We start from the raw sequence: 57,671 nt of genomic DNA on the forward strand, positions 1-57,671 counted from the left end.
ATATCAGCATTATTAATGCAAGATTTGGATTGTGAATTTTCTTTTTCAAAATTCAAGATTTGGTCTGAGCCTGGCATCCATTTTAAAAACTTCGGATAGTCATTTGGCGCAACAATACTAGCCTTATGACCAGTATTAACCAAATAATGCCAAAGTGCCAATGTTGATCCAATGGCATCTCCATCAGGATTCTTATGTGGTATAATCGCTATTTTCTTTGGTGAAGAAAGTAGCTTTTTAAGCTCGTTTAGGTGCTCTAAATTCATGGCGGCAAAGATACAATTTAATAATATAGGCTTTAAAGCGAAAGCCTTAATTTTACCCAGACTTAACTATCTCATATGAAAACTACATACTTTTTCGTCGCTACATTATTATTGGTGGGGTGCTCTTCGAGTAAAAAATCCGTTGAGAATGAAACTGCCAAATCCGATTTTACCTTGGCTTTTGGTTCTTGTAATAGAATTGATTTACCTAATCTTTTATGGGATGATATTTTGAATACCGAGCCTGATGTTTGGGTATGGGGCGGCGATAATATTTATGCCGATACCGACGACATGGCTGCTTTAAGAGCAATGTACAATAAGCAGAAAGAACAAACGGGATATAAAAAACTAGCAGAAACAACAGATATTTTAGGTACTTGGGATGATCATGATTATGGATTAAATGATGGCGGAGTAGAATTTGAAGCTAAAGACACTAGTCAGCAAGAGTTTTTGAATTTTATGAATGTACCGGAAAATAGTCCGTTACGAAAGCGAAAAGGAGTTTATAATGCTAAGAAATATGATGTTGGAAATCATTCGATAAACATTATCATACTAGATACCCGATATTTTAGAACACAATTAACACCCGACACAGAAACAAAAAAAAGAATAAAACCTAACGAATATGGAGAGGGTACATTATTGGGGCAGGTGCAATGGCAATGGTTACAGAATGAATTGAATACTTCAAAATCAGATTTTAATATTATTGTCAGCAGTATTCAATATTTGTCTGATGAGCACGGATTTGAAGCTTGGGGAAATTTTCCTCATGAGGTTGATAAATTTGCAACGATTATAGCGAAATCTAAAGCCAAAGGTGTTGTTATATTATCTGGTGATCGACATATTTCTGAATTTTCAAAAAGAGAAATAGCTGGTATGGACTATCCTTTAATTGATTTTACCAGTAGTGGGTTAACACATGCTTATAAAGGTTTTACCGGTGAGCCTAATAAATATAGAATAGGCGAAGTTGTATTTACAGAAAGTTTCGGAATATTAGAGTTTGATTTTACCGCCAAAAAGGTTGATTTTAAAATAGTTGGAGATAACGGAATAGTGTTAGAGAAATTAGAACAAGTCTACGAATAGTTGTGAGATATGTGGAAAAACGTATTTTTGCGCAAAAATTAAGATATGAGTACGAATAGAACGTTTACAATGATTAAACCAGATGCCGTTAAAAACGGACATATTGGGGCTATTTTAGAAAAAATTACTGCTGCTGGTTTTAAAATCGTAGCGATGAAATATACACAATTGAGCTTAAGAGATGCACAGGAGTTTTATGGAGTACATAGAGAGCGTCCTTTCTTTGGAGAATTAGTTGAATTCATGACTAGCGGTACAATTGTCGCTGCTATCTTAGAAAAAGAAAATGCTGTTGAAGATTTTAGAGCATTGATCGGTGCTACCAATCCTGCAGATGCAGCTGAAGGTACTATTCGTAAAATGTTTGCTACTAGTATTGGCGAAAATGCAGTACATGGTTCTGATAGTGATGAGAATGCAGCTATTGAAGGTTCATTCCATTTTTCTGGTAGAGAAATTTACTAAGTTAAATTGTTTAAATATAAAAAATGCCAGCTCTTTTGAGCTAGCATTTTTTATATATAGTATTTTCCAACAGCCAACAGCCAACAGCCAACAGCCAACAGCCAACAGCCAACAGCCAACAGCCAACAGCCAACAGCCAACAGCCAATAACTATCTAAGCACTAATTTTTTTACGACTTCTTTCCCGATTTCTTCATTGAGCATGCGTATTATTTTTGTTTTGCCTAAGCTTAATTCTTCGCGTAATACAGAAGAGCTTAATGACACATAAAGTGTATTGAACTTTAATTCAATTTCTGTAGTATAATTATTTACGCCGTTACCCATAAGTTTCGCCCATGCAGCTCTTGCATCAACTTTGTCTATTCCTTTTTCCAGTTTATTCTTTTGAATAAATGCAGAAAGTGCATCTTTCATTGAAGTATTATCGTTGCCTCTGCTTGCCATTATGGGGTTATATTTATAGGTTCAAATCTGTTATATTCGTAGGTGAGTCCTTCTTTGTTTTTTACCGAGAAACTTTCTTCTGTTAGTTTTGTCAATACCTCTTCCCAAGTATTCGAATTATTGGTGTAACTCATAAAAATAGAATCGTTCGATATTCTAATTTGAAAAGGCTCGGCATCATTAGAGGTTTCAAAAGTGCCATTGAATTTTGGGTCTACTTTTTTTCTAAAACCTGATAAAGAATCTAGCTGTATATAATCTACCGTACTATTAATTGAATACTCTTTTTTTGCTCCGTCTTTAAAGGTAACCTCTTTAATTTCCCAGTAACCATTTAATAGATGTAATTGATTCTTATCAACTTTAGAATTACAAGAAGCAAGAATTAAGAAGCAAATAATCAGTAATTTTTTCATCATTACAATTTAAAGATTTTATACGATTGATGAATTTTTTTAACAACACTTTCGGTTCGGTCCGCATGGGTGTCACTAATAAAAATTTGTCCGAAATTTTCATCATTTACCAAAGTTATAATATGAGATACACGATGCTCATCCAGCTTATCAAAAATATCATCTAAAATTAATATCGGCGTAGTACCACTTTGCGATTTCATAAAATGAAACTGTGCGAATTTTAAAGCTATCAAAAAAGATTTCTGCTGTCCTTGACTACCAAATTTTTTAATTGGGTGGTCGCTAATTTCAAAGCTAAGGTCATCTTTATGTATACCAACACTGGTATATTGTAATGCACGGTCTTTGTCTAAGTTCTTGTTTAATAGTGTAAGCAAATCATAATCTTTCAACTTACTATCGTAAGAAAGGGAGACATCTTCTGTATTTCCCGTGATAGATTTATACTGTTCTTGAAAAATAGGAATGAAAGCTTCTAAGAAAGAAGTCCTTTTTTTAAAGATTTTTGTGCCATACGTATTCATCTGCTCGTTATATACGGCTAAAGTATCTTTGTTAAATGTTCTGTTCGCAGCGAAATACTTTAATAATGCATTTCTTTGAGAAACCACTTTATTGTAATTGATGAGGTTTTGTAAATAGCTTTTGTCTGATTGAGAAATTACACCGTCAATAAATTTTCTTCGGGTGTCGCTGCCTTCAATAATAAGGTCTCTATCTGCAGGAGAAATTATTACTAAGGGTAGAAGACCTATGTGGTCGGCAAAGCGGTCATAAGCTTTTCCGTTACGTTTAATAATCTTCTTATTGTTCTTTTTTAAGCTGCAGACAATTTTTTCTTCCCTACCTTCTTTTTCAAATGTGCCATCGATTACAAAGAAATCTGATCCGTGACGAATGTTTTGAGATGATACCGGGTTAAAATAACTCTTGCCGAATGATAAGTGATAGATAGCGTCGAGAATATTTGTTTTTCCAATTCCGTTATCACCTACAATACAATTAATTTTAGCATCGAAAGTCAGTTCTTTTGACTCAAAATTTTTGTAATTGATCAATGATAATTGTCTCAGCAGCATTAATAAAATCGGATTTTAGATTTGGAAGAATGTGTACTCGCTTAAAATATCCAAAAATAACGAATAAATACACTTTGCGATTTCAATAAAACCATTATTTTTGCGCGACCAATAAATTTACAGATGGCAACATATAAGAAAAGAGGATATAAACCTGAAACAAAAGCTGAACAGCAAGAATTTGACGAACAGGAAAGCACAACGGCTGAGGTTTTTAGTTCTTTAGATGAAGGAGCTTCTAGATCAGAAGAGTGGGTTTCTAAGAATCAGAATTTCATTTTAGGTGCCATTGGTGTTATTGCTATCAGTGTTTTGGGCTATTTAGCTTATGACCAATTTGTAGAAAAGCCGAAAGAGGCTAGTGCAGCAAATGAGATGTACTATCCACAACAATATTTTGACCAAGCTTTGGTTGCGACAAATGCAAAAGATTCATTGTTTACATTGGCATTGGAAGGTGCTGAAGGAAAATACGGTTTTTTAGATATCATTGAAGAATATAATGGTACTAAAGCTGCTAACCTTGCAAATTACGGTGCAGGTATGTCATATTTGAATATGAACAACTACCAAGAGGCTATTACGTATTTAGAAGATTTTAGCTCTGACGATGCTGTTTTAGGTGCTTTGGCAAAAGGTGGTTTGGGTGATGCTTTTATGCAATTAGACCAAGCTTCAGATGCTTTAGGTTATTATGAGGCAGCTGTAAAACATAGTGGTAACGACTATACTGCTCCTAAGTTTTTATATAAAGCTGGTATTACTGCTTTAGAAATGGGAGATAAGGATAAGGCTTTAGGCTTTTTTCAAAAAATAAAAGACGAGTTTCCAAAATCAGAAAATGCCAATTCTATAGATGCTTTTATAGGTATGGCTAAAAGTGGTGAGTAATGGCTACAGTAAATAAAAATTTATCGTCTTACGATAAGGCAACAATCCCAAACGCGAACGGACTTCGGTTTGGGATTGTTGTTTCAGAATGGAATTCAGAAATAACGGAAGGATTGTTTTCTGGTGCTTTTAATGCATTAATTGATTGCGGAGCTCAAGAATCTGATATTATCCGTTGGAATGTTCCGGGTAGTTTTGAACTTACATTTGGTTCAAAGAAAATGATCAATATGCATAAGGTTGATGCCGTAATTGCTATTGGTAGCGTTATACAAGGGGAGACCAAGCATTTCGATTTTGTATGTGATGCTACTGCCCAAGGTATAAAAGACTTGAATATTACAACCAATGTGCCTGTTATATTTTGTGTACTTACAGATAATAACATGCAGCAAGCCATTGAACGTAGTGGTGGTAAGCACGGTAATAAAGGTACTGAAGCAGCTATTGCTGCTATTAAAATGGCAGTTTTAGGTAATTAGTAACCTTTTCAATAATTCTATTTTCTTATAAGTTTTAGAGTGTTAGGTTAGTATCGTAAGATGTTAACAAATTTTGGCATTGGTAACATGCCCTATTTTTCTATTTTAAGTAACTTTGGTGTTATGGGGATGTTGAACAAAATAACTCGGTTAAGAAAAAATAGGTCATTTGAATACAATCCTAGGTATTATGATGGCAAAGGAAAAGGGAATCCGTTTAAAATGGAACCTAAATTCGACCAATTTCGTAGTACGTTAAATACATCTCGAGGATTAAAAAGAAAAATTAATAGTGCTATAGAAGATTCTAAAAGAAAAGGAGATCGCAACTTAAAGATTAGAATGGTAATTATAATTGCGGTATTGGTTCTTATTTTTCTTTATATAATTGATTTTGACCTCACAATTTTCTTTACTTCATAATGGCAGATATTATTAGATTATTACCTGACCATGTAGCAAATCAAATTGCTGCTGGTGAAGTGGTGCAACGCCCATCTTCTGTGGTAAAAGAATTAATGGAGAATGCCATTGATGCCGGCGCCACCGAAATTCAACTTATTATAAAAGATGGCGGTAAGACCTTGATTCAGGTCGTTGATAATGGTAAGGGTATGAGCGGCACCGATGCTCGATTGAGTTTTGAACGCCATGCAACATCTAAAATTCAAAAAGCAGAAGATCTTTTCAATTTAAATACAAAAGGTTTTAGGGGAGAGGCACTAGCTTCTATTGCGGCGATTGCACATGTAGAAATGCTTACCAAAACTGAAGATGACGAGATTGGTACGAAAATTAAAATTGAAGGAAGCAAAATAGTAACTCAAGAAGTTGTTGTTGCCCCAAAGGGAACTTCAATGTTAGTAAAGAATCTATTTTTTAATATTCCTGCTAGACGTAATTTTTTAAAATCTGATCAAGTTGAATATCGGCATATAGCAGATGAGTTTCATAGAATTTCATTGGCACATCCGCAGGTGGCATTTAATTTTTATAATAACGGTAGCGATGTATTTCAGTTACCATGTACCGATTTTAGAAAACGTATCGTACATATTTTTGGTAGAAAGACCGATGAGAAGCTTGTACCTGTTGAAGAAGAAACGCACGTAGTAAGAATTTCAGGGTATATTCAAAAACCTGAATTTGCTAAAAAGAGTAGGGGAGAACAGTTTTTCTTTGCTAATAATAGATTTATAAAGAGTCCGTATTTACATCATGCTATTTTGGGTGCTTTTGAAGGATTAATTCGACCGGGTACACACCCTGGTTATTTTTTGAATTTAGAGGTTGATCCGGGTACAATTGATATAAACATACACCCAACGAAAACAGAAGTGAAGTTTGATGACGAGCATACGTTATATGCCATGCTTAAATCTACTGTAAAACATAGTCTGGGTCAATTTAATGTTGTACCTGCTTTAGACTTTGAGCAAGACCAAAATTTAGATACTCCGTATTCATATAAAAACAAACAGGTAGGTATACCTCAGGTGGTGGTAGATTCTTCTTTTAATCCTTTTGAGACAGTAAAACCTTCAAAAAGTAATTCTGGAGGTGGTAGTTATTCCAAACCAAAAGTTGATGGTTGGCAGAATCTATATGTAGGTTTAGAAAATACTGTTGATGGTGGAGCTAGTCATTTAGAGTTTGAGTCAGAGGTTGTCAATAGTAGTATTTTTGATGGTGAAAAAGAGTTGTTAGATCATTTTACTACTACTTTTCAAATGCGTAAAAAGTATATTATTACGACCATAAAATCTGGTATGGTGGTCGTAAATCAAAGTAGAGCTCACCAACGTGTGCTTTACGAGAATTTTTTAAAGAATATAACCATAAAAGAAGCTGTAAGTCAGCAATTACTTTTTCCGTTGACCTTATCTTTTTCTACTAGTGAAATTAACATCTTAAAAGAGATTAAAGAGAATTTATGTACTGTAGGTTTTGTATTCGGAGAAATTACTGAAGACGGAGTAGAGATTTCTGGTGTTCCTGTCTTAGTTGTTGAGAGTGAGGTTCAAATGATAATGGAGCAACTGATTTCAGATTTTCAACAAGAGGTACCTGGTGATAGTTTTTCTCAAAGTGATATGTTGGCAAAAACGTTGGCAAAAACCCTCTCGGTTAAAACAGGTGAAACTTTAGACGAGATTTCTCAAGTGAAGTTGGTTAATGACCTTTTTGCATGTAAGGAAACGACATTGAGTCCGTTTAACAAAAAAGTTTACATTACGCTTACAGAGAATGATATTGAACGAAAATTTATATAAATGGGAAGAATTACAGATACTATTAAGCATTTACTGATTATCAACGTTCTATTTTTTGTTGCTACACAAATGTATGGCGAGCAAATGTACGAGTGGTTTTCATTGTATTTCCCAAAAAACGAACACTTTGAGCTTTGGCAAATTATAACACATATGTTCATGCATGGTGGCTTTATGCATATACTTTTTAATATGTATGCATTATGGGCTTTCGGTACACCATTAGAGCGAATGTGGGGAAGAAATAAATTTTTATTTTTCTATATCTCAGCGGGTTTAGGAGCAGCTTTAATTCATATTGGTGTAAACTATTATTACTATAATGCCGGAATGAGTGCTTTGGTAGATGCTGGTATTTCTGAAAGTAGTATTCTAGAGATCATTAACAGTGGGCAGTATAATACAGAGTGGTATAAGATTGCAGGTCAATCTACGATTGATAATTTTTTAGGTGCTTTTAATACTCCTGTGGTTGGTGCGTCGGGAGCAATATATGGTATTTTGGTGGCATTTGGAATGTCTTACCCCAATAGCGAATTGTTTCTTATTTTTCTTCCCGTGCCTATCAAAGCAAAATTCTTTATACCTGTTTTAATTGGTCTAGATTTGTTTTCAGGAGTTACAGGGTACAGTTTGTTTGGACAAGGTATAGCGCATTTTGCACACGTAGGTGGTGCCTTGTTCGGATTCTTGATGATGTGGTACTGGAAAAAAAATCAGTTTAATAAAAACAGGTGGAACTAAACTATGGCTCAACCAGATTTAAAATATCAATTTAGTAGGTTAAACATTGCGGAGAAAATCATTGCGGTGAATGTAGTGGTTTTCATTGTAAATGCCCTGATACCATTCTTGCTTGGCTTACAAAAAAACGCCATTGTTCAATGGTTCGAATTGCCTAATGATATTGTTGATATTGCTTTTCAGCCTTGGTCTATTGTTACCTATTCATTTTTTCATGGAGGTATAGGTCATCTGTTTTGGAACATGTTGATGATATATTTTGTTGGTCGAATATTTCTGAATCTCTTTGATGTAAAACGATTTTTGAATGTATATGTACTAGGAGTCATTTTAGGTGGCTTATTCTTTGTACTAGGGTATAACATATTTCCTGCTTTTTTTGATGTCAATGCATCTTTAATTGGAGCTTCGGCTGGTGCTAGTGCCGTTTTGATATTTATTTGTACTTATTTGCCCAATCAAGAGGTTAGGGTCATATTTTTCAATGTGAAGCTTTGGATGGTTGGCGCAGTGTTAGTACTTAGCGATTTAATTCAATTACCAATTAGTAACTCTGGTGGACATTTAGCGCATTTGGGTGGGGCATTTTTAGGATACTTATATGCTAGTCAATTAACGAAAGGAAACGATATAGGGTCTGGATTTTCGAAGTTTATGGATAGTATAGCAAATTTGTTCAAAGGTTCTGGGAAGAAGGCTCCAATGAAAACGGTTTATAAAAATAAAAGTACTACCCGTAATAAAACTAATTCTACCTTAGATTACGATAAGAAGACACATCAAAAAAAGATTGATGCTATTCTAGATAAAATAAGCAAGTCTGGTTATGAAAGTCTTTCAAAAGCAGAAAAGGACTTTTTGTTTAAAGCCGGTAAAGAGAATTAAGCATGAAGAAAATGTCTTTTTTTAAAAAGTTCATGTTATTCTTAAATTGGATTATAGCTTTCAGTTTGTTTTTAGCTTGTATAGTTCCTTATACATCATCTGCTAGTTTAGCCTTTATTAGTTTAACAGTACCTGCATTGGTTTTAATTAATATGTTATTCTTCTTGTATTGGTTACTTGGGAAAAAGATATATCTGCTGTTGTCACTTTCAATATTAGTCTTTGGTTACTTTACACTTGGTTCTTTTATAGCATTTAATGGTCGACAAAAACCAATTAAGGATGTTAATGTTATCTCCTTATTGAGTTATAATACATTAGGGTTTAATAGTAAGTATCAAAGTGAATGGGAAAAAATTACAAGCACAGAAGTTATAGAATTTGTGGAAGGGGAAAATGTGGATATCATTTATTTTCAAGAATTTGAGTCTCATTATGTTAAGGATGATATGTTGAAAAGCTATCCATATGTAGCAAATAAAATTGAATTTGGTGATGAAGAAGCTAGTAATGATTTGGCAATTTATTCTAAGTATAAAATAATCAATAACGGTGAGTTAGATTTTCCTAATACTTATAATGGAGGGGTGTACGCTGATATTGTAATAAAGAAAGATACTTTACGTTTTTATAATCTTCATTTACAGTCTTTGAGGATTCGACCAAATTATTTCAAAAAGGAGCGTTCAGATAAACTATTCGTTCGGCTTAGAGATTCTTTTGATAAGCAACTATGGCAATCAGGTATCGTTAGAAATCATATTAATGCAAGTCCTTATCCTGTTATTGTGGGAGGTGATTTCAATAATACACAATTCTCTAAAGTGTATTTTAATATTAAAGGTGATTTAAAGGATAGTTTCTTGGAATCGGGACGAGGTTACGGTGAAACCATAAAATTTTGGAAGTTCCCATTTAGGATAGATATGATCTTAATAGATCCTTCTTTTAAAATATTAAATCATAAAAATTATAATATTGACTTATCTGACCATGAGCCCATCATGGCAACATTTAAAATACCTAGTGAATAAAATAGCAATCTACAGTATCTGCTAAAATATGTATGAGTAATGACAGACCAACAATTCGTGTTTTCTTGTAAGCAAACAATAAGGCGTATACGCCAATTGCCCAATAGGTGTGTAAAGGGTGAAAATTGATACTGCATCGATTAGGGTCAAACATTGGCGTAGCCAAAAGATGGTCGATATCAATTACAATTGCAGATAATAATATAATAGAAGCCCAAAGCTTATTTTCTTTATAGAAATAAATAGCAATTATAATGGGTACAATGAAATGTATTCCATAATGTGCTATGAATCTAATCATTATCAGTGGCTATGAACTCGTGATTGAGATATGCTATACTATTAGGGCCTAGGTTAAATAGAAGGTCTAATATGCTTAAATTAGGAGTAAAGCCATGTCTATCGCCAAACACTTGTGTATAGGGTTCTATATTTAATTGAGGGGTGTACTTAGCACTTATTAAAAATCTAAAATCATCTTTGTCTTCAGGGGTAATCTCATATGCAAGAGTTTTTTCTTTCGGCATTTCTAGTTGAAGACACTCAAATATCGTCTCTATGGTCTTTATATTGAAGTCAAGTAGGCTTTCATAAGTTTGATGGTAAAGAGGTTTAATATCATCTTCATAAAATTCAAAGAAAGGCGATGTTCTATAGGCAGTTTCTAAGGTGCGCCAATGTTGACGTTGCCACGGATAAGAATTGTCTATCAAAACATCTTTATATTTTTGTCTACCATTTGCTCTACCTGCATGAATTATTGGTATGCTCAATATATGTTTGCCTCGATCATTAGAAATATAAGTTCTATTTCTAAACGTCTGTTTTTGGTAATTATCATTTACCTCCCAACAAATTGGGTGGTGCATAATATAACTGAATGTAAGTATGTTCGGAAAATATGAGGGATGAATTAATTTCACTTTTTTTCCTTTTTACGTTTCCAGAACCAATTTCCTACGAAATAGGCTACTAGTAGAATTAAGAAATACTTGAAATAAGATTGTGGTTCTCCGTCGCCATTCACCGTAGTAAATATACGATCCCATCTTGGTCTCCAGTTGCTGATGCCTTCTGTGAAATTGTCAAAACTCATCCATATGAAAATAGGTGTTCCGACAATATGGTTTTCTGGTACATAACCCCAGGCTCTACTATCTTCAGAGTGATCTCTGTTATCACCCATCATCCAAAAGTAATCTTGTTTGAAAGTATATGTAGTAGCTGGTGATCCATTAATGCTAATTTGATTACCAGATACAGAAATTTCATTCTTTTCGTATTCCTTGATAATCTTTTTGTAGAGTGGAAGTACTTTTAAATTCAAGTCTACCGTTGCTCCTTTTTGAGGAATGTATATAGGTCCTAATTGACTATAATTCCAAGGGTAATCAGGACTCTGAGGAAATAGGTTGATGCCTCTTCTCCCTTTTTCCGTAACTATTTGAACTACAGAATCTATATCAGGATTTTTTCTTAGTGAAGAAACCATATCAGCTGTTAGTGGCACAGTACGTTTTCTGTCGGTTATCTCTTTTAATGCTAATCTATATTTAGATATCACATTTGAAGGTATACCAGTTGCTTTTGTGCCTAACTCTAATTGACCGTTCTCAGATTGATTAAAGCCTATTAAATAGGGTCTTAATCCATTTACTTGGTCTTGGTTAAGCGGACTTGATTGATATTTTCTAATGAAATCGGTAATGCCCAAATTATCAAGTGTTCTAGACGATACACCTTTGGAGCTATAGATATCGTAGTCGTACTGTGGTTTAGCGCTTTTTGGTAGTTCTAATTGCTTTCCATTTATAAAAACGTAACCATTACGAACTTCTAAAGAATCGCCTGGTACGCCTACACAACGTTTTACATAGTTCGATTTTTTGTCTATTGGTTTGTCAACACCTTTTTCTTTTTTGAAAAATACACGAACGGTATCGGCAGGCCAACTGAAAACTACAATATCGTTTCTTTCTACTTTGGTAAACCCTGGTAATCTAAAGTAGGGTAGTTGTGGTTTTTTCAAGTAAGAAGGAATTCCTAAGCCTGGTAATGTATCATGTACCATTGGTGCGGCAACTGTTGTCATTGGTGTTCTGGCACCATAGTGAAACTTACTTACGAAAAGAAAATCACCAACTCTTAAGGTGCGCTCCAATGATCCCGTAGGTATTACATATGGTTGTATAAAATAGGTATGTACTAGTGTGGCTGCAACAACAGCAAATAAAATGGAACTGACCCATTCTCCTGCAGCAGTTTTCGGGTGTAAAGAACGGTCTTCAACGTATTTAACATCTAGTGTGTAGTTTACATAGTAAATGTAAAAACCAAGTGTTAATACGACTATCCAAGTTTCTAATTTACTATTTCTGCCAAAGCTTCTTATGGTTTCTACCCATAATACCGGGAACATTAATAAGTTGATAATAGGTATGAACAATAATATTACCCACCATTTAGGTCTATTGATAATTTGCATTAAAACTATAGCGTTGTAAACAGGTATTGCAGCCTCCCAAGCTTTTCTTCCTGCTTTTACGTAAAGTTTCCAAGTACCTAAAAAATGTATTACTTGTACAATGAGAATAAAAATAATCCATTGAGTGCCGTTCATATTCTTTAATTTTTATTGAAATAGTATGAATTTTTTGATGTTTGGTTCACATCAATAATCCATCAGTCTTTTAGATTGATTTTTGTTACGCTTTTAACCTAGGTTTAACACATCTCGCATAGAGAAAATACCTGTTTTACCAATTATCCATTCTGCTGCAGTAACAGCTCCTAGGGCAAATCCTTCTCTATTGTGTGCAGTATGTTTTATTTCTATACTATCAACAATACTGTCGTAGGCAACGGTATGGGTGCCTGGTACCTTGCCAATTCTTTTTGATGTAATTTTTAAAGTTTCTTTTGATGCGCTGTCTAATTTCCATTGCGAGTAATTAGAATTAGCAATGACACCTTCTGCTAAAGTTATCGCCGTACCACTAGGGGCATCTAATTTTTGGGTATGGTGTATTTCTTCCAGCTCAACTTTATATTCAGGAAGATTTTGCATCATTTTTGCCAAATAATTATTCAGCTCGAAAAAAATGTTCACTCCTAAACTAAAATTAGAGGCATATATAAAAGCACCATTCTTTTCTCGACATAGAGTAGTGGCATTTTCATATTTATCTAACCAGCCAGTTGTACCCGATATTATAGGAACATTGTTATGTAAACATTTGGTGATATTACCGAAAGCTGCTTCTGGCATACTGAAATCAATAGCAACATCCATAGTGCTAAAATCAATATTTTCAGAATTCTCGTCAATTTTTGCAACAATTTTATGACCACGCTTTATAGCCATTTGTTCTATCATTTGCCCCATTTTTCCGTATCCGAAAAGTGCGATTCTCATTCTTAAAATTTTATAATTAATGCCATTCCGTAATTAGGGCTGTTGGTCACTTGATTTAAATCAAGATAAGGTTCAAAGTCTATACTTAGGTCATCGTCAATGTTGAATTGTTTTAAATGCGCGTCAACGTTAGCGTCTACTATATTTAAGGCATATAATGCGATAGCAGCAACTAGCCAAAGATCACGGTCATTTTGAAAACGTTCTTGTTGACTTTCTAGCCTTTCTACATCAAAAAGTGGTAATGTTCCCTCGCCGTTAAATTCGTCATCTGTAAAGCCAGCTTGTCTTCTTATGAATGCAGTTCTGAAACGTTGATACTGATCATTGTTCCAAGTATACATATAAACACTTCCGCCGATAGCTCCCCAGACAATAGGCGCTTTCCAGTATCGCTTATTATAAATTTGCCCCATACCAGGTAGAATAGCAGAGTAAAATGCCGCTTTACTTGGCGCTAATGGATTAAATTCTTTTTTAGCTTTTTTAAATGAAACGGAGTCTTTAATGACAACTCCCTTTTTATCCAAGTCAGCTTGCACACTATCTATTTCACTTTTAGGAATAGAATCTTGCTCTTCTTGAGAAAAGGAGAAATTAATGAATAATAATAATGTACTAAATAATGAAAGATAGCTACGCACCTGTTATCAATTTTTTGATACGGTCAAATTCCTCTTGAGACTTAAATGGTATGGTTATTTTTCCTCTTGCATTATCAGCAGATTTTATGTCCACTTTTACCGATAAAGCATCAGTAAGTTCTTTTATGCCTTTGCGTACAAAAACAGAAGCCTCCTTTTGTGCGGGCTTTGCTGTCTCTTGCTTAGGTACATCATCAGCATGATATGCTTTTACTGCACTTTCAGTATCCCTAACGGAAAGGTTGTCAAAGATTATTTTTTCGTAAAGTGATATTTGATCTTGCTTTTTATAAATGTTTACCAAAGCTCTACCATGACCCATACTTAAGAAACCGTCACGCATGCCTGTTTGAATAATCGGGTCTAATTTCAATAAACGTAAATAGTTAGCAATAGTAGATCTTTTTTTGCCAACACGCTCGCTAAGTCTTTCTTGAGTAAGATTAATCTCATCTATAAGACGTTGGTAAGAGAGTGCAATTTCAATTGGGTCTAAATCTTGACGTTGTATATTTTCAACCAAAGCCATCTCTAAAGACTCTTGGTCATTAGCGATACGTATATAAGCTGGTATAGTTTCTAGACCTAAAAGTTTAGAAGCACGATATCTTCTTTCTCCAGATACTAATTGGTACTCGTTAAAGCCTAATTTTCTTACTGTAATTGGCTGAATGACACCTAACTCTTTTATAGATGCGGCTAGTTCTTTTATAGACTCGTCATTGAAATTAGAACGCGGTTGAAATGGGTTTACTTCAATATGTTCTAAATCGAGTTCAATAATATTACCTACAACTTTATCTGCATTCTTGTCTGATGCTGTGTTTATATCATTTTCCGGATCTTTTAAAAGAGCCGAAAGTCCTCTACCTAAAGCTTGTTTTTTTGTCGCTTTTGCCATACTTAAACCGTCTGCTTATTTTTTTTGACTATCTCGTTAGCCATGTTCAAATAGTTAGTTGCTCCTTTACTGGCAGCATCGTATTTGATTATACTTTCTCCATAACTAGGAGCTTCACTTAATCTAACATTGCGTTGAATTACAGTTTCAAAAACCATATCTCCGAAATGCTTTCTTACTTCATCAACTACTTGGTTCGATAATCGTAATCTAGAATCGTACATTGTCAACAACATGCCTTCAATATCTAAATCTGCATTATGTAATTTTTGAACACTTTTTATGGTATTCAATAATTTTCCTAATCCTTCTAGCGCAAAATATTCACATTGAATCGGTATAATAACCGAATCTGCAGCGGTAAGTGCATTTAAGGTTAATAAGCCTAATGAAGGCGCACAATCGATTAAGATATAATCATAATCTTTTTTAAGGTCGATAATAGCCTTTTTCATCATGTACTCACGCTCATCTTTATCAACCAATTCTATTTCAATGGCGACAAGGTCGATGTGTGCAGGAATAAGGTCTACATTTGGGGAGGTCGTTGGTATAATAGTTTCCCTCGCAGTTTTGGTGTGTTCCATCAGCTGGTATGAACCTAGCTCAACACCATCTACATCAATTCCTAACCCAGAAGTTGCATTTGCTTGGGGGTCAGCATCGATTAATAAAACCTTTTTTTCCAATACACCTAGCGAGGCAGCTAAGTTAACTGTGGTGGTAGTTTTACCTACGCCTCCTTTTTGATTGGCTATAGCAATAATCTTGCCCATGTTCAAAGTAAGTTAGGTGGTAAAAATACAATTATTTATGGGGCTAATGAAAGCTTTTTGTTAACACTAAGTGAATAAGCGCTGAGTTTTCATTAATAAAGCGTTAAACTTTTAATTATGAAATGGTTAAGTCGTCGTTTTTTGTGTAGTATGTAGAAAGACTAAAACTTATTAAAATGATATGAAAAACTATTCTTTATCCTTGAGTTTTAAACTGTCCTCGTATTCAATAAGGTATATTTCTTCGTTCTTTTTCTTTAAATAATACTCTTCTCGAGCAAATCGCTCAAGTTCATCTTCATCAGATAACTTTTCGATAATTTTTTTATCCCTCGCAATTTCATCTTTCAAGAAGTCTTGGGTTTTTTCTAGTTTTTTTATCTCTTTTCTTAATTCTAAATGAATTAGAAGTGAGTTGGTATCGAAAAAAAGCATCCAAACAACAAAAACGGACAGTACCAATACATACATATTGGTCATGATTTTAAACCATTTTTTTTGTTTTAAATCTTTAAATGCCATTACTCTTGCATTATTTTTTCATTAATAATACTCTTAACAATTTCAACGGCAACCGTATTATATTTATTATTCGGAATAATAATATCTGCATACTCTTTTGTTGGCTCAATAAACTGTTCGTGCATTGGCTTTATTACGGCTTGGTATTTTTCTATGGTTTCATCTAAATCCCACCCTCTTTCGTTAACATCTCGCTTCAATCTTCTGATCAGTCTTTCATCGGTATCTGCATGAACGAATATTTTAATATCGAACATTTTACGAATAGCAGAATTCGTCATTATTAAAATACCCTCTACGATAATAACCTTAGTTGGGTGAGTTAATACTGTTTTTGCCGTTCTATTGCATTCTAAAAATGAATATACTGGTTGCTCGATCGATTCACCATTTTTTAATGCAATTAAATGCTGCTCAAGTAGTGCAAAATCTATTGAACTTGGGTGGTCAAAGTTGGTTTTACGTCTATCTTCAAGAGATAAATGAGATAGGTCGTTGTAGTACGAATCTTGTGAAATTACCCCAACTTCTTCATTTGGTAATTCATTTATAATTTGATTTACTACTGTGGTTTTTCCACAACCTGTTCCACCGGCAATACCTATAATAAGCATACATTGTAATTTAATGCAAAAGTACATATTTGAATTTCAAAAATGCATAAACTTAAAAATCAACTTTTATTAACATTGCTTGTATTGTTAAGCCTTATTTTTGCACGATGCAGAATGAACAGGTAAAACCGAATTTTGAGTTTGTTGCCCTAATGGCTTCTTTGATGTCAATTGTTGCGTTAACTATAGACGCAATTTTACCTGCCATGGCAGATATTGGTATTTCTATTAATAGTTTAGATCCCACCCAAAATCAATTACTGGTCACCATGATTTTTTTAGGTTTGGGAGTAGGGCAGTTATTTTTTGGTCCGCTTTCAGATAGTCTTGGTAGAAAACCAATTGTTTACTTCGGATTTACCGTTTTTTTGGTCGCCAGTATCATTTGCTTATTAGCCCCTAATCTTGAAATAATGCTTGTTGGTCGTGTATTACAAGGTATTGGTTTATCGGCACCAAGGACCATAAGCATTTCCATAATTCGTGATACGTACATAGGCGATTATATGGCAAAAATAATGTCGTTTGTTACTGCTTTCTTTATTCTGGTTCCTGTGGTGGCACCTGCAATCGGTAAAGCTGTAATGGGCCTAACAGGTTGGCAGGGCATTTTTTATATGCAACTGTTTTTTGCCTTATTAGTGGGAATTTGGTTTTATAAAAGACAAAAAGAAACCTTAAAACCAGAATACAAAGTTCCTTTTTCTCTCAGTGTATTTGTTAGCGGAACTAAAGAGATTTTTAGATATAAGGAAACAGTATCGTGCACCTTAATTTCAGGGTTGATTACAGGTTCGTTTTTAGTGTATTTAAGTTCTGCTCAGCATGTTTTTGAAGAGCTTTATGGGCTGACAGAAACTTTCCCTTACGTGTTCGCAGGGTTAGCACTATCCGTTGGTTTTTCAACCTTAATGAACGGTACCTTGGTATTGCGCTTCGGAATGCGAAATTTATCTTTTGCAGCTTTGGTAGCGTTCACTTCTATTGCCTTGTTGTATACTTTGTTGTTTTTCGGTTCAAAAGATCCTAGTATTACTGTCTTGTTAATATTTCTTTCGTTGTTATTTCTGTGCTTAGGATTTATCTGGGGAAACATGCGATCTATTGCAATGGAGCCTATTGGACATATTGCCGGAATAGGCGCAGCAATCACCGGATTCATTTCTACGATTTTGTCTATCCCCATTTCTATTTTTGTAGGTAGTTTTATTAAGGATTCAGTCTGGGCACTTTTTGCTGGCTTAGGTGTTTGCGGTTTAATTTCTGTTGTGCTATTTATGACTTTTAAAACGCGTCCTCTTTTTGCAAATAATCACGCCTTCTCAAATCAATCATAACTAATAAAGTCTTGTTGGTACTTGCGGTTGAGAATTTATAGCCTTTTGTCAATTATACGTTTTTAAATGCTATTTACACGTTAAGTCTTTGGTTTATAGTATCATGAATTTATATTGTGAATGTTATGTTTTGATAAATATTAATGTTTACAGCTATGAAAAATTCATTTCTTTATGTACTAGTTCTACTTTTTGTTTTCATGGCATGTAAGAATAGGGGTAATACAGAAGACATTTCAAACAGACCCTTTATAGCTTGTGCTCCGATCACAACAGATATAACATGGTATCAATCTGATAATATCGCTCCACTTATCGAAGGGTTAGATGTGATGGAATTTCCTGTAACTACCAATAATAGGCTAGCACAAAAATTTGTAAACCAGGGAATGGTATTGGCGTACGGATTCAACCATGCAGAGGCGGCACGATCTTTTTACTATGCAACAAAATTGGATCCGAATTGCGCGATGGCATATTGGGGTTTTGCCTATGTTTTAGGTCCAAATTATAATGCGGGAATGGAACCGGATAACTATCAAAGAGCATACGATGCAGTTCAAAAAGCAAAGGAATTGGCTAAAAATAATGCTTCTCAAAAAGAAAAGGATTTAATTGATGCCTTGTCAAAAAGATATGTTCAATTTCCGGTTGAGGATAGAGGTAATCTAGATTTAGCATACTCAAATGCATTGCGTGAAGTTTATAATCATTATTCTTACGATGCAGATGTTGCAGCTTTGTATGCCGAGTCACTAATGGATATGTTTCCTTTTGATTTGTGGGATGAAAAAGGAAATCCTAAAGAAAGAACAAATGAAATTATTCAGGTAGTTAATAGAGCTTTGGAAATAGATCCAAAACATCCTGGTGCGCATCACTTTAAAATTCATATGCTTGAAGCCTCCTTGCATCCAGAAGACGCCTTGGAAAGTGCTAAAATTTTTGATGAAGGTCTAGTGCCCGGTGCCGGGCATCTTGTTCATATGCCTTCTCATGTTTATATTAGAACAGGAGATTATCATAAAGGTACATTGGCAAATATACGTGCAGTAGCTGTTGATAGTACTTACGTAGCTGCCTGTAATGCTCAAGGAGCTTATCCACTTGCTTATTTTCCACATAACTATCATTTTATGGCAGCAACTGCTGCATTAGAGGGTAATAGTGAATTGGCATTAAAGGCATCTAATAATGTTGCAAAGCACTCAAGTACTATTTTGATGAAAGAACCCGGTTGGGGAACACTTCAGCATTATTATTCGATACCGTTCTACATGAATGTGAAGTTTGGCAAATGGCACGAAATATTGAATATTGAAAATGAAGTACCTTCTTTAAAATACCCATCTGCAGTTTTAAACTACGCACGTGGTTTGGCATTTTTAAGATTGGATAAAATAGAACATGCTAAAAAAGAACTTCACTCATTAGAAATTTTCGCAGAAGATGAGAGCCTAAAAGAAATATCTATTTGGGAAATTAACTCGGTCGACGTATTGGTTCAAATAGCCAAAAATGTTTTAGAAGCTGAGATTATGGCTAAAGAATCTAAATATTTGGAAAGTATAGCATTATTAAAAGAAGCTGTTAAAATTGAAGATGACTTAAATTATAACGAACCACCAGATTGGTTTTTTTCGGTAAGGCATCATCTTGGAGCTGTTCAAATCGAAGCAGAATTATACAATGATGCTGTTCAAACCTATAAAGACGACTTGGTTAAACTACCTAAAAATGGTTGGGCTTTACACGGTTTAAAACTTGCTTATGAGAAACTTGATGATCAAAATATGGTTGAGCAAATAGATATGCAAATAAAAGAGAGCTGGTCAACGGCCGATATTCAATTAACTTCTTCTCGAATAAAGTAAAAATTCATCAAACTCGATGTAAATTTGAGTTTGATGAATATTGTAATAATATAGTACCGTCTTTTCAGACTATAATGAATTCTCCATAATTTCCTGAACTACCTCTGGGTTCAGTAGGGTACTGGTATCACCTAAATTGCTGGTGTCATTACTGGCAATTTTACGTAGAATTCTTCGCATGATTTTTCCACTGCGGGTTTTTGGTAATCCCGATACAAACTGTATTTTATCTAGTTTAGCAATAGGACCCACATGTTCGGTAATCTGCTGATTGATTTCTTTTCTTAGATTGTCACGATCTCTACTTTCACCTGTTTCCTTTAAGATGACATAGCCATAGAGGGCATTTCCTTTTACATCATGTGGAAAACCTACTATAGCTGATTCTGCTACTGCCGGGTGCTCATTGATAGCATCTTCAATTGGTGCGGTGCCTAAATTATGACCAGATACAATAATGACATCATCGACACGACCTGTTATTCTGTAATACCCTACGGCATCTCTCAAAGCTCCATCACCTGTAAAATACATGTTTTCATAGGCTGAAAAATAGGTGTCTCTATAACGATCATGATTTCCCCAAATAGTTCTTGCAATAGATGGCCAGGGAAATTTAACACATAAACGGCCTTCTACTTGATTTCCTTTTATCTCTTTGGCATTCTCATCCATCAAAGCAGGTTGAATACCAATAAATGGTAGCGTTGCGTAAGTCGGAGTAGTCGGAGTTACATACGGAATAGGAGTAATCATAATACCACCAGTCTCGGTTTGCCACCAAGTATCTACAATTGGGCTGTTCTTTTTACCCACATTATTATTGTACCAATGCCAAGCTTCCTCATTTATTGGTTCGCCCACAGATCCTAATACTTTAAGACTCGATAGGTCATATTTTTCAACGTATTCTAAGTTCTCTTTCGCTAATGCTCTAATAGCTGTTGGCGCGGTATAAAACTGATTTACTTTATGTTTTTGGACCACATCCCAAAATCGACCAAAATCTGGATACGAAGGAACGCCTTCAAACATCAAAGTAGTTGCACCATTGGCTAACGGTCCATAAACTATATACGAGTGTCCTGTAATCCATCCAATATCGGCAGTACACCAATACACATCATTCTCTTTATATTGAAATACATTTTTAAAAGTATATGCTGTATACACCATGTAACCAGCTGTGGTATGGACCATTCCTTTTGGGGTTCCTGTTGATCCCGAAGTATAAAGAATAAACAATGGGTCTTCGGCATCCATAATTTCGGCTACACAATCTGCATAAGCTTCATCAAGTAATGGCTGTAGCCATTTATCTCTTCCTGGCACCATAGTAATGTCAGAACCCGTACGTTTTACAACCAAAACATTCGCTACACCTGGGCATGCTTCTAATGCTTTATCTACAATACCTTTTAAATCGATAGATTTATTGCCGCGAAAAGATCCGTCTGATGTCAATACAATTTTACAGTCAGAATCATTGATACGTGTTGATAGTGCGTGAGATGAAAACCCTGCAAATACTACCGAATGTATCGCACCAATACGTGCACATGCTAAAAGTGCTACCGATAACTCAGGAATCATGGGTAAATAAATACACACACGATCACCTTTTTTAACACCATGGTCCAATAAAACATTTGCCATACGACAAACACGTTCATGTAGTTGCCTGTAAGTAATATGAAGTGCTTCTTCATCAGTATTGTTGGGTTCGAATATGATTGCCGTTTTTTCACCTCTTGTTGGTAAATGACGATCTAAACAGTTTTCGGTAATGTTCAATTTCGCACCTTCGAACCATTTTATCTCGGGCTTCTTAAAATCCCAATTAAGAACATTGTCCCAGCGCTTGCGCCAAACAAAATGTTCTTCGGCAATTTCTTCCCAAAATGCTTCAGGATTACGGACTGATTTTCGGTAGACTTGATAATACTCCTCCAGATGTTTAATGTGGTAATTACTCATGGTATGCGTTAATTTAATATGCAAAGGGTGTTGAAATCCTTTGGTTGTTGAATGTTGATTTGTTTTTGTTAATGTCCTGTGGCTTCACCTGCACCACTAGGTATTCTAATATTTTCTACAATTTCTTGAACATCTTTAGGTGGTTCCGGAGTGAATTGAAGAACGATAATTGCTATAATAAAGTTAGCAATCATAGCGATACTACCAAAGCCTTCGGGCGAAATACCGAACCACCAATCTGCCGGGGTTCCACCACCAAACCAGCCAAATTTAAACTTGGTCATATAGAAGAGCATAAGAACGATGCCGACTACCATTCCGCTAATCGCTCCTTCTTTATTCATTTTTTTATAAAATATACCAAGAACTATTGCGGGGAAGAATGATGCCGCTGCCAAACCGAATGCCAGTGCTACCACGGCAGCAACAAAACCGGGCGGATTAATACCAAAATAACCTGCGATTACTACTGCTACTGTCGCTGCGCCTCTTGCGACCCATAATTCTGCTTTGTCTGAAATATTCGGTTTAAATACTTTTTTGACCAAATCATGAGAAACAGATGCTGAAATCACTAATAAAAGCCCTGCGGCTGTTGAAAGTGCAGCTGCTAATCCGCCAGCTGCTACCAAAGCAATTACCCATGCAGGTAAATCTGCAATTTCAGGATTTGCCAAAACCATAATGTCATTATCTATGGTTAACTCATTTTTGGTTTTATCAGCTACATATTGAATTTTGCCATCTTCATTTTTATCATCAAAAGATAGGAGTCCCGTTTCTTCCCAGTTTTTAAACCAAACTGGCATGCTAGAATATTCTTCATCACTAACGGTGTTAATAAGATTAGTCTTTGCAAATACAGAAACAGCTGGTGCTGTGGTGTAAAGAATAGCAATTAATAGCAATGCTAAACCAGCAGATTTGCGTGCATCTTTTACTTTTTTAACGGTAAAAAATCGAACGATTACATGCGGTAATCCTGCGGTACCTACCATTAAGGCTAAAGTAATTGCAAAAATATCTGTTATGGATTTAGAGCCATCGGTATATTCGTTGAACCCAAGTTCTGTTGATAATCCGTCTAGCTTATCTAATAAGAAAGTGCCAGAGCCATCATTTAAAGTTGACCCCATGCCTAATTGCGGAATAGGGTTTCCGGTCATTTGTATGGATATGAAAATAGCGGGAACCATAAAGGCAAAAATCAAAACGCAATACTGTGCAACCTGTGTATAAGTGATGCCTTTCATTCCACCTAAAACAGCATAGAAAAGAACGATGATCATGCCTATTATAACACCTGTATTGATATCTACTTGAAGAAATCTTGAGAAGACTACACCAACACCGCGCATTTGACCAGCTACGTAAGTAAATGACACAATTAGTGCGCAAATAACAGCCACAATACGTGCTGTTTTAGAGTAGTAGCGATCACCAATAAAATCAGGAACGGTGAACTTGCCGAATTTTCTTAAGTAAGGTGCCAATAGTAATGCTAGTAATACATAACCGCCCGTCCAGCCCATTAAGTATACGGAGCCGTCATATCCGGCAAAGGATATTATCCCTGCCATTGAAATGAATGATGCTGCGGACATCCAATCGGCTGCCGTTGCCATTCCGTTGGCAAGTGGTGAAACTCCGCCACCGGCAACATAAAAGTCTTTTGTGGATCCTGCTCGCGAATAAATCGCGATTCCTATGTACAGTGCAAAGGTGAGGCCTACTAAAAAATACGTCCAGGTTTGAACACTCATAATGTAGTTTTTTGGTGGTTAAAGGTTGTGGTATTATTCGTCGTATCCATATTTTTTGTCCAACTTGTTCATAAGTCTTACATAAACAAAAATCAGGATGACAAATACATATATTGATCCTTGCTGAGCAAACCAAAAACCTAATTTGAAACCTCCTATTTTTATAGTATCCAAAGATTCTTTAAATAGTATTCCCGCACCGAAAGAAACCATAAACCAGATAGCCATTAAAATGAATAAGTACCTAATATTTTCTTTCCAGTATGCGGTTGCTTTCTTTTGTTTTTCTGACATGTCTATTTCGGTTTTGATGAATTGAGTATCCTTCATAACTATCACAGGAAACTTCAATAAAAATTAGTTCGCTACAGCGGTAAATCGTTGTGTTTCTTAATCTCGAATATCGAGTAAATTAGGTAAAAAAGTTTAATTGGGTATGAACAATACTCCACTAGAAGAATCTTTTTTCGCGCCAGTAACAGATGAGAGCACATTTGTTAATTGTTCTACTCTTAGTACACCCATCAAAGCAAATACCAATGCTTCTTTAAATTCTATAATTATTTTTTCTGGCACAACTACCTTGGTTGAATCTCCTAACTTTTGTTGTAAGGTCTTAATTAAAAAGGAGTTCAATGCACCGCCACCTGTAACCAATAATTGTTGCCTGTCGTGCATGAAATTAAGATTGATTTGTTGCGCTACCTTATCGCATATATGATGAACACTTGTATGAAGTAAATTTTCTAAGGTGTCGTCCGTTTCTTCAACAATGGGCACAACTTCTTCTAAAAACCACTCATAACCAATTGATTTTGGGTGTGGCAGCAAATAATATTTAAGATTATTTAACCGCTCTAGCATTTCTGGATTGATACCACCAGAACGTGCAAGTTTTCCATCTTCATCATATTCTAAATCTACCTTTCTGGTAATGTAATTTAAAATCATATTTGCCAAACCGATATCATAAGCAATTCTCTTGTCCTTTATTTCAAAAGATACATTACTGATACCACCAAGATTCAGACAATAATCATATTCGTTGAAAAAAATGCGATCACCTATAGGCACTAGTGGAGCTCCTTGTCCGCCAAGTGCCAGGTCATTTGTTCTGAAATCTGCAATTACTTTAATACCTGTAGCATTTGCTATATGTTGCCCTGAACCTACTTGAAAAGTAAGACCCATTTCTGGTCTGTGGTGGGTGGTATGACCGTGACTGGCAATGTAGTCTACTTCTAATTTGTTCTCGTTTATAAATATCGAGGTTTGCTCACCTAGCCAACTACCGTAAGTGTTATGTAATTCAATAAGTTTTTCTGCGGATAGACTGATTGCATTTTTAAGGGTATTCAACATATCTGATGAATACTTAACACTTTTTGTTTCTTTAATAACAAACTCCCACACCCCATTTTTCTCCCAAATGTGGCAATATGCTAAATCTAGACCATCTAATGATGTGCCCGACATGAGGCCAATAATTTTATATGTTTTCATTTGGATGTTTTATAATACAATGAATTAGTTTAATAGAACTGGTAATTTTCCTTTTGCTTCAATACTACCTAAAAAATGTTCGGTGGCAACATCTTGAAATTCTTTGAAATTCTGATAAGCAATTACAGTTGCCGTTGTTTTTTCGGTTTTAAAAAACTTAAGCGCATACGGATTCCCAAAGTGATATAGCACAACATTTTTAGTTGTAATTAGGTCGTTTATAAAGTTGATTTCTTCGTCAAAAAATCCGAAGCTGTTAGTCGGCTTTATTTGTGGGGGAGTTAATAGAAGTAAGATTTCGGTTTCCATCTCAACTTCTTTTTTCATTTCAAAGATATTATTTAAAATATCTTGCTTCGTTTGGTCGGTACCAAATCGTTTTATGGTTAACGTACAGAAATTTGTTGTTTTAAATGCTGCAATATCTGTAGCTGAACCATGATGTAAAGTCAGTGAATTCTCTGCTATTTTTCTATTTAAAGAACTAGCGTCGGTTATCTCTAGTTCTAAACCCTCTTTCGATATCGCTTTTTCTTTCAGCTGCCAAATTCGTTCAATACTTTTGTTGATTTGAGTCTCAGTGGCATTTTTTAAGATGAGCTGAATTCCTTCTTTTATATGTTCGGCAAAACATAAAACATCATTACCGGCGTCAAAAGCTAACCATTCTAGTTCTCCCTTAATAGGATAATGTTTTGATACCGCATGCATATTCAAGGCATCGGAAATAACAACGCCGTCAAATCCCATTTCAGTACGTAGTATTCCGGTAATAATATCTTTATTGATGCTTGAAGGTAGACTTGCGTTTTTAGTTAATGCAGGAACAGATAAGTGACCCACCATAACTGAATCGACACCTTCATCAATTAATTTTTGAAAAGGATACAATTCATTTTCAATTAGTTCTTCTTTCGATTTATCTATAACCGGTAATCCTAAATGCGAATCTGTAGCGGTATCTCCGTGACCAGGGAAATGTTTAATGCTCGTGAGTACACCTTCACTTTGGGTTCCTTTTACAAATGCAGTTGTCATAGCGACTACGTTGTACTTGTCATCACCAAAGGAGCGATACCCGATTACAGGATTATTCGGATTTATGTTTATATCAACAACAGGAGAAAGATTCCAATGAATACCGGCAGCTTTACAATCTTTGGCTATTTGCTTACCCACTTCAAAAACTAATGTTTCATTATCCGCATTTGCACCAAGAGTTATGGCATATGGATATTGGGGAGTATTTTCTATTCGCATGGCTAATCCCCATTCGGCATCAATAGATATCAATAGGGGGTAGGTTGCCGCTTTTTGATATCTATTGATGAGGTTTTTTAAGGTGTCAAAACTATTTTCATTGACCACTATTTTTTTCTTGCCTTCGAAATTGGTAGCAGCACTTGCTCTTGAATGAAAAAAACAGAGTCCGCCAACGTGGTGCTCCGAAATCAGTTTTTCTAATTGCTGTATCTCTTCTTCTGTATCATTTATAAAAGCTGCGGGCATAAAAAGCTGTCCGACTTTCTCAATTAAAGAGATTTGTGTTAATGCTTCTTTTGTAGGTATAATTTTATTCATTGGGAACTGATGTTTTTTTGCCGAAATCTGCGGGATAAGAAATGAATTTTAGTAAGAATAGCGCAGGTAAGGCAGCAATAACTACCCAAACGAAAAATCCGTCATAACCCAGCCATTGTTGAATATAGCCGCTAACCATACCTGGTAGCATCATGCCCAGCGCCATAAAACCTGTGGCAATGGCATAATGTGATGTTTTAGATTTGCCGTCGGCAATATAAATGAGGTACATTAAAAAGGCGGCAAAACCGAATCCGTAACCGAATTTTTCAAAAATCACTGTTGCTGTTACTGCATAAATATTAGTAGTATTTGTCATCGCTAATACTGCATATAAGATGTTAGGTAGGTTTAGTGAAAGTACCATGGGTAACATCCATTTTTTTAATCCATCTCTAGAAATTAAAACACCTCCTAAAATACCTCCAATAGAAAGAAAAATAACTCCTGCTGTACCGAAAATTGTTCCAAGCTGTTCTGTTGAATATCCTAATCCGCCTTTATCGGGAGTATCCAATAAAAAGGGAGAAGCCATTTTTACTAATTGAGATTCACCCAAACGATAGGTTAGTATGAACGCTAAAGCAATACCTATACCTGGTTTTTTGAAAAAAGTGGCGAATACTTCTAAGAATCCTGCAGGCTTTTCTTTTTCTTCGTTGCTTTCAGATTCATATTTCGGTGTAACAAAGAAGTTGGTAACCGTCATGATCAACATTAAAAACGCTGCAGCAGACATGGTTACACTCCAAGCTTTGGTATTGTCACCATATTTGTTTTCTAAAAATCCTGCTAAAACAACGATCAATCCTTCACCGGTTACCATTGCTAGCCTGTAAAAAGTACTTCGCATACCTACGAAAAAAGATTGTTTTTTTTCAGTCAAACCTAGCATATAATACCCGTCTGAGGCGATGTCGTTAGTTGCCGAGGCAAAGGCAGCCATCCAAAAACAGGCTAAAGATGATATGAAAAACATATTGGTAGGTAAGGTCAAACCAACACCTAATAGTGAAATCGCAATTAATAGTTGCATGGTTAAAAACCATTTACGCTTAGTACTTTTTAAATCTACAAGCGGACTCCATAATGGTTTTAAAACCCAAGGTAAATACAATAAACTGGTGTATAGCCCGATGTCTTCATTGCTGACGCCTAATTTTTTGTACATAATTACCGAAACGGTAACCACCAAAACATACGGCAACCCTTGTGTGAAATATAAAACCGGAACCCATGCCCAGGCGCCTTTATCTTTTTGAATCATTTTTAGGATAGTTCTTTAGGTTGATGACTGTTGGTTTCGTTTCTGCACCATAAAAATCAATAAAGCTGATACTGTAAAATGATTTACGGTAATCTGATTTTGATATGCGAATAGAATTTCCTGTCACTAAATTTTTATATAATAATTTTTTAATAGGATACGCCTCTTTCACTTTTCTCCCTGCCTTATAAAGAAGTGCATACCGCAAGCCTTTTAAATCGTCGTATTCTAAAATAACCTCATCATCATCTAATGAAACATCTAAAAGTTTAGGTGACGTTGAAATATGATTTTTTGCCAGTGAAGAAACAGGATTTAAAGCAGGTAACTTGTAATATTTCTTATGAATATAATCAACAACATCGTCATTGTCGCTCATTAAAGATTTGGCACTGAACATGATATTACCTTGAATTTGCGGAGTCTCTCGGGCGAGTTCTAATTGATTGGGTATCTCTTTAATATCGTACCACGCTTTATCGCTGTTATTTCTAATTTTATATGGACCGTTACCTATATATAGGTTAGTGCCATAATTGTTTTTTGACCACCAGTCTACAATTTTGGTGTGAGATGCTACAGGTAAATCCATACTCCAATATACTTGTGGTGCTAGGTAATCGATCCAACCTTTTTTCATCCAAAGTAAAGGGTCTGCATATAAATCTTCGTAGGTGGTTTGCCCTGCTTTGGTATCTGAACCTTTTGGATCGGTCGAATTGTTTTTCCAAACCCCAAACGGACTAATACCAAACTGTACCCATGGCTTAACCGATTTTATAGTTTTGTGAGATTGACTTACAAGAGAATCTATATTGCTACGTCGCCAGTCATCAATAGTTTGATCCTTTTGTGCGTAAGTTTCAAATGCAAAAGAGTCATTAAAAACTTCATTGGTGATTTTATAAGGATAGAAATAATCATCGAAATGAATGGCATCAACATCATAGGTAGAAACTAACTCTGCGATAATGTTAGAAAAATGCTTGCGTACTTCTGGCAATCCAGGATTGTAGTAGTTCTTTTTACCGTAATGTACCATCCACTCAGGGTTTGTGCAATAGTCATGCGTTTCTGATAGTACTTCAAAATTCTCATCGAAAGTTGCTCTATACGGGTTTAGCCATGCGTGGAATTCCATACCACGTTGGTGGGCTTCATTGATCATCCACTCAAGAACATCTGTATTCCATTTTGGAGGTGTTCCTTCTTCACCCGTAAGAAATCTGGAATATGGTGCGTAATCAGATTTGTAAAAAGCATCACCTGCAGCACGAACTTGTACAATTACAGCATTGTAATTTTCCTTTTCATAAAAATCTAGAATTTTAAGGTAGTCCGCTTTTTGTTTCTCTTCAGAATCATTGCCATTTTTAGGCCAATCGATATTGACCACTGTAGCTATCCATACACCTCTAAATTCTCTCTTCGGATGTTTTTCGTACGATTGAAAAACTCCGCAAGAATTAAGAAGTAAAAGTAGTAGTGTGAGTAGTGTTAGTTGTTTTGTCATAAATGTAAAAAAGGCCCATTTTAAAACTAAAAATAGGCCTTTTAATTCAATTTAGTTGTTAGTTGAATTTATGTCTTACAAAGGCCTCCATAGCGGCGTATGATGATAAGCCCATTGCTTTGTATTTATTGGCGGTGTCACGGTTTCTTTCTTCTGCACGCATCCAAAATTCTCTAGAGTCGTCACCTTGAAACATTACACCGTCTTTTTGAGTTTGGTGGCAGAAAATAGCATATCGCTTTTTCAACACTTGCCCAGGACTCATCGGTACTGCCATTTCAATTTCGTTGATATCCCACTCATGCCAAGCACCTCGGTATAACCATACCCAGCAGTCTTTCATAAATGATTCTGATTTCAATTCTTCGCAAGCTGCAAATACGGCATCTAAACAAACCTTATGCGTACCGTGTGGATCAGCTAGATCGCCAGCGGCATAAATTTGATGAGGTTTTATTTGTTTGATAATATCTACAACTATCGTAATATCATCTTCAGATAAGTTTTTCTTCTTTATAGTGCCTGTTTCATAAAAAGGAAGATCTAAAAAATGTACGTTTTTATCATCAAGTCCCATATACCTTGTTGCGGCATAAGATTCTCCTCTTCTTATTTTTCCCTTTAGATTTCTAACTTCTGGAGCATCTATTCGAGTTTCGTTTTTATCTGCTATAGATTTAATTATATTTTTAGCCTGATCTGACGGACTGATTTGCATGGCTATCTCAGCATATTTTCTAGCATCTGTATCTGAAACCGCAATATTACCTGAAGTTTGGTAAACGATATGCACATCATGCCCTTGCTCAACTAATCTATCAAAAGTTCCGCCCATAGAAATTACATCATCATCTGGGTGCGGACTAAATATGATAACTCTTTTTTTAGCCGGAGTAGCACGTTCAGGTCTGTGTGTGTCGTCGGCATTAGGTTTTCCGCCTGGCCAACCCGTAATCGTATGTTGTAATTTATTGAACATTTCAATATTCAGGTCATAAGAATCATCTAAGGCTAAAAGATCGGCCATACCGTTATCATTATAATCTTTATCGGTTAAACTTAAAATGGTCTTACCTGTATTTTCACAAAGCCATACCATAGCTTTCGCCTTTAAATCCTCTGTCCATTCACAAGCATCGACCAACCATGGTGTTTTATTTCTTGTTAATTGGCTACCCGCACCAGTATCTAAAACAAAAGTACAATTGTCATGTTCTTGCAAGTAAGTAGCTGGTACATGAGATGAAATATCGCCTTCAATTGTTTTTTTAATGATACCCGCTTTGTTTTCACCCCAGCCTAATAAAACGATTCTTTTGGCTTTTCTTACCGTAGCGATCCCCATGGTAATTGCTTTTCTTGGTACATTGGCTATTCCTAAGAATGAAGGTGCGGCATCTACTCTTGTTATGTGATCTAATGTAATTACTCTTGTTCCAGAATTGAAATGTGAACCTGGTTCGTTAAAACCAACATGCCCTGTTCTACCAATACCCAATAATTGAAAGTCCAAACCGCCAAACTCTTTTATTTTGCGATCGTAGCTTAGGCAGTATGCTGTAGTTTCTTCATTACTTACGGTGCCATCTGGTATATGAATATTTTTTTCAGGAATATCTACATGATTAAAAAGATGCTCATGCATGAAGTAAAAATAACTCTGTATGTTATTCGGCTCCATAGGTAAATATTCATCTAAGTTGAAGGTGACAACATTTCTAAAGCTCAAACCTTCTTCTTTGTGCATGCGAACCAATTCTTCATAAACCCTTATTGGTGAAGAACCAGTTGCTAAACCTAAAACGCAATTTCTTTTTTGTCCTTGTCTCTTTTTTATTAAAGCGGCAATTTCATGAGCCACTACTATCGAAGCTTCATTGGAGTCTTCGAAAATGACATTATGAATTTTTTCGAATCGCGTTTCTTCAAATTGACCTATAGGCTTATAGCTAATGTCGAGTTTGGAATTTTTTGCGGTATTTTTCATGAAGTGGTGGTAGAATTTTGGATTTTTAATTCATGCAAATATATGCGTTATTTTTATTTATTGCAGTTTTTTGCAAGAAATAATGCTGTATTGTGCTGTTAATTAATATTAAATTTATAGTTCACTAACATTAACGTCATAAAACGGCATGAGTTAAAAATCATTATCTTTGACGTATTGATAAGTGATAAAGTTGCAAAAACATGCTAAAAGAAGAACGTCAACAAACAATTTTAAGCGAAGTTGACCTACACAATAGAATACTTATAACCGATATTGCCGAGGCTTTAGATGTGTCTATTGATACCATTAGACGTGATGTAAAAGAACTTGATGCCGAGAATAAACTGCGTAAAGTTCATGGTGGCGCAATCTCTATGGGGTACATGACCAATAGTGCCAGAAACACTAATATATATAAGATAGAAGATAAGGCGGCAATTGCGGTGAAGGCAGTTAGTATGCTGCGAGATGGTGCCGTTATTTTTTTAGATGGTGGTACTACGTGTATGGAGCTTGCAAGAATTATACCTGAGAATTTAAATCTTACTTGTTTTACGATTAGTTTACCGGTTGCTATGGAATTGTCTCATAAAGCAAATATTAATGTAATTTCTATTGGGGGACAAATTTCGAAGGAAGCACAAATTGCTATTGGCGCAAATGCCATTCATCATCTATCTGAGATACGATTCGATTATAGTTTTATCGGTACAGGATATGTTGATGCAACCTACGGATTAACAGAATTCGATTGGGATATTGTTCAAATCAAAAAGGCGGTTATAAAAGCTTCAAAGAAAACAGTGCTTTTATCCATTTCTGAAAAACTGAATTCTCAGCACCGCTATAAAACTTGTGATATCAATTCTATTAACACGATGATCACAGAATTAAAACCTGATGATAAATTGCTAAAGGCTTTTAGAAATCACGATATAAAAATTATTTAAGTATATGGATTACAAAAAAATTACCGAAACTCCGTCTAATCACGATAATTTAGAGTTGATGGATACCGCTACTATTCTTCAAAAAATGAATGAGGAGGATAAGAAGATTGCCGATGCTGTGGAAAAAACGATTCCGCAGGTAACGAAACTTGTAGATGCCTTGACTGAAAGATTTAATAAAGGCGGAAGATTATTTTACATAGGTGCAGGTACCAGTGGTAGATTGGGAATTTTAGATGCTTCTGAAATTCCGCCAACTTTTGGTATGCCACATGAGCGTGTAGTTGGTTTAATTGCCGGGGGAGATACAGCCATTAGAAAAGCTGTTGAAAATGCAGAAGATGCTACCAAACAGGCGTGGTTAGATTTAAAAGCACATGATATTAACACAAATGACGTTGTGGTGGGTATTGCGGCTTCGGGTAGTACACCATATGTAATTGGTGGGTTGGAAGATGCTAAGAAAAATGGAATATTAACGGCTGCAATTACAAACAATCCTGGTGCTCCCATTGCTAGAATAGCCGATATTCCTATTGAGATTAATGTTGGACCCGAATTTTTGACCGGTAGTACTAGAATGAAAAGTGGTACTTCTCAAAAATTAGTATTGAATATGATTTCTACTGCCCTTATGATTAAAATAGGTAGGGTAAAGGGTAATAAGATGGTGAACATGCAATTAAGTAATGACAAACTTGTAAATCGTGGTACCCGCTATATTATGGAAGGGTTGAATATTGAATACGACGCGGCTGAAGCATTATTAAAAAAGCATGGTTCTGTTAAGCTAGCGATTGATGCCGGTAGGGTATAAGTAGTTTTTTATTTTTAGGTTAGTATAAAAAGGTCTGTAATCATTTTTGAATACAGACCTTTTATAATTTAGTGAGCTTGCTATTATTTTATCGGTATTAATTTATAAATGCCTTTTCCTTCAACGGCTACATAAACAAAACCATCGGGACCTTGCTTTACAGCACGTACTCTACCTAGTCCGTCCATTAATTTTTCTCTTGCGATTACTTTGTTTCCATCCATTACTAATCGTTCTAAATATTGAAAAGCTAAAGATCCAACCAATAGACTCCCTTTCCAATTTTTGTATTTATCCGTAGTCACAAATTCCATACCGCTAGGGGCAATAGAAGGTACCCAATAGTGAATGGGTTGCTCCATTCCGCTCATTTCTGTTTTGTCGGTAATTGGGGTTCCGCCATAATTGATTCCGTAGGTAACTAAAGGCCATCCATAGTTAGCTCCTTTTTTAATAATATTTATTTCATCACCACCTCTCGGTCCGTGTTCGTTATCCCAAATGTCTCCGGTTATTGGGTGCTTTATTAATCCTTGCGGATTTCGGTGTCCGTAACTGTAAATAGCAGTCTTGGCACCTTCTTCCCCTATAAACGGATTGTCTTTCGGTATACGCCCATCGTCATGTAAACGGTAAATTTTACCACCATCTCTCTTAATGTCTTGCGGATTGATTTCTCTGTCGCCACGTTCACCAATAGAGAAGTATAAATATCCGTCATTATCAAAAGTAATTCGAGATCCAAAATGTTGCCCTTTTGTCGTATTGGGTACAGCCTTATAAAGCACTTGTTTTTCGGTCAAAGAATTGTTGTTCAATTTTGCTCTCATTAATGCAGTATGTCCTCCTTTTTCATCACCGTCTGTAGATGCATAAGTGAGGTAGATCCATCCGTTTTCTTTGTACTTCGGATGAAGGGCAACATCTAATAATCCGCCTTGGCCTCGGTTATAAACTTTAGGAATATTGCCGATTATCGTTTTTTTTCCATTGTTAAAATGAATCAATTTGCCTTCTTTTTCAGTGATTAAAATACTATTGTCAGGAAGGAAGGCGAACCCCCATGGAATCTGTACCTCATCGACGAATAGCTCAGCTGTAAAAACAGACTCTTTTGGCGTAGTTACTTTGTTATCAGTATTTTGTGCGCAAGAAAAATTTAGCGATACAACGAATAAAAGGTTGAAGATGATACTATTTTTCATATACAAGCGTTAGAAATATATTAGTGGACACATGATTATTTAAAAGATAAAATATAAGTATAAAAATTACACCAAAGAACTAATTAGATCCCAAATCAACTTTGTTCTTAAAAACGAATCTTAACCTATGCTTCCAAAACAACAGCGGTATGCGCTGTATGTACTACTTCTGATTGTTATTTCAGTAATTGGTACTACGGCTCTGGCCAACTCTAAAGTAACTACTTTATACGAAGAGGTGGCTCATGTAATCGAAAAGGCTGTTTCGGTTTCTACCAAAAACAAATCGACCTTAGAAAAGAAAGCTCAAGTTGCAAGAAAATCTACCTTAGCTCCCTCGGCAATGTTTACAACACTTATTGTAGGTGCTGATGCTACCGAGACTTGTAATGATAACGGTTTTACCATTGCACGTTTTAATTTATGCGGCGATTATGATGATCGTATTATAAGTTTATCTGGCGGACCATACAGTTCGGTGACATGGCAAGTGCTTGGTGGTTCTTGTACATCGAACGTAAATACAGAATGCCCTAATACTACAGCATCATGTTATTCTACAATTAGTTCTGGTCAAACATTTAATTTAGATGCTAGTACTGTACCTGCAACTTCAGGTGCTGAATACAGAGCACTGGTAGATGGTCAACCATATTATTTTAAAGTAAAGAAAAGTACCATAACCCAAACCCATGTAAAACAAGATTACATCTGTGGTGTAGATGGTAGAATACAGATTACCAATTTATCGAGTGCTTACGAATTTAGTATTGATGGTGGTACTTCTTGGCAAGGTGCAATATTTTCTAATCTAACACCAGGTACTTATAATATTCTAGCAAGATTAAGAAATACAGCCAATACTTGTGAATACCCTTATGAGCCTATTGTTATAGAGGAAAAAGAAATTGAAATAGCTACAACTTTTACAGATGCATTATGTAGTGGCGATACAGGTAGTATAACCGTTACAGCTTCTAATGTGCCTGGTCCTTATAAATATACGTTATTGAACTCTAGTGGTGTAGCCCAAGAGTTTACGGCTTTTATATCTACCAATCCTTACACCTTTTCAGCTGTAGGTTTTGGGACATATACCGTACAGGTAGAGACTCAACAATGTACAGGCGATCCTTTAAACGGTATTAACCCACCAAGGCAAAGTTTAGATACAAGTGGGAACCCAATGACTATTGGTGCAGGTGCTTCAGCTATAGATGCTTCTACAGAAGTGAACAGTAGTTTTGGTTGTTCAGATATTTCTAGTGTAGATATTACTCTAAATACGACTGGTGGTTCTGCACCATATACATTTATGGTTAATGGCGGACCTGTACAACCTGCATTTGGTGATGCCGCTACAGATTCCGGTACAACTACGTATACCGTGAGCACAGCAGGGACTTATGATTTTGTTATTACCGATAGTAATGGGTGTATTATAAATGCTTCTTCTGATGTTGAAGATCTATTACCGCCAGATATCGCCGTTGCAGGTATTGATGGCACTTGTAGTAATGGAGGTGCAAAATTAGAGTTTACTATAAATAACGGTAGAGGTTATAATATATCTTATAGAGAAAGCGCATCTGAACCTTGGGTAAATACACCACAGATTTCAGTAACTGCTGGTACTTATAATGATATTGAAGTAAGATACCAACAAGGCGGATTTGAATGTACCCTTGCTTTACCTTCAGTGACAGTAGATACGGTAGGATCTTTAACTGGGTCGGCTACAAAAGTAGACGATGTAACATGTACAGGTACTGGAACTACTGGCGGACAAATTGATTTTGTTGGTCCGTTTTCTGGTGGATCAGGTAGTGGATATGTCTTTAGTATTGATGGGGTCAATTTCTCTGCAATAACTTCTTATACCGATTTAGCTGCGGGTACATATTCCCCAATTATTGAAGATGCAGGAGGTTGTCGTTTAAACCTTACTTCGATAGAAATTTTAGATGTTGACCCTCCAACTGATTTAGATTTTGCACAAAGTAATGTTAGTTGTGCTGCCGGTACATCTGATGTTCAGTTGACACCAACAAGCAACGCGGCTATCAATAGATATGAAATAATTAGTCCGGCTTATTTTGATAATGGTAATAATGATACTTTTACAGGGTTACTAACTTCTCAGGCATATATTTTTCAAATTACCGATGTTAACGGTTGTTCTTATACTGAAGGTTTTAGACCTGTTGTTATAAGCTCTATTCGAGTACAAGTGAAGTCTGGTGGTGATTTAAGAGTTTGTAATGGAGCTACCGATGGCAGTGGAACTTTTATTATCGACGGCTTTGCCAATAATTACACATATGATATTAATGGTGGACTTTTTACAGGAGGACCACAAAGTGATCGAGAAGTAGTTTTACCTTCATCTGGTGCAGGTACATACACTATTACTGTAACTGATGCTGATACTGGTTGTACCGATACTACATCTTTTGATATCAATGAAGCTCCGGTGTTAGATTTGTCTTCAAGTACGGTTACGGATATGAGCTGTGCCAATGGAAATTTAGGAGCTGTTAGAGCAAATGCAATTGGCGGTTGGGGTACATATAGATATACCTTAACACCACCTGTAGGACCACCAATTGGACCAAAATCTGGAAGAACCTTTAGTAATCTTTCTGCAGCGGGAACATACACATTAACTGTTGAAGATGCTGAAGGTTGTACAGATACTTTCTCTTTCGATTTAAATTCTATTGATGCTCCAAGCATTTCTTTGGACGGTCCGTCATCAGATTTCTGTTTCGTGGCAGGTATAGGTGCTACGGTAGCGGTTACTTCTACTGCAGGTACGGCAGCTATTGGTTCACATCAATATAGAATTAACGGAGGTACACTTCAAGCAAGTAATTCTTTTGCGGGACTTTCCCCTGGTAATTATACGATTGAAGTGGTAGATGGTAATGACTGTTCAGATAGTCTACCTATTACAATAGCGCCTCAACTAAGGGTAAATACAAGTATTACTACTGAAATACCTTGTGGTGGAGATCCTGGAAGAATTAGAGTAAGTGTTAATGGTGGTTATACTTCTGGTGTTGGTGCAAAACAATATGAAGTTAGTTCTGATGGAGGAGTTACTTTTGGTACTGCATTTCCACTTACTACAGATACTTTTGATTTTGATACAAATGTACCTGGAGATTATGTTTTCAGAATTACCGATAATAATACTACAAGTAGTGGTTGTGTTGCAGAATCTGTTGCTATCACTTTAAATCCGCCTCAAAATATTGCTGCTGCATCTTATGTTGCTAGACCGGTTAGTTGTAGTTCAACCAACAATGGTTCGGTAACAATTATACCAGATGCTACCAGCGGTGTACCACCTTACGAAGTTAATTTCAATGGAACGGGATGGGCATCAGAAACAGTATACTCCAATTTAACTGTAGGTACTTATTCTTACTTGGTTAGAGATGCTAGAGGTTGTGAAACCCCAGCTGATACTTTTGATATTGTGTTAGATACAACACCGCCACCTGCAACTACGGTTTCTGAAGAACAGGCAGTTTGTGGAGGTAGTGGGCCAGTAAGTGGCGGTATCAATATTGATTCTGTAACTGACGGTACAACTAATTATACATTTATAATTGAAGATAATACGGGAGTAGAAATTACAAGAATGGAAGATGTAGCAACTTTACCGGTTCAAATATTAGATGCAGGTTTAGTAACTGGCGATTATACGGTAATTACCATTGATGCTAATGGTTGTACAGATATAGATACGGTTACCATTACTTCCAACGAAGTTGTGATAACACCTATACCGCCACCAGTTCCTTTAGATTGTGATGATACAGCTTTTACCTACTCGGTTAGTGTTAGTGGAGGCACAGGTCCTTACCAAATTAGATTAATGGATCAACCAGGTTTTTATAACTTGAACAACACACCAGCAGTAAATGATCATACGTTTGATAATGCTACAGACGGAATTCAATATGGTGTAGCATATACCGTAGTAGTTTTAGATGTGGGTACAGGTTGTACATATGAACAAGAAATTCCTCCAGTAGAAGGTCCGTCAACATTAGATGTGACAGCATCTTCTACGCCAGGGGCCTGTGATATCAATAGAAATGGTGAAATAACCTATGATATTACTGGTTATACTATTGGTGATCAGTTAAGAATAGTATTGATCAATAACGAAGATGGATCGGAAACGGAGTTAGAAGCTTCTATGACAACTACAGGTTTACCTTATAATGGTAACTATCCAGAATTGCCTGGTGATTATCAAATTTTAGTTCAAAATTTAACCGATACCTGCACAGATGCCGCTCCGGTTACAATACTTCAGAATTTACCTGACATAGATATCTTACAAGAAGTTCCTGCAAACTGTAATGCTTTTGGTCAAGTAACGGTACAAGGTAGAGGTGGTTCAGGTGGTCCATATGAATTTGCCTTTATGGATACTGGCTTAGCTCCTACAGGGTGGACTACAGATACAACATTCGCTGCACCAGATGGTACTTATGATGTGTATGTAAGAGATGCAAGTGGTTGTACATCATTTGATATTGCAACGATTATATCATTAGATCCAGATTTGCCGGTTCCTACTTTTGCTGTAGTAAATCAATGCGATCCTACTTCAACTTCTTTTGATATCACCGTAAGAGTACCTAATACTTTAAACACACCTAGATTTACTTTAGGAGGTGATGAGCAATTACCTACAATTGTCGGCGCTTTTTGGGAGCATACTTATATCGTAAGTAGTCCTGGTGATTATGTTGTAGATGTAGTCGATGCCAATGGTTGTACTAGTGAAGGTACTGCTACGGTATATGATTTCTTATCCGCTACAGGTAGATTTTCAACAGATAGCACGTGTAATGATGCAGATGGAGAAATAACTATATCAACTACTGGTGGTAGTGGAGATTTTACTTATGAGTTAACAGGTATCGATTATACCTCTAGCGCAGTGGGTCCAATATCACAAACAAATGATCCAATATTTACAGGATTAACTCCTGGTACTTATGAAGTATTAATTACGGATCGTATTGTAAACGATGGTGCTGGTTTTTGTGAAACAACTGTTACAAACATCATTTTAAATCAAGCAGCACAGCCAGTAATTGTTTCTGAAGAAGCAATCGATATTAGTTGTAGAGATGAGAATGACGGGTCTATTGAGATAGTAGTTGGTCCGGCAAATGCATTGGTACCATTCACATCTCAAGACACTCCAATTACCTATATTTTAAATAATGTAACCTCAGGAACTACAGAAGTAACTAGAAATAATACTGGTGCTTTTTCAAATTTACCGGCAGGTGATTATCAAGTTCAAGTCGTAACGGCTCGTAATTGTGAGGTGTTATCTGGAATACACACCATCAATAATCCTGATGCTTTCAGTATTACTGCCAGTGCTCCAGATTTTGCTTGTGAGCCAGGTGCAAATAGATATAGTTCAACTATTATCACAGTAAATGTTGTTGATCCAGGAACAATTGGTTCTGGTTACCAGTATAGTATTACTGGATTTGAAAATTATCAAACAGGAAATACATTTGAAATAATCGACAACGGTTCACCTCAAAACATTACGGTATATGCTATAGACGGCAATGGCTGTCAAACAACTTTTGATGTACCAACAATAAATGAACCAACAGATGTTATACCTACCATTGTTGAGGTTGACATTTTAAATTGTACAGATGATGAACGTGTACGTATAGAGGTTAGCGGTACTAGCGATTTTACGGTAAATACTGTTTCTGTTACTCCAGTGGCTCCTGTAACTAATACTTCTGGTAATAACTATGTGGATGTTTACTTGTCTGATGTTGGTGATTATTTATTTGAAGTAGTTGATAATACAGTGGGTTGTACCTACCCAATGCCAGTGCATACGGTGAATACACCAGAAGCACCTACGGTATTAATTAGCGAGGCTAAACCTGTTAGTTGTGCAGTGCCAGGTAATGATGGGGCGTTATTCATAACTGTAGGTAATTACACGGGTGAATATGAAGTGTTTGTTTATGAAGCAACTGATGTAACTAGGTCTACACTTTTAGCTTCTCAAACTTTTAATACAAATGACTATCCAGATGTAAATGGAGATGAGGCTAGAGTAGATAATTTGATAGGTGGTAACTTAATTGTTGATGTGGTATCTATTGATGCGCCTTTCTGTTCAGGTACAAGTAATGTAACAAACATTAGAACTCCGAATGGGGAACTTCAAGTAACGGCAGAATCTGTAGGTAATGTAAGTTGTACTAATGATACAGGTGAAATAATAGCTACCGGTATCGGTGGTTGGGATACTACTCCTTATGAGTATAGATTATTAATGAGTGCAGATGGTGGTGCTACGTATACTACTGAAATTGCTGCATTCTCAAATAACAATGAGTTTTTCAATTTGTCTTTCGGGTTCTATGAAGTTGAGGTTAGAGATGTTGAAGGTTGTACGAATACAGTAGAAATTGAATTGGAAGAAGTTCCACAAATTGTTGCGGGTATTAGAGAACCACAAACGCTAGATTGCCCAAATGGCAATAACGCTGTTCTTGAGGCTTATGATGTTACTTCTGGAGATGCAATTACAGCTACTGCTGGTGCAAGTGGAGGTTTTGCTGGTGCGGGCTATAACTACACATTGTTATATTTAAGTGGTGATGACAATACAGCTGTTGTTTCTGAAAGCGGGTTGCAGAACACACCTACTTTCATAGGTGATAGTGGCGGATATATTAGCGCAGGGTGGTATGCAATACAAGTATCATCTAGTTTCGGTTGTTTATTTGTAACCGATGCGTACTATGTTGATCCACCACCACCAATTCAACCGGTTTTGGTACAGACAAGAGTACCTGGTTGTGGAGGAGATGGAGAAATGAGAATGACGGTAGAGAATCCTGATCCTTTATTTACGTATGAATATTTAAGAGTTGAAAACGGAGTAACTATTGGTGCTTATGTCCCTATGACTGGTAATTCTATAACTGTAACCGGTGTTCAAGGTATTACGTATCAGTTCGATGTTAGAAAAGTAAATGCAGCAGGCGCTTGTCCGGCAATACGTTCTAATGGTATTACTATGACCGATGCTACGGGTATTACTTTACTTCCAAACTTACCAGATGATATTTCTTGTGCTTCTGAATTAGATGGTAGAATAGAATCATTTGTTAATGGTGGTGTGGGGGCAGATTTATTTTACTTGTATGAAGGTGATCCTATAGATGCCTTTAATCCTGCAGCAACTGCTACGGTTGTAAGAGGTCCTCAAGATAACGGTACTTTTGAAGGTCTTCCTGAAGGTACACAATATTACATTGCTGTTACTAGTGGAGCGACTTGTATGGATATTGCTGGTCCTTTTGAAATTATTAGACCAGATCCTATAATTTTTGATGCCGTGCCTACAGATGTAACTTGTAACGGAGAAGAAGACGGAACCATTACTGTTTCTGTTAGTGCAGGTGGTGAAGGCTTAATTCAGTTTGCAATTGCGCCAAACTTTAATGAATTCTTTAGTGATTCTGATAATCCGGGTACGTATACTTTTGATGAGCTTGCAGCAGGTACTTATGAGATTTTAATAAAAGATGACAATGGTTGTTTTGAAAAAGATTTCATCACTGTTGAAGAGCCTGATGAATTACAGATAATAAACATTGATACCACACCTGAGTTATGTATTGGTGCCAATAACGGTTCTGTTGTTTTTGATGTAATAGGTGGTACACCGTTCGACGATGTTACTGTAAACCCAACACCATATTTTGAGTACAAAATTGAGATGGTTGATCCAATAGATGAATCAGGTACTGCAGTATATGCTCCTTATACTGGTGAAATAATAGAAGATCTACAAGGTGGAGCGTCGTATGTTATTTACATTCAAGATGTTAATCTTTGTGCCGTATCAGAATTGTTTACTATTGATATTGGAGTCGATCTTACTGCAGCCCCAATAGTTCAATATGGTTGTGAAGGTATATTCCCAACAAGTACAACTACAATACAATTGGAGAATAATAACTTGTTATCTGAGTTAATGTTTGCACTAGACCCTATTGACCCTACAGATGCAATCACAGCTAATGCTACCGACGAGTATGTTTGGGGAGATTTACCTGCTGGTGATCACATCGTGTACATTTATCATGAAAATGGTTGTACCAATATGGTAGAGTTTAGTATCGATGGATATGAACCTTTGAGCTTAGTTGTTGATAAAACTGGACCAAATGAGGTTCTAGCTACAGCGGCTGGTGGTTATGGTGAATATGAGTACTTTTTCAACGGACAATCTTTTGGTAGCGAAACTACATTTATAACCAATGAAAGCGGAATTGTAAATGTTCGTGTAAGAGATGCAGGAGGTTGTGAGTTAGAGCTTAGTGTACCTTTTGAGTTTACGGGCATGTTGGAATTCCCTAATTTCTTTACTCCGGATGGAGATAACCTAAATGATATCTGGTCACCTAAGAATAGAGACCTTTTTGATGGCGTTGAGGTTCGAATTTATGACCGTTATGGTAGAGTAGTGGCTGTATTAGATGAGGTAAGCGGCTGGGATGGTAAATATGAAGGTAAAGAAGTACCAACAGGTGATTATTGGTATGTAGTAAATGCCAATACTGATGAACTTAAATATGTAGGTCACTTTACTTTATACAGATAAATAAAAGAGAGAACATAGATTTAAAAAAGAGGATGCATTGAGCATCCTCTTTTTGTTTTGTAAAATTTTAAATAAGTTTTTGAATTCTAATTAGTCTAAAGTTTTGAACACAAATGAACCTAAAACCACTTTAACTTTAAAAGAGTTTGTTTTTAGGGTACATTTGATAGAAAATTTGTATTTACAGATGAGGTCAATTTTATATATTCTTTTACTGGTTATTTTTCAAAGTTGCGCATCGCAGGCAAAACCTATTCTTGTAGATTCAGAAATGCAAACCAATGTAAAAGAGAACCTAGCCTATTACTTATATTACCCTGAGGATTATGAAGAGGAGCCTGAGAAAGATTTTCCAATTCTCTTGTTTTTACATGGCGGTGGTGAATCGGGCGATAGTCTGGTTACGGTGAAAAGAAATGGTCCGCCTAAATTGATAGTTCAAGGTAAGAAATTTCCGTTTTTAATATTGGCTCCTCAGAATCCGAATGCTAAAAAATGGTGGAATACTAGGGCGGTAAAGCAATTACTAGACTCTATTGTAGATAATAATAGAATAGATAAACGTAGAATTTATTTAACAGGATTAAGCCGTGGAGGCGGAGCTGCTTGGGAAATGGCAGTTCAATATCCTCATACCTTCGCTGCTATGGCGGTGGTTTGCGGCATGACACCTTTACCTTATGCTTCATGGATTAACCGCGAAATGCCTATATGGGTTTTCCATGGTGAGAAAGATAAATCCATTCCCTTTTCTGAATCAAAAAATATGGTTGCTAAGTTAAAGGAAATGGGGTACGAAGTTATATTTACCAGATACCCCAATGTTGGTCATAGTGCTTGGATCAAAGCCTACGAAACAGAAGCACTTTACGATTGGTTTATGAATCAGGAGTTGAAATAGCTTAAATCGTTAGTTAATTCTTCTGAAACACCCGAACGGAGTCTCTATTCTGAGTAACGATATAATAAGGATAGTTTTCTTTGCTACTTTTAACGGTAGCTATACTTTTAGAATCACCTGGTACTAAAAATCCGCTTTCTAGAGTAAGTATCGTTTTAAAATCACCTTTGCCATCATTCTCTAATAATAAGCCGTTGAAAGCGTCATATCGTCCTATAAAAACTTCATTTCCATAATCGTTCCCTACCAATAGTACATCTTCTTTGCCGTCATTATTGTAATCTAATGTTTCAATACCGTTAATTGGAGCAACTTGCGCTTCTATTGGTAGTGGTATGAATACGAATTTTCCACCACCAAGGTTTTCGACGTATATACTTTTATCGTAATTGATAGTTAATTTTTCAACTCCGCCTAGCTCCTCTTTTGTAAATAGTGTCGTTTGTGTTGTATTTGCATAATCTTTGTACAAATTGAATTTTGATCTGAATAATGGACTTTGTCCAAATAGGTCTCCACCGAAATTAACAGGGGCAGAGATAAAAGTTGTGTCAGAATAATTTTTCTTCAAGTATGTGAAGGCTACTGGGTCTACAGTTCCATTATCGTCAAAATCCTTATAAAGCACATCTACGGGTCTATTTTCATTTGGCTGAAAAATATTGTTATTTCCTAGATTGCCTACTATGAAATCTATGTCTCCATCATTATCGAAATCATTAGCTTTAATACTTTGCCACCATCCAAATAATTGATCAAGCCCTGTTTGATTGATAATTTTAAACCCACTCTCTTCATTTTTAAAGAATGTAATGGGCATATATTCTCCTACTACTATCAAGTCTAACCTGTCATCATTATCAAAATCTTGCCAGACAGCATCCGTTAACATTCCAATATTCCTTAATTCTGGAGCTAACGTTTCTGTTACGTCTTTTAAAATTCCTTTTTCATTAACCAAAAGGAAGCTTTTCTCTGCAATTGGAAATTTTGCAAAAGGAGTTCTGCCTCCAATAAATAAATCTGTAAAGCCATCATTATTAAAATCAGCTGCCGTTACAATAGATCCACTAGCTTGTATTACTGGCATTTTGTCCTTGGCCAATATAAAGTTGCCTTTTCCGTCATTAATCATTAAACGATCAGTATAAAACTCTAATCCCTTCATGAACTCATTACTTCCAGAAACTAAATAAAGGTCTAAATCACCATCGTTGTCAAGGTCAAATAAAACCATGCTTTCTTCTTCAAACGTTTTATTATATACATCAGTAAATAGGGGCGTGTTAGAGAAACTTCCGGCTTTATTTTGTATAAAAAGTTGAGGGGAGGTGCCAGATGAGCTTCCAATTATGAAATCTTCATATCCGTCACCATTTATATCACCCTTTACTACACATGGACCGTTTTGAGTCAGTTTTTTAGGTAAAATTCGCTGAACATTAAAATCAACCATATCCAGTTCATCATGAGTATAAATAATTCCAATATCATTCGATATCTCTTTAAATATTGGTAAATACTCTTTTTTCGCTAAAGGAAATACCAAAGTGTTAGTAGTTATATCGATTGCATTATTATAATCCAAATTAATGGTAGTATCAATTCTTAACTGATTTATTTTTTGATACTTACCATCTGGCCATACTATTTCTAAAGAGGCAACCTGGCTTTTATCGTTCAAGCCAAAATGTATAACATCGTCTATACTAGACATGTATCCTCTAGTTAAATACTGCTCATGGTATTGAAATTCTTCTTCATTTATTCTTAGTACTATTTTGGAACCAATTCCATTTTTATTATTGTTTAAACCACTAAGTTTTACTTTTAAAAAGTGTGAATTCGTCTTTTCTGCATTATTGGTATTGTTTTGGAAAAGAAATGCTTCGTCATTTATGTTGTTGACTACATAATCTAAATCACCATCATTGTCAAAATCACAATACGCTGCACCATTAGAAAATGAAGGTATATCTAAGCCCCAATCGTTGCTAGAATCATTGAAAGTTCCTTTTTTAGTGTTATGAAATGAATAATTTGGAATTTTAACTACTGGAATAGAGTCAAGTATTTGACTTGGGCTTAAAAATCTACGTACGTTAAAATTAAATTCTCCAAAATCTAAGTCGGTGATGTCTCTTGGAAATCCGTTTGTAATGAATAAATCTTTGTAACCATCATTATCTGCATCAAAAAATAGGGGAGACCAGCTCCAATCTGTTCTAGATACTCCAGCTAATAAACCTATCTCACTATATGGCACATTTGGTCCTTGACCAACTTGTAGCATATTACGCATATATTGGTGGCTGTAGCCATATCTTTTATTCATGACATAGTCATTATATTTTGTATCTCGTATGGTAGTTTTTAATCTGTAATTAGTTTCTCCTAACATATCTAAAGTGATGATATCTAAATATCCATCATTGTTAAAATCGGAAATATCATTACCCATAGAAAATTTACTTTGGTGCTTAACAAGATCATCTATATTGTTATTGAAAGTACCGTCTTGATTATTAATATATAGAATGTCATTGGTGAGGTAATCATTGCTCACATAAATATCTGACCAACCATCATTGTTAATATCAGAAATGGCAATACCTAATCCATAACCTTCTATGGTTATACCTGCTTCAATGGTAACATCTGTAAATGTATTGTCTCCATTATTATGATATAAACGATCATTACTCAATGCAGAACCATCTGTAATTTTTTTTCTATAATTGGAAGGGAGTACATGAACGTCAACGTTATTTAATACATAAAGGTCTAATAGTCCGTCTTTATCATAATCAAAGAAAGTAGCATTCATACTGTTGCCCGTATCTGCAATACCATATTCTTTAGCTAATTCTTTAAAAACAGGAACTCCGTTTTCGTCTAGTCCTTGATTTACAAAAAGCATATTAGCTTTATCTTCTTTTGATGGATACATTGCTGCGCAAATGTAAATGTCCAAAAAGCCATCATTATTAATGTCTACTACAGCTACACCTGTTTTCCATTTATTATCTGCGGCTGTTCCGCTTGTTTCTGTTACATCGTCGAATTTTAAATCACCTTTATTTAGATAAAGTTTATTACTGACCTGATTTCCTGTAAAAAACAAATCTGGTTTATCGTCATTATTAAAATCACCGATGGCAACACCGCCACCGTTAAATATATATTCACTGGTAAGAATATTAAAACTATCTGTCTCTATTATTTTATTATTGAAGGTAATACCTGAGTAGTCAGATTCAATTTTAGAAAATAGTTTGGTTGTTTGTTTTTTGCAAGAGGATAATGATATGATAAGTACTAGAATACTAAACAGAATTTTTTTCATGCTGGTAAGAGAGAGTAGAGGTTGAGTACATATTTTAAATCGAAAAAATGATATAAAATATCTTGATTTATTTTGTTGTATTGGTTACCTTAAAGATAATAAAAAAGAGGCTGTTTTATAAAAACAGCCTCTTTCATTGTATTTAGTTTCTTAAATATTAATACCCAGGATTCTGAGTCAATATTCCACCACTTTGATCAATAGCGTTAATTGGAATAGGGAATAAATCAAATTTCTCTACATAAGTACCAAATCTACTATAATCAGATTGATTAATATCTTCTGCTTCATTAGCAATGTAGGTATTGATTACCTCTGTAGCGATATCCCATCTTCTTAAATCAAATAAACGATGACCTTCCATACCAAATTCCAAACGACGCTCAAAACGAACAGCCTTTCTTGCGAAATCTATTGTAGGAAAAGTGCCGTAAGCTTCAATTTGATAATTTGCAGCAGGTGCATCACCAGCTTCGTTTTGAATATAGGTCATATTTTTTGCTCTATTTCTAACTTGATTTACATAGCTTAAAGCCAATGGTAAATCTGTATCAGTTTTTTCAATAGCCGCTTCAGCAGCCATTAAAAGAACATCGGCAAAACGCATAACATTGTAATTTATACCAGACCAGTCAGAACCCCAACCACCTGTACCACGGTTGGCATCAACTTCATCTGCTTGATATATATTCTTCTTTGGTAGATAAGGACCTGAAACATCAGTAAAACCTGCTCGTATCCATTCTTTACCAGGATTTGGTCCAAAACCATTATAATCGATTCCTCTTCTTGAAATCGTATAATCGATTCTAGGGTCTAACGGTCCTGTATGCGGTGTAAAAGGATCAGTACTATTAATACCATAATCACTATTAACATCTGTATCAGCGAAGGTATCTAGTAAAGGTAATCCATCAGTTCCTGTTTGATATGCATTCACTAAATCTTGAGTTGGTTGATAGAAACCGCAACATGTACCTAATGGACCACCACCAGGAAAATTCAGTGTGCCGGCACCGTTGCCATTAAATGATCTACCATCATCTGAAACAAATTGAATTGCAAACATAGATTCTAAACTATTTTCACCTGCAAAGTTAAAATTACTAACATATTCAGGATTCAAGGCGTAAGGACTTGTTGAAGCCACTTCATTTAATAAAGGAAACGCTTCGTTCCATTTTTCTTGATATAAATATGCTTTACCTAAGAAGGCCTTGGCTACCCAAGAATTTGCGCGACCATTTACTACATCAGAATTTAAGCTATTAATCGCTTCTTGTAAATCAGCTTCGATTTGGGTCCAAATTGGACCTGGATTCGGCTGGTTGAATTCTAAATTCACTAAATTTTCAACCGAAATGAATGGTACGTTTCCAAAGAACTTTTGAAGTTCAAAATTATAGTAGGCTCTTAGGAAAAGTGCCTCACCTCTTTGTTGAGTAAAATCACCATCTTCTACTTGATTAATTAAATCTAATACTGCATTACATGCGTTTACACCGCCATAAAGAGCACTCCACCTACCTAAAAACCAGCTGTTACCAGTTTGCCAATCTAAGGTCTCTACTTGAAATAGAGCAGTGTTGTCACTATCTGTACTACCTCTGTGAGCATCATCGGATACTACATCGGTCCACCAGTTGTCCCCTCCTGCAGCTACACCTTCACCTTGGCGGCTAATACGTTCACCATCCATGGCTGAATACGCTGCTGTAAGTTTAAGATCAACTCCTGTCGCATTTTGTAATGCTGCGTCGGACAGTGCACCTGTTGGGGCTATATCCGTAAAATCATCACTACATGCACCTAGCATCATACATGTTAGTGTTATGGAATAAATTATTTTCTTTTTCATTTTTTAAAATTTTAAATTAACACCTAATGAGTAAATAGAGGCTAAAGGATAATTGTTATCTGAAACACCAATTGTAAGGTTGTCTATTGAACCATTATCGTTAAGTCTTGGTTGTAATTCTGGATCAACCCCGTCATAACCGGTAATTGTCAAGAGATTGGTACCTTGAATGTAAAACCTTACACTATCCATACCCATCATACCTGCAACTTTTTCATTAAAAGAATATCCTATTTGTAAGTTTTTTAGTCTCATATAAGAACCATCTTCAACAAAGAAAGAATTTGATGTACCTTCATTATTAGTAATACTTGCACTTAATGCAGGTAAAGATGCATCAAGGTTTTCAGGAGTCCAAGAATCTAATACTCTTGTGCTTCTATTAGCATTGAAGAATGTTGGAAAATCAGTATATACTTTATCGTTGTTGAAAATTTCATTTCCTTGAGAACCTTGTAAAAAGGCAGACATGTCAAATCCTTTGTAACCCATTGTCAGGTTGAAGCCATAAGTGAAATCTGGGTGAGGACTACCAATAAAGGTTCTGTCATCATCATTTATAACACCATCAGGCGTAACATCTTTATATCTGAATCTACCTACACCATCTGCAGGAGTTGCAAATCCTTGATCAGGTGCTGCAGCGACTTCTGCTTCTGTTGCGAAAATGCCTTCTACAATTCTTCCATAAAAAGAAGAAAGCGGTTGACCCTCTTGAGTTCTAGTTACAGTACCTGTAGTTCTAAAACCACCGAAACCAGTTTGGAAAGCACTAATCAAATCGGTAACCTCATTTTTGTATGCTGAGAAATTCATGTCAATACCATATCTAAAACCAGAATTAGTAACATCAGCATAGCTTAGGGTTGCATCAATTCCTTTATTTTCTATTGAACCTACATTTACATAAGGCGCATTTGCTGCAATTGCTGTAGAACTGAACAACGCGTTATCTGGGTTAATCAAATCTTTAGTTTCAATTATGAAATATTCAGCTTCAAGATTTAATTTATTGTCAAAAAATCCAAGTTCAATACCAAAGTTGGTTGTTTCACTGGTTTCCCACTTTAAATTAGGGTTACCCGCAGATTCTAAAATAGCACCTTGCGAAACACCTCCGCTACCGTTAAAACCGTAATCGGCATATTGCTGACTTAAAGCAGAAATGTTATAAGTAGGATTGTTTACAGGAAGTGTTTGGTTACCCAATTGCCCCCATGAACCTTTGAATTTCAACCTGCTCACTGTACTATTTTCAGGCCAAAAACCTTCGTTACTTACTACCCAACCACCACTGAATGATGGGAAAATATCACTTTTATTATCTCCAAGGAATCTTGAAGATTCATCTTGACGAACCGTAGCTGTCAAAAAGTATTTACCAGCAAAATTGTAGTTCGCGCTTCCAAAAACAGAAAATAATGAAGATGCATTATCGTACGCATAAGCTACGTTTGCCGCACCGCCACCATTACTTAATAAATAATATTCAGGGGTTTCGAAGAAATAGTTCGTCCTTGAAATTTCTTTACCTTTGCCAGTAACATTAACAGCTTCAATACCTACCAGGGCATTTAAATTGTGGTCACCAAATGATTTGTTATAATTTAAGGTATTTGACCAAACCCATTCGTAAGTGTCTTGATCTGCCTCTGTTAGTGTATTTGTAGATATTGGTTCAGACGACTCAGGTATTAAAGCTCTAAACTGTCTCGTATTAAAGGCTCTTAGAGATCCACCAATAGAAGTCTTAAACTGCAATCCGTCCAGTATATCTAATGTTGCATAAATATCACCAAATACTCTTAAGTTTTTAGTATAGTTATCTGCTTGTCTATTTGCTTCTGCTACAGGGTTGTTTGGGTTTGATAATCCTGTGTCATTACTATAATTACCAGCATAATTGCCTTCGTCATCAAAAACAGGAACCAAAGGAGACATTCTGGTAGCAAAGTTAAACCAAGATTGTCCGCCATTTCTATTATCAAAAGATATGTTAGCGTGCTCTCCAATCTTAATTCTATCCCCTACTTTAAATTCTGAATTCAAACGAACTGATCCTCTTTTAAAACCTGTTGCAATTTGAATACCTTGACGATTTAAATAGCTAGCAGAAAATAGAAATTTAGATTGCTCATTACCGTTCTCTAATGTTATAGAGGCATTTTGAGTAACTGCAGCTCTATATATTTCATCTAACCAATTTGTTCCACCGCCTGGTTTTACCGTAGCACTTACTGGAGCTCTCTGCAACTGGGTAGGTACAACTGGGGTTGGTCCGTCGCCATATTGAGCATGCGAAGGTGTGCCGCCATCATTTCTTATACTTTGAAAAATCATTTCCCCATGTTGTTGGGTGTTTAAAAGCTCAGGAACATTGGTGGCTTGAGAAAAACCAGTGTACATATCAACAGAAATTCTTGCAGAATTCATATTATATCCTCCACCCTTAGTTGTGATTATAACTACACCATTAGATGCTCTAGCACCGTATATTGCAGCTGCACCATCCTTAAGAACGTTCATTTGTGCGATATCTGCAGGGTTGATTGAGTTTAAGATACTTGGATCATCAGTTTGTACACCATCGATAATATATAATGGGTCATTACTGTTACCGGTACCATAACCTCTAATTCTTACTACTGGTGTTGCGCCAGGAGAACCATTATTGGTTATCGTAACACCTGAAACTCTACCCTGTAATGCTTCAGCAGCATTTACGATAGGTGCTTTTGTTGCTTCAGATACATCTACACTACCTACAGAACCTGTTAAATCTCCTCTAGTTTGGGTTGAATAACCTGTAACAATCACTTCGTCTAATGCAGCAGCATCTTCAGCTAAGGTTGCATTTACGTTTGATTGACCATTTACTGCAATTTCTGTGCTTTTAAATCCTATATAGCTAAATACTAATGTAGCACCATCAGATACATTTAAACTATAGTTACCATCAAAATCTGTTTGTGTACCATTAGTAGTTCCTTTTTCAACGACGTTGGCGCCAGGTAATGGTGAGCCAGTGTCATCAAGAACAGTTCCTGTAATAGTTGATTGAAGTGTTTTTACTTCAACTTCTTTTGAAGTACTTGTGTTTTCATTTGCTTGGGCCAATTGAGCTCCTAAGCAAACAAGCATTGATAAAACTCCAGTCTTAATAAAGGATGACCTTTTTCTGGATTTCATCAACGTGTAATCACGTTTTTGATTCATAATTGTTGTTGTTTGTTAGTTTAAATAAATTTTGTAGAATTTGATCTTTTAAAATTTTTAGTTGCAGTGTTTAAATGTTAAAAAAATCAAAATCTGGTATAATAATAGCAATTTTACTTCAATAACCGATATTTCATAAGTGATATTTTATGAGTATCATAATGTCAATTAGAGCTATTGCTATTGTAATAATCTGTATTAATAGGCGTAATTATTGAGTTATCAGCAATTTAGCTCTTGTAAAATTCAGAAATTAGCACGTTAAATTTTTAACATTTTAAGTTTAATATGTGGCTAAAAAATTAGGGTAAAAGGTAATATACAACGTTGTAGTTTGTCGTTTTAAATAAATTTCAGCAAATGTTAAAATATATAATTTTTGGACTAATTCTGACTTAATTATGGTCTGAAAAAATTTGTAAACATGAAATTATGAGTAAATTTTTATCTAAATCGGTAGTGCAAAATAGATAGCTATTTCCACCTTCTTTAATGCCTAATTTCTTTCTAATTTTTACCACTGAATCGGGGAAATTTCTTGTCGTAATATTAGCCTTGCTTATACCAGAATTTTTAAAGGATTTTTTAGAATATTCATAAATATTTTCAATTTTAAATATTCGACCAGGAAATGAGATTAATTCTTTAGAAGTGTAAAGATGTGAATTTGATTGTATTTTAAAAAGATTGTAATCTTTAGCTATAGTTTTGAAGGCGCCAGATTTTAAAATTGCAGCATTTGGTTCGTAGATATAATTAAGTGGTTTTGAGTATTGCGTATCTACAATCTGTTCTTCACTTAGATGAAATTGAAATTCTTGTAATGTCTTTGCTTTATAATTTATTGTCTTAATCAATGGTTCATTCTTGTAATTTTTCTGAATTAACCAAAGAACTTCTTTTACGTCATTATTAACTGCTATAATATGAATTTCTTTTACATTCGATAATTCTTTTAATCCGCTTTTAATATCAAGTAATGGTCCTGTCTTTATCAATAGATTTGAAGATTTCGATAATAAGAGGCCCATATTGCTAACGACATTTGGTTCGCAGTCAGATAAGTAGTAGACTTTTTTATTATCCTTATCTCTTCTTGAGGGGTCGCTATAAACCCAATCATATATATTAGAAGAATCTCTTAAAAAGGCTAAACCATCAACAGACAAGCACTCTATGTTTTTAGCATTTAATTGTAAAAAATTATACTGTGCAATTTTTGATAAATCCTTATTTCTTTCAACATGAAAAACATGATTCATTTTTTTGCTAAAGGCAAAGGAATCTACTCCAAAGCCTCCTGTTATGTCAACGATAGATGCTCCATCAATTATCGAAGCTTTATAGTTCGCCGTAACCTCTGATGATGTTTGTGAAAGATTTAATTTGTTTGGGTAGTAAATGTTGTCTGCGCCAAACCATGTTGGTAATTTAAATTTAGCTTTTAATTTCGATTCTATTTGTTCTACCAGCTCTCTTGAAGATACCTCTGAAAATCTAGATTTAGATAAAAGTATTTTATGAATATCAGTGTTTAAATTATCATTGATAAACTGTTGTATATCGTTGGCTAATATTTCAGAATTCACGAATGCCTAGAGATTATGGGTCAAAGATTTCACAATTTGGTTGTCTGAAAGAAATTCCTTGAGAATAACCTTAATAGCGGTATAACCAGGTACGGCAACTATCATTCCTACAGTGCCAAATAATAATCCAGCAATAATAATGACTAAGAAAATCTCTAATGGATGAGATTTTACGCTATTTGAAAATATAAAAGGTTGAGAGAAAAAGTTGTCTACTAGTTGGCCAATTAATAACCCGATAAAGACATATCCCGTTTTTGGTAATATCACTGCACTAAAATCAGAACCTAAATTACTGGTCATGGTCAAGGTCAACATAATTACACCACCAATGATTGGTCCTAAATAGGGTATAATGTTGAATAGAGCACAAAGAAATGCTATAACTACTGCATTTTCAATACCTACTATAAGTAAAATTATAGTGTAAATCACGAATAGAATAAATATTTGAAGTAGCAGACCAACAAAGTATCTTGATAATAGCCCATTGATTTTGCCAATAGAATTTGTAGTGCCTTTCTTTTTATCTACAGGAATAAATATCAATAAACCATGTTCGAATAATTTGCTGTCCTTCAAAAAGAAAAAGGATATAAAAAGAACTGAAAACAAGCCAATACTTGCCGTACTCAAAACATTTAAAAAGGAATTTAAAAAGTTGGGTATAAAGCCAATATCTAGACCTTGTAAAATATTTTTTTCTAAACCTGTGTCATCAATGACATCTTCAACTATATGGGAAGAAAGCCCCAAATAATTAGTAATTTGATGATATAATGTATTTAGGCTTGTCTGTAAATCATCAATATCAAGTAAAGATAAATTTTTGCCTTGCTCTGATAATAAAGGAATGAATAAGGCAACAATACCGACCAATAAACCAACCATTAAGAGCATGGTTATGATTACTGCAAGTATATTAGGTAGTTTAAGCCGTAATCTAAAAAAACGTACCAACGGGCTACCAATTAACGCGACAACTGCAGCAATGGCTAAATATGCTATTACAGATTGTATAGTGTATAGAAAGTAAAGTAAAAGTGCGATGCCAATTAATACACCTATAGCTCTTAATATGCCTTGTGAGATGGTTTTTGAGGTCATTGATTAATTTTTAAAAACGTAGGTTATAATATTTGCACCCATTTGTAAAGCTTTTTCTCTAACCTCAGCGGTATCATTGTGTACTGTAGGGTCTTCCCAACCGTCACCTAAATCTGATTCTGAAGTAAATAGCAAGACTATTCTATTATTATGAGAAATGGCAAATGCTTGGGGCCGTTGTCCATCGTGTTCGTGTATTTTTGGTAATCCCTTAGGGAAGGTATACTGATTTGAAAAAATAGGATGATCGGCTCCCAATTCCTCTAATTCCGTATTAGGAAAAAGTCTTTTGATTTCTCGCGTAATGTAAGGCTTCATTCCATAATTGTCATCAATATGTAAAAAGCCACCAGACAATAGATAGGTTCTTAAGTTTTCTAGTTCATCATCAGAAAACACGACGTTACCGTGCCCGGTCATATGTAAAAAAGGGTACTGAAAAATAGAACTGCTGCCAACTTCTATGGTTTCAGGTTTACTTTCAATGGTGGTGTCTATATTATTGTTGCAGTAGTTGATTAAATTAGGCAATGCAGTTGGGTTGGCATACCAATCCCCACCGCCTTGATATTTTAATATAGCTATTTCTTGGGCACTGACAGACCAGCAAAAAAATAATATGAAAAAGCATAAGGCAGAAATAATTTTTTTCATATTCAAATTTACAAAAATAGGTTGTGATAATTTGAAGGAGTATTTTTTAGAGATTCAATTATCCGTTATTAATCGTCGCAATAATAGTACAGGCGACAATGGCCGCTGTTTCTGTTCTTAATCTTGTTTTACCCATCGCAACGGGTGCATAGCCTTTTTGCATTGCATTTTTTATTTCTTCTGGTGAAAAATCACCTTCGGGACCAATTAAAATAGTAACATCTTTATCTGCCGCAACTCTTCTTTTTAGTTCATGACGTTCTGTGTCTTCACAATGCGCAATAAACTGTAAACCCGAAATAGGTTTTTCTAAAAACTCAGTGATACTAATGGGTTCGTTTAGTTTTGGTAAATATGTTTGCAGCGATTGTTTCATGGCAGACTCTAGCACACGTTGCATTCGTTCAAGTTTTAATACCTTACGTTCTGATCTATCACAAATGATAGGTGTTATTTCATCTACGCCTATTTCGGTAGCTTTTTCTAAAAACCACTCAAAACGATCATTCATTTTTGTTGGCGCTACTGCCATATGTAGCCAATAAGATTTTGGATGCGTTTTTTTAGAGGATATAAGATCTACTTCACATTTTTTAATATTGTCACCAATAATTATGGCTTCAAATAAGTAACCGCTACCATTTGTAATCCATAATTCATCGCCATTTCTTTTTCTTAAAACCTTAATGATATGTTTGCTTTCATTACTGTCGAAAAAGAAAGTAGTGTCGGTGTCTTTAATATCAGGATTAAAAAATAGTTGCATACGGATTGGTTTATAAACTAAGATATAACGTATCTGGCTTTTGCCGTAACATCTTGTTGTGAAAATTGTTCGTCTTTATATTTTTGATACCCTACAATACCAATCATTGCGGCATTATCTGTACAGTATTCAAATTTGGGTATGTAGGTTTTCCAACCATATTTTGTTTGAGCTTCTGTCAAAACTTTTCGAATGCCCGAGTTTGCTGATACTCCGCCGCCGATAGCAATTTCTTTTATACCAGTTTGCTTTACTGCTTTTTTTAATTTTTTCATCAATATGGTGATAATAGTATATTGTATTGATGCGCAGATATCTTCTAAGTTGTTTTTGATAAAATCTGGATTCTCTTTCGTTTTACGCTGAATGAAATAGAGTATGTTCGTTTTTAATCCGCTAAAACTAAAATCTAAATCTTTTACATTAGGAATGGTAAATTCAAATTTATGAGAATCACCTGTTGCAGCATATTTGTCAATTAAAGGTCCGCCAGGGTAGGGTAATCCTAAAATTTTTGCACTCTTGTCAAATGCTTCTCCAACGGCATCATCTAAAGTTTGACCTATAATTTTCATGTCAAAAAAATCGTTCACTTGAACAATCTGCGTGTGACCTCCACTTATAGTCAAAGCTAAAAACGGAAATGACGGTGCCTGCATAGTTTCGTCATCTATAAAATGAGCTAAAATATGGGCTTTCATGTGGTTAACTTCAATAAGCGGTATCTGTAAACCTAATGATAAAGATTTTGCAAACGATGTGCCTACAAGTAAAGAACCCATTAGTCCAGGTCCGCGTGTA

Annotated in this window: 45 protein-coding genes (2 of these 45 cut by a window edge); 15 read left to right on the plus strand and 30 right to left on the minus strand. The window is 35.5% G+C overall.

What is annotated here, in order from left to right:
- Window positions 1-266, minus strand: the 5' portion of a protein-coding gene (locus DFQ03_RS12860) for a DHH family phosphoesterase (protein ID WP_133673591.1). The gene continues 751 nt to the left of window position 1, outside the view; only the first 266 of its 1,017 coding nucleotides appear in the window; it begins with the start codon at window positions 264-266; the stop codon falls past the left edge of the window.
- A 75-nt stretch (window positions 267-341) separates the two neighbouring features.
- Here DFQ03_RS12860 and DFQ03_RS12865 point away from each other — a divergent pair, with 75 nt between their 5' ends.
- Both DFQ03_RS12865 and DFQ03_RS12870 read left to right on the plus strand, forming a co-directional pair.
- Window positions 342-1,370 (plus strand): alkaline phosphatase D family protein, encoded by a 1,029-nt coding sequence (locus DFQ03_RS12865; RefSeq protein WP_133673592.1) that lies wholly within the window; start codon window positions 342-344, stop codon window positions 1,368-1,370.
- A gap of 45 nt (window positions 1,371-1,415) precedes the next feature.
- Window positions 1,416-1,835, plus strand: a complete 420-nt coding sequence (locus DFQ03_RS12870; protein WP_036153417.1) for a nucleoside-diphosphate kinase — start codon at window positions 1,416-1,418, stop codon at window positions 1,833-1,835.
- 150 nt (window positions 1,836-1,985) lie between these two features.
- On the opposite strand, the gene DFQ03_RS12880 is transcribed toward DFQ03_RS12870, so the two are convergent.
- Genes DFQ03_RS12880 through recF form a run of 3 tightly spaced genes read right to left on the minus strand, consistent with a single transcriptional unit; the run spans window position 1,986 to window position 3,780 of the window.
- Window positions 1,986-2,282 carry a DUF721 domain-containing protein gene (locus DFQ03_RS12880; RefSeq protein WP_133673594.1) on the minus strand — a complete coding sequence of 99 codons (297 nt, stop codon included), beginning with the start codon at window positions 2,280-2,282 and terminating at the stop codon, window positions 1,986-1,988.
- On the minus strand, window positions 2,282-2,698 hold the full coding sequence (locus DFQ03_RS12885) for a lipocalin family protein (protein WP_133673595.1): 417 nt from the start codon (window positions 2,696-2,698) through the stop codon (window positions 2,282-2,284). The genes DFQ03_RS12880 and DFQ03_RS12885 overlap by 1 nt, the downstream gene beginning before the upstream one ends.
- 2 nt (window positions 2,699-2,700) lie before the next feature.
- Window positions 2,701-3,780, minus strand: coding sequence for a DNA replication/repair protein RecF (gene recF / locus DFQ03_RS12890; RefSeq protein ID WP_133673596.1), 1,080 nt, complete (start codon window positions 3,778-3,780; stop codon window positions 2,701-2,703).
- A 123-nt stretch (window positions 3,781-3,903) separates the two neighbouring features.
- Here recF and DFQ03_RS12895 point away from each other — a divergent pair, with 123 nt between their 5' ends.
- From DFQ03_RS12895 to DFQ03_RS12925, 7 genes are read left to right on the plus strand one after another with little or no spacing between them, the layout of a single operon-like run.
- Complete coding sequence (locus DFQ03_RS12895) at window positions 3,904-4,671, plus strand: tetratricopeptide repeat protein (protein ID WP_133673597.1); 768 nt, start codon at window positions 3,904-3,906, stop codon at window positions 4,669-4,671.
- Window positions 4,671-5,153, plus strand: coding sequence for a 6,7-dimethyl-8-ribityllumazine synthase (ribH, locus tag DFQ03_RS12900; protein WP_133673598.1), 483 nt, complete (start codon window positions 4,671-4,673; stop codon window positions 5,151-5,153). The genes DFQ03_RS12895 and ribH overlap by 1 nt, the downstream gene beginning before the upstream one ends.
- A 60-nt stretch (window positions 5,154-5,213) precedes the next feature.
- Window positions 5,214-5,576 (plus strand): riboflavin synthase subunit beta, encoded by a 363-nt coding sequence (locus DFQ03_RS12905; protein WP_317128181.1) that lies wholly within the window; start codon window positions 5,214-5,216, stop codon window positions 5,574-5,576.
- Window positions 5,576-7,426, plus strand: coding sequence for a DNA mismatch repair endonuclease MutL (gene mutL / locus DFQ03_RS12910; RefSeq protein WP_133673599.1), 1,851 nt, complete (start codon window positions 5,576-5,578; stop codon window positions 7,424-7,426). Before DFQ03_RS12905 ends, mutL begins: the two co-directional genes overlap by 1 nt.
- Window positions 7,427-8,170, plus strand: coding sequence for a rhomboid family intramembrane serine protease (locus DFQ03_RS12915; RefSeq protein WP_133673600.1), 744 nt, complete (start codon window positions 7,427-7,429; stop codon window positions 8,168-8,170).
- Window positions 8,171-8,173: 3 nt separating this feature from the next.
- The gene (locus DFQ03_RS12920) at window positions 8,174-9,055 is read left to right on the plus strand and encodes a rhomboid family intramembrane serine protease (protein ID WP_133673601.1); all 882 of its coding nucleotides are present in this window, start codon (window positions 8,174-8,176) and stop codon (window positions 9,053-9,055) included.
- A 2-nt stretch (window positions 9,056-9,057) separates the two neighbouring features.
- A complete protein-coding gene (locus DFQ03_RS12925; protein WP_133673602.1) occupies window positions 9,058-10,089 on the plus strand; it encodes an endonuclease/exonuclease/phosphatase family protein in 1,032 nt (343 codons plus the stop codon).
- Here DFQ03_RS12925 and DFQ03_RS12930 read toward each other — a convergent pair.
- From DFQ03_RS12930 to udk, 9 genes are all read right to left on the minus strand, one after another.
- Window positions 10,079-10,390, minus strand: coding sequence for a DUF6122 family protein (locus DFQ03_RS12930; protein WP_133673603.1), 312 nt, complete (start codon window positions 10,388-10,390; stop codon window positions 10,079-10,081). The genes DFQ03_RS12925 and DFQ03_RS12930 overlap by 11 nt on opposite strands.
- Window positions 10,383-11,012, minus strand: a complete 630-nt coding sequence (locus DFQ03_RS12935; protein ID WP_262711572.1) for a WbqC family protein — start codon at window positions 11,010-11,012, stop codon at window positions 10,383-10,385. The genes DFQ03_RS12930 and DFQ03_RS12935 overlap by 8 nt, the downstream gene beginning before the upstream one ends.
- Window positions 11,009-12,709: a signal peptidase I gene (lepB, locus tag DFQ03_RS12940; RefSeq protein ID WP_133673604.1), complete on the minus strand. Its 1,701-nt coding sequence runs from the start codon at window positions 12,707-12,709 to the stop codon at window positions 11,009-11,011. The genes DFQ03_RS12935 and lepB overlap by 4 nt, the downstream gene beginning before the upstream one ends.
- Window positions 12,710-12,802: 93 nt before the next feature.
- The gene (dapB, locus tag DFQ03_RS12945; RefSeq protein ID WP_133673605.1) at window positions 12,803-13,504 is read right to left on the minus strand and encodes a 4-hydroxy-tetrahydrodipicolinate reductase; all 702 of its coding nucleotides are present in this window, start codon (window positions 13,502-13,504) and stop codon (window positions 12,803-12,805) included.
- Between the two features lie 2 nt (window positions 13,505-13,506).
- Window positions 13,507-14,148, minus strand: coding sequence for a DUF5683 domain-containing protein (locus DFQ03_RS12950; protein ID WP_243834495.1), 642 nt, complete (start codon window positions 14,146-14,148; stop codon window positions 13,507-13,509).
- Complete coding sequence (locus DFQ03_RS12955; protein ID WP_133673606.1) at window positions 14,141-15,049, minus strand: ParB/RepB/Spo0J family partition protein; 909 nt, start codon at window positions 15,047-15,049, stop codon at window positions 14,141-14,143. Before DFQ03_RS12955 ends, DFQ03_RS12950 begins: the two co-directional genes overlap by 8 nt.
- A gap of 2 nt (window positions 15,050-15,051) precedes the next feature.
- Window positions 15,052-15,825, minus strand: coding sequence for a ParA family protein (locus DFQ03_RS12960; protein WP_133673607.1), 774 nt, complete (start codon window positions 15,823-15,825; stop codon window positions 15,052-15,054).
- 189 nt (window positions 15,826-16,014) lie between these two features.
- On the minus strand, window positions 16,015-16,347 hold the full coding sequence (locus tag DFQ03_RS12965; protein ID WP_133673608.1) for an FtsB family cell division protein: 333 nt from the start codon (window positions 16,345-16,347) through the stop codon (window positions 16,015-16,017).
- The gene (gene udk, locus DFQ03_RS12970) at window positions 16,347-16,961 is read right to left on the minus strand and encodes a uridine kinase (protein ID WP_133673609.1); all 615 of its coding nucleotides are present in this window, start codon (window positions 16,959-16,961) and stop codon (window positions 16,347-16,349) included. The genes DFQ03_RS12965 and udk overlap by 1 nt, the downstream gene beginning before the upstream one ends.
- 107 nt (window positions 16,962-17,068) lie before the next feature.
- Between udk and DFQ03_RS12975 the strand changes: the two genes are divergently transcribed.
- Entirely contained in the window at window positions 17,069-18,298 is a 1,230-nt protein-coding gene (locus DFQ03_RS12975) for a multidrug effflux MFS transporter (RefSeq protein WP_133673610.1), read from the plus strand.
- A 155-nt stretch (window positions 18,299-18,453) separates the two neighbouring features.
- A complete protein-coding gene (locus tag DFQ03_RS12980) occupies window positions 18,454-20,172 on the plus strand; it encodes a tetratricopeptide repeat protein (protein WP_133673611.1) in 1,719 nt (572 codons plus the stop codon).
- Window positions 20,173-20,241: 69 nt separating this feature from the next.
- Here DFQ03_RS12980 and acs read toward each other — a convergent pair whose 3' ends face one another.
- From acs to nagB, 8 genes are all read right to left on the minus strand, one after another.
- Complete coding sequence (acs, locus tag DFQ03_RS12985; protein ID WP_133673612.1) at window positions 20,242-22,149, minus strand: acetate--CoA ligase; 1,908 nt, start codon at window positions 22,147-22,149, stop codon at window positions 20,242-20,244.
- 68 nt (window positions 22,150-22,217) lie between these two features.
- Window positions 22,218-23,912: a sodium:solute symporter family protein gene (locus DFQ03_RS12990; protein WP_133673613.1), complete on the minus strand. Its 1,695-nt coding sequence runs from the start codon at window positions 23,910-23,912 to the stop codon at window positions 22,218-22,220.
- Between the two features lie 33 nt (window positions 23,913-23,945).
- Window positions 23,946-24,206, minus strand: a complete 261-nt coding sequence (locus DFQ03_RS12995) for a DUF4212 domain-containing protein (protein WP_133673614.1) — start codon at window positions 24,204-24,206, stop codon at window positions 23,946-23,948.
- A 132-nt stretch (window positions 24,207-24,338) separates the two neighbouring features.
- Window positions 24,339-25,415: an anhydro-N-acetylmuramic acid kinase gene (locus DFQ03_RS13000; protein WP_133673615.1), complete on the minus strand. Its 1,077-nt coding sequence runs from the start codon at window positions 25,413-25,415 to the stop codon at window positions 24,339-24,341.
- Between the two features lie 24 nt (window positions 25,416-25,439).
- Entirely contained in the window at window positions 25,440-26,996 is a 1,557-nt protein-coding gene (locus DFQ03_RS13005; RefSeq protein WP_133673616.1) for a glycoside hydrolase family 3 protein, read from the minus strand.
- Window positions 26,989-28,263: an MFS transporter gene (locus tag DFQ03_RS13010; RefSeq protein ID WP_133673617.1), complete on the minus strand. Its 1,275-nt coding sequence runs from the start codon at window positions 28,261-28,263 to the stop codon at window positions 26,989-26,991. The genes DFQ03_RS13005 and DFQ03_RS13010 overlap by 8 nt, the downstream gene beginning before the upstream one ends.
- On the minus strand, window positions 28,247-29,776 hold the full coding sequence (locus DFQ03_RS13015) for a glycoside hydrolase family 10 protein (RefSeq protein ID WP_133673618.1): 1,530 nt from the start codon (window positions 29,774-29,776) through the stop codon (window positions 28,247-28,249). Before DFQ03_RS13015 ends, DFQ03_RS13010 begins: the two co-directional genes overlap by 17 nt.
- Before the next feature lie 58 nt (window positions 29,777-29,834).
- Window positions 29,835-31,763: a glucosamine-6-phosphate deaminase gene (gene nagB / locus DFQ03_RS13020; protein WP_133673619.1), complete on the minus strand. Its 1,929-nt coding sequence runs from the start codon at window positions 31,761-31,763 to the stop codon at window positions 29,835-29,837.
- A 203-nt stretch (window positions 31,764-31,966) separates the two neighbouring features.
- Between nagB and DFQ03_RS13025 the strand changes: the two genes are divergently transcribed.
- Both DFQ03_RS13025 and murQ read left to right on the plus strand, forming a co-directional pair.
- Entirely contained in the window at window positions 31,967-32,716 is a 750-nt protein-coding gene (locus tag DFQ03_RS13025) for a DeoR/GlpR family DNA-binding transcription regulator (RefSeq protein ID WP_133673620.1), read from the plus strand.
- A 4-nt stretch (window positions 32,717-32,720) separates the two neighbouring features.
- The gene (gene murQ, locus DFQ03_RS13030; protein WP_133673621.1) at window positions 32,721-33,533 is read left to right on the plus strand and encodes an N-acetylmuramic acid 6-phosphate etherase; all 813 of its coding nucleotides are present in this window, start codon (window positions 32,721-32,723) and stop codon (window positions 33,531-33,533) included.
- An 83-nt stretch (window positions 33,534-33,616) separates the two neighbouring features.
- On the opposite strand, the gene DFQ03_RS13035 is transcribed toward murQ, so the two are convergent.
- On the minus strand, window positions 33,617-34,738 hold the full coding sequence (locus tag DFQ03_RS13035; RefSeq protein ID WP_133673622.1) for a PQQ-dependent sugar dehydrogenase: 1,122 nt from the start codon (window positions 34,736-34,738) through the stop codon (window positions 33,617-33,619).
- 127 nt (window positions 34,739-34,865) lie between these two features.
- On the opposite strand from DFQ03_RS13035, the gene DFQ03_RS13040 reads away from it, so the two are divergent.
- Together DFQ03_RS13040 and DFQ03_RS13045 are read left to right on the plus strand one after the other, a co-directional pair.
- Window positions 34,866-43,433: a T9SS type B sorting domain-containing protein gene (locus tag DFQ03_RS13040; RefSeq protein ID WP_133673623.1), complete on the plus strand. Its 8,568-nt coding sequence runs from the start codon at window positions 34,866-34,868 to the stop codon at window positions 43,431-43,433.
- A gap of 187 nt (window positions 43,434-43,620) precedes the next feature.
- Window positions 43,621-44,334, plus strand: a complete 714-nt coding sequence (locus DFQ03_RS13045) for a carboxylesterase family protein (RefSeq protein WP_133673624.1) — start codon at window positions 43,621-43,623, stop codon at window positions 44,332-44,334.
- Window positions 44,335-44,347: 13 nt separating this feature from the next.
- Here DFQ03_RS13045 and DFQ03_RS13050 read toward each other — a convergent pair whose 3' ends face one another.
- From DFQ03_RS13050 to tsaD, 8 genes are all read right to left on the minus strand, one after another.
- On the minus strand, window positions 44,348-47,680 hold the full coding sequence (locus tag DFQ03_RS13050; RefSeq protein ID WP_133673625.1) for a VCBS repeat-containing protein: 3,333 nt from the start codon (window positions 47,678-47,680) through the stop codon (window positions 44,348-44,350).
- A 157-nt stretch (window positions 47,681-47,837) separates the two neighbouring features.
- On the minus strand, window positions 47,838-49,538 hold the full coding sequence (locus DFQ03_RS13055; protein WP_133673626.1) for a RagB/SusD family nutrient uptake outer membrane protein: 1,701 nt from the start codon (window positions 49,536-49,538) through the stop codon (window positions 47,838-47,840).
- Between the two features lie 3 nt (window positions 49,539-49,541).
- A complete protein-coding gene (locus tag DFQ03_RS13060) occupies window positions 49,542-52,754 on the minus strand; it encodes a SusC/RagA family TonB-linked outer membrane protein (RefSeq protein ID WP_243834496.1) in 3,213 nt (1,070 codons plus the stop codon).
- Between the two features lie 395 nt (window positions 52,755-53,149).
- Window positions 53,150-54,343, minus strand: coding sequence for a THUMP-like domain-containing protein (locus DFQ03_RS13065; protein WP_133673627.1), 1,194 nt, complete (start codon window positions 54,341-54,343; stop codon window positions 53,150-53,152).
- 6 nt (window positions 54,344-54,349) lie between these two features.
- Entirely contained in the window at window positions 54,350-55,450 is a 1,101-nt protein-coding gene (locus tag DFQ03_RS13070) for an AI-2E family transporter (protein ID WP_133673628.1), read from the minus strand.
- 3 nt (window positions 55,451-55,453) lie between these two features.
- A complete protein-coding gene (locus DFQ03_RS13075; RefSeq protein ID WP_133673629.1) occupies window positions 55,454-56,104 on the minus strand; it encodes a DUF4159 domain-containing protein in 651 nt (216 codons plus the stop codon).
- A 58-nt stretch (window positions 56,105-56,162) separates the two neighbouring features.
- Window positions 56,163-56,870: a 16S rRNA (uracil(1498)-N(3))-methyltransferase gene (locus DFQ03_RS13080; RefSeq protein WP_133673630.1), complete on the minus strand. Its 708-nt coding sequence runs from the start codon at window positions 56,868-56,870 to the stop codon at window positions 56,163-56,165.
- Window positions 56,871-56,887: 17 nt separating this feature from the next.
- A protein-coding gene (tsaD, locus tag DFQ03_RS13085) for a tRNA (adenosine(37)-N6)-threonylcarbamoyltransferase complex transferase subunit TsaD (RefSeq protein ID WP_243834497.1) crosses the window boundary here: on the minus strand, window positions 56,888-57,671 show its 3' portion. 245 nt of this gene lie beyond the right edge of the window; the window shows 784 of its 1,029 coding nt (coding positions 246-1,029); its start codon lies off the right edge, out of view; the stop codon is at window positions 56,888-56,890.

Source organism: Maribacter caenipelagi, from assembly GCF_004364175.1.
Lineage (GTDB): Bacteria > Bacteroidota > Bacteroidia > Flavobacteriales > Flavobacteriaceae > Maribacter > Maribacter caenipelagi.

Coding starts and splice junctions, on each gene's coding strand:
- udk (WP_133673609.1), bottom strand. CDS start 16,961: ATGCTTATTATAGGTATTGCCGGTGGAACAGGTTGTGGAAAAACCACA.
- DFQ03_RS12955 (WP_133673606.1), bottom strand. CDS start 15,049: ATGGCAAAAGCGACAAAAAAACAAGCTTTAGGTAGAGGACTTTCGGCT.
- DFQ03_RS13005 (WP_133673616.1), bottom strand. CDS start 26,996: ATGAATAAAATTATACCTACAAAAGAAGCATTAACACAAATCTCTTTA.
- DFQ03_RS12880 (WP_133673594.1), bottom strand. CDS start 2,282: ATGGCAAGCAGAGGCAACGATAATACTTCAATGAAAGATGCACTTTCT.
- DFQ03_RS12975 (WP_133673610.1), top strand. CDS start 17,069: ATGCAGAATGAACAGGTAAAACCGAATTTTGAGTTTGTTGCCCTAATG.
- DFQ03_RS13025 (WP_133673620.1), top strand. CDS start 31,967: ATGCTAAAAGAAGAACGTCAACAAACAATTTTAAGCGAAGTTGACCTA.
- DFQ03_RS13075 (WP_133673629.1), bottom strand. CDS start 56,104: ATGAAAAAAATTATTTCTGCCTTATGCTTTTTCATATTATTTTTTTGC.
- DFQ03_RS12930 (WP_133673603.1), bottom strand. CDS start 10,390: ATGATTAGATTCATAGCACATTATGGAATACATTTCATTGTACCCATT.
- DFQ03_RS13035 (WP_133673622.1), bottom strand. CDS start 34,738: ATGAAAAATAGTATCATCTTCAACCTTTTATTCGTTGTATCGCTAAAT.
- DFQ03_RS12865 (WP_133673592.1), top strand. CDS start 342: ATGAAAACTACATACTTTTTCGTCGCTACATTATTATTGGTGGGGTGC.
- DFQ03_RS13050 (WP_133673625.1), bottom strand. CDS start 47,680: ATGAAAAAAATTCTGTTTAGTATTCTAGTACTTATCATATCATTATCC.
- DFQ03_RS13010 (WP_133673617.1), bottom strand. CDS start 28,263: ATGATTCAAAAAGATAAAGGCGCCTGGGCATGGGTTCCGGTTTTATAT.
- DFQ03_RS12920 (WP_133673601.1), top strand. CDS start 8,174: ATGGCTCAACCAGATTTAAAATATCAATTTAGTAGGTTAAACATTGCG.
- DFQ03_RS13060 (WP_243834496.1), bottom strand. CDS start 52,754: ATGAATCAAAAACGTGATTACACGTTGATGAAATCCAGAAAAAGGTCA.
- DFQ03_RS13015 (WP_133673618.1), bottom strand. CDS start 29,776: ATGACAAAACAACTAACACTACTCACACTACTACTTTTACTTCTTAAT.
- recF (WP_133673596.1), bottom strand. CDS start 3,780: ATGCTGCTGAGACAATTATCATTGATCAATTACAAAAATTTTGAGTCA.
- DFQ03_RS12995 (WP_133673614.1), bottom strand. CDS start 24,206: ATGTCAGAAAAACAAAAGAAAGCAACCGCATACTGGAAAGAAAATATT.
- DFQ03_RS12980 (WP_133673611.1), top strand. CDS start 18,454: ATGAAAAATTCATTTCTTTATGTACTAGTTCTACTTTTTGTTTTCATG.
- murQ (WP_133673621.1), top strand. CDS start 32,721: ATGGATTACAAAAAAATTACCGAAACTCCGTCTAATCACGATAATTTA.
- DFQ03_RS12915 (WP_133673600.1), top strand. CDS start 7,427: ATGGGAAGAATTACAGATACTATTAAGCATTTACTGATTATCAACGTT.
- DFQ03_RS12990 (WP_133673613.1), bottom strand. CDS start 23,912: ATGAGTGTTCAAACCTGGACGTATTTTTTAGTAGGCCTCACCTTTGCA.
- nagB (WP_133673619.1), bottom strand. CDS start 31,763: ATGAAAAATACCGCAAAAAATTCCAAACTCGACATTAGCTATAAGCCT.
- acs (WP_133673612.1), bottom strand. CDS start 22,149: ATGAGTAATTACCACATTAAACATCTGGAGGAGTATTATCAAGTCTAC.
- ribH (WP_133673598.1), top strand. CDS start 4,671: ATGGCTACAGTAAATAAAAATTTATCGTCTTACGATAAGGCAACAATC.
- DFQ03_RS13045 (WP_133673624.1), top strand. CDS start 43,621: ATGAGGTCAATTTTATATATTCTTTTACTGGTTATTTTTCAAAGTTGC.
- DFQ03_RS13040 (WP_133673623.1), top strand. CDS start 34,866: ATGCTTCCAAAACAACAGCGGTATGCGCTGTATGTACTACTTCTGATT.
- mutL (WP_133673599.1), top strand. CDS start 5,576: ATGGCAGATATTATTAGATTATTACCTGACCATGTAGCAAATCAAATT.
- lepB (WP_133673604.1), bottom strand. CDS start 12,709: ATGAACGGCACTCAATGGATTATTTTTATTCTCATTGTACAAGTAATA.
- DFQ03_RS13000 (WP_133673615.1), bottom strand. CDS start 25,415: ATGAAAACATATAAAATTATTGGCCTCATGTCGGGCACATCATTAGAT.
- DFQ03_RS12960 (WP_133673607.1), bottom strand. CDS start 15,825: ATGGGCAAGATTATTGCTATAGCCAATCAAAAAGGAGGCGTAGGTAAA.
- DFQ03_RS13055 (WP_133673626.1), bottom strand. CDS start 49,538: ATGAAAAAGAAAATAATTTATTCCATAACACTAACATGTATGATGCTA.
- DFQ03_RS12870 (WP_036153417.1), top strand. CDS start 1,416: ATGAGTACGAATAGAACGTTTACAATGATTAAACCAGATGCCGTTAAA.
- dapB (WP_133673605.1), bottom strand. CDS start 13,504: ATGAGAATCGCACTTTTCGGATACGGAAAAATGGGGCAAATGATAGAA.
- DFQ03_RS12895 (WP_133673597.1), top strand. CDS start 3,904: ATGGCAACATATAAGAAAAGAGGATATAAACCTGAAACAAAAGCTGAA.
- DFQ03_RS13080 (WP_133673630.1), bottom strand. CDS start 56,870: ATGCAACTATTTTTTAATCCTGATATTAAAGACACCGACACTACTTTC.
- DFQ03_RS13070 (WP_133673628.1), bottom strand. CDS start 55,450: ATGACCTCAAAAACCATCTCACAAGGCATATTAAGAGCTATAGGTGTA.
- DFQ03_RS12925 (WP_133673602.1), top strand. CDS start 9,058: ATGAAGAAAATGTCTTTTTTTAAAAAGTTCATGTTATTCTTAAATTGG.
- DFQ03_RS12965 (WP_133673608.1), bottom strand. CDS start 16,347: ATGGCATTTAAAGATTTAAAACAAAAAAAATGGTTTAAAATCATGACC.
- DFQ03_RS12885 (WP_133673595.1), bottom strand. CDS start 2,698: ATGAAAAAATTACTGATTATTTGCTTCTTAATTCTTGCTTCTTGTAAT.
- DFQ03_RS12905 (WP_317128181.1), top strand. CDS start 5,214: ATGTTAACAAATTTTGGCATTGGTAACATGCCCTATTTTTCTATTTTA.